The sequence below is a fragment of the Streptomyces sp. NPDC001606 genome (assembly GCF_053596835.1).
The window spans coordinates 1-54,938 of sequence record NZ_JBSFHC010000004.1; the positions used below are offsets into that span (position 1 = coordinate 1).

Sequence of the window (54,938 nt, forward strand, 5' to 3'; positions counted from 1 at the left end):
GCCCGTTCGGGCTCGTGGCGCCTGGCGACGTCCTCAAGACAAGCAGCCCGCACAGCCGTCCGCAATGACCCCTTTTACTAGTTGTGGCCGGATCGAGCGGAAATATCGGCTCTGTGGCGTGGGTCTCAAAGTGCAGGTCAGAAGGGGTGCCCGAAAGGATGTATCGGACATTTAGGGCTACGGCCCCGGGTCGTAGGTGACCTGCGTCATGTGGGGTGCTTCACCGTCTCGCTCACGGCCCGCACGGAACCCGTCACCCACAGGTCACCGCCCGGGACCCTCGAATGTGACTGCGGTCTCGAACGCGGCCCGCCGTGTGGCCCGGCGCAGCGCCCGCAGCACCGCCGGACCCAGAGTGAGGGTGAGCAGCACCGTGCACAGCGCCCGGCCCAGGTCCCAGCCGAGGGAGGTGGCCGTGCAGTAGGCGACGAAACGGGCCAGGTTCGCCGGGACGGAGGCGTGCGGGTCGAAGGAGATGCCCGAGGCGGCCGCACCGAGGAAGGGCCAGCCGGCCAGGTTCATCACCGTGCCGTAGGCGAAGGCGGCGAGAAAGCCATAACAGGCGAGCAGTACCGCTTCCGCCCGGCCGCGCAGCGCCACCGGGCCCGGCAGCAGACCCGCCCCCATCGTGAACCAGCCCATCGCCAGCATCTGGAACGGCAGCCACGGCCCCACCCCGCCGGTCAGCAGCGCGGACGCGAACATCGTCACCGAGCCCAGGGTGAAGCCGAACCCGGGACCGAGCACCCGGCCGCTCAGCACCATCAGGAAGAACATCGGCTCGATCCCCGCCGTACCCGCGCCGATCGGCCGCAGCGCCGCCCCCGTCGCCGCCAGCACACCCAGCATGGCCACCGCCTTCGGCCCGAGGTCCGACTCGGCGATCGTCGCCGCCACCACCGCGACCAGCAGCACCAGCAGGCCCGCGAAGAGCCAGGGCGCGTCCTGGGCGTGGGCGCTCAGCCGGGAGCCGGGCGGGGCCAGGAAGGGCCAGCCGAAGGCGACCACACCGACCGCGCTGACCAGCACCAGCGCGGCCAGGGAGCGGGGGCCGAGACGGACGGCGTGCAGCCGGGAGGCCCGGGCGGCGGTCATGACAGCGCCTGCCGGACCTCGGACACCGTCAGCCACCGCTGCGGGGCCAGGATCTTGGTCACCTGCGGGGCGAAGGAGGGGGAGGAGACGACGATCTCCGCGGTCGGACCGTCGGCGATCACCTCGCCCTCCGCCAGCAGCACCACCCGGTCGGCGATCTCCGCCGCCAGCTCCACGTCGTGCGTGGCCAGCACGATCGCATGCCCCTCGGTCGCCAGCCCGCGCAGTACGGTCACCAGCCGGGCCTTGGCCGCGTAGTCCAGGCCGCGCGTCGGCTCGTCGAGGAGCAGCAGCGGCGGGCGGGCGGCCAGGACGACGGCCAGGGCGAGCGCCAGCCGCTGGCCCTCGGAGAGGTCGCGGGGGTGGATGTCGTCCGTGATGCCCGGCAGCAGCTCGGAGACCAGGGCGCGGCAGGTGCCGGGCGGGGCACCCGCGTCCAGGTCCGCCGCCGCGCACTCGTCGGCGACCGTGTCGGCGTAGAGGAGGTCGCGGGGGTCCTGCGGGACGAGACCGACGCGGCGGACGAGGTCACGGGGCGAGGTGCGGTGGGGGGTGACTCCGCCGACCTGCACGGTCCCGGAGGTCGGTGCGAGCAGGCCGACCAGGGTGTTCAGGAGGGTGGACTTTCCGGCGCCGTTGCGGCCCATGAGGGCGAGGGTTTCGCCGGGGGTGAGGGTGAGGTTGATCTTGTTGAGGGTGAGGAGGTTGTTGTCGCGGCGGAGGGAGAGGTTGTGGATCTCGGCGAGGCTGGTGGACGGGGTTGGGCGTGGGGAGCGGCGGCGGAAGATTGCGGGGCGCGCGGTGTTTGTGCTGGCCGGGAGGGGTTTCGCCTGCGCGGCGGCACGACTGCCCGGAGCTGACGCCGACAGGCGTTCTCGCAGGTCGTCGGCTTGGCGGCGGGCGTCTCTCACGGTGAGGGGGAGGGGGGACCAGCCGGCGAGGCGGCCCAGGGCCACCACGGGTGGGAAGACGGGGGAGACGGCCATCGCCTCGGCCGGGGTGCCGATGAAGGGCGCTTCGCCGGGGCCGGGGAGCAGGACGACGCGGTCGGCGTACTGGATGACGCGTTCCAGGCGGTGTTCGGCCATCAGGACCGTCGTACCCAGGTCGTGCACCAGGCGCTGGAGCACGGCCAGCACCTCCTCCGCCGCGGCCGGATCCAGCGCCGAGGTCGGCTCGTCCAGGACCAGCACCCGGGGGTGCGGGGTGAGGACCGAGCCGATCGCGACCCGCTGCCGCTGACCGCCCGAGAGGCTTGCGAGGGGGCGGTCGCGCAGGGCGGCGAGGCCGAGCAGGTCGAGGGTCTCCTCGACGCGGCGCCGCATGACGGCCGGGGAGAGGCCCAACGACTCCATGCCGTAGGCGAGTTCGTCCTCCACGACGTCCGTCACGAAGTGCGCCGACGGGTCCTGTCCGACCGTACCGACGACATCGGCGAGTTCCCGCGGCTTGTGGGTACGGGTGTCCCGGCCGGCCACCGTGACCCGGCCGCGCAGAGTGCCGCCGGTGAAGTGCGGGACCAGCCCGCTGACCGCGCCCAGCACGGTCGACTTGCCGACCCCGGACGGCCCGACGAGCAGAACCAGTTCACCCTCCGGCACCTCGAAGTCGACGCCGTGGAGGGCGGGTTCGGTCGCGCCGTCGTAGGTCACGCCGACGTCCTCGAAGCGGATCAAGACGGCTCCTCGGGGGCCTGGGGGACGATGAAGGCGGGAAGCAGGGCGAGCAGCACGGCCGCGGCCGGCCAGAGGGGGAGGGCGGGGGCGACGAGGGGGACGACACCGGGGTGCAGGTCCTCCGGGTCGCGGGCGGCGGCGAGCGTGAGCAGCGCGGCGACGGCGGCACCCGAGCCGGAGACCAGCCAGGCGCGCAGGTCCCAGGGGTCCGGCCGGTACCGGGTGCGCAGCGAGCGGCGGCCGCCGAGCCGCAGCCCGGCGAGCGCGGCGGCGACCCCGGCCAGCAGGACCGGCAGCCCGTAGCTGCCGCCCTCCGCGGTGAGCAAGCCGTACGTCCCCGCGCAGACGCCGAGCAGGCCGCCGAGGGTGAGCGCGGTCGTCGTACGGCGGACCCGGGCCGGGACCTCGGCGGTACGGCCGTAACCGCGCGCCTCCATCGCGGCGGCCAGCGCGACGGAACGCTCCAATGCGCCCTCCAGGACCGGCAGTCCGACCTGGAGCAGTCCGCGGACGCCCCGGTCCGGGCGGCCGCGCAGCCGGCGGGCCGCGCGCAGGCGCTGTACGTCCGCGACCAGGTGCGGGGCGAAGGTGAGGGCCACGACGACGGCGACGCCGGTCTCGTACAGCGCGCCCGGCAGGGACTTGAGCAGACGGCCCGGGCTGGCGAGGGCGTTCGCGGCGCCGACGCAGATGAGGAGGGTGGCCAGTTTCAGACCGTCGTAGGCGGCGAAGAGGAGCGCTTCGGCGGTGACCTCGCCGCCCAGGCGGATGCCCTGGGCCCAGTGGGGGAGCGGCACCTCGGGGAGGGTGAGGAGGGTGTGGGTGCCAGGGATGGGCGAGCCGAGCACGGTGGCGAAGAAGAGGCGGACGAGGAGCACGGCGAGGGCGAGTTTGGCGAAGGCGGTGTAGGAGCGGGCTGTCGGGGCGGCGGTGCGGTGGGTCGCCACCACATAGGCGGAGACGGTGATGAGAAGGGCGAGGAGGAGGGGATTGGTGGTGCGGGTGGCGGCGGTCCCGAGCGATATCGCCCAGAGCCACCAGGCACCGGGATGGACGCCGGCCCCGCCCCGGCGCCGAGGGCGTGGGGCGGCGGCGTGGGGCGACACCGGGCGTGCGACGGCCGTGGCGCGGCGCGCCGACCGGTACGCGGCTGGTGTTGTGCGGCGCGGCGACTGGTGCGGGGCTGGTGTTGTGGGGCGCGGTGCCCGGGGTGCGGGCGCCGTCGCGTGGATCCGGGTCTGACGCGCCGCCGGTGCGGCGGCCTGCGGCGCCTGATCCGGGGCTGCCGTGGCGTGGCGCGGTGCCTCATGGAGCGCGGAGGTCGCCGAGGTCCCCGGGGCATGAGGCGGCGTCTCGTGCGTCACCGATGCCGCCGGGACGATGACGGCCGACGACGGCTCCTGCTCGGCCGACCCTGGTGCACGGTCAGCAGGCGACGTCCCACACCCGGTTGGCGACGGCTCCTGCTCGGCCACCCACGGTGCACGGTCGGCCGGTGACGGTTCCCGGTCAGCCGACCCCGATCCCCCGTCAGCCGGCGACAGCCCACGCCCGGCCGGCGACGGCTCCTGCTCGGCCGACCACCAGCCCCGGTCAGCCGACCCCGATCCCCCGTCAGCCGGCGACAGCCCACGCCCGGCCGGCGACGGCTCCTGCTCGGCCACCCACGGTGCACGGTTGGCCGGTGACGGTTCCCGGTCAGCCGCCTCCGATCCACCGTCAGCCGGCGACAGCCCACGCCCGGCCGGCGACGGCTCCTGCTCGGCCACCCACGGTGCACGGTCGGCCGGTGACGGTTCCCGGTCAGCCGACTCCGCCCCACTGTCGGCCGGCGACGGCTGCTGCTCGGCCGACCACCAGCCCCGGTCAGCCGACCCCGATCCCCGGCCCGCTGGCGACGATCCCTGGTCAGCCGACCCCGATCCCCGCTCGGCCGGTGACGGCTCCCGCTCAGCCGGAGGCATTTCGCCGCCGCCTCGTCTGCCAGGCCGCCGCGGCCGCCAGCAGGGCCACGGCGCCCGCGCCGATCGGCAGTCCCAGCGAAGGGCCGCCGCCCGCGGGGCTGCTCTTCGCGCCGCCGCTGCTGCGGTCCGCGGACACCGCCTCCCCGCAGCCCTTGCGCGGATACCCGTCGATCGCGCACAACAGGGCGTTGGTGTCGTACCGCAGCGGCTTGGCCACGCTCGCCAGCGCCTCCGCGGCCGAGGCGTCGCCGGACACCCGCGCGCAGGCCGTGCGGCGGGCCGGCGGCGTCTCGCCGGAGGGCGCGTCCGCCGGGGTGCCGAAGTCGAGGACCAGGGCCACCCGCTTGGTGCCCGGGCGCGCCGGTACGGCGGCGCAGACGGTGGGGAAGTCCGCCGTACCGCGTGGCCTGCTCGCGTCCGCGGAGTCCGCGCTCACCGCGAAACGGAAGCCCAGGACGGCGCCGTCGTCGGGGCGGGCGGTCGACGGGCCCTGGGTGGCGTAGGTCCAGGTGCCGCCGGTGCGTTCCCAGAAGGACCAGTAGCGGTAGCCGGTGGCCCGCGCCTCGCCCGTCGCCCCGAGCAGCAGGGCGAGCGCGGCGAGCAGCGCGGGCGCGGTACGGCGGACGACGCTCACGGCTGCCGCTTCTTCCGGCCGCTGAGCAGGAAGCCGACCCCGATGCCCGCGACGAGGCAGACGCCGACGAACCACCAGACGCCGAACGCCGAGTTGTCGTCGGACTTCTTCTTCTCCTGCTGCTCGGCGGACATGTGGGGGGCCGGGCCGAGGGTGTTGAGGGAGTGCACCAGGCTGGTGCCGCCGAAGTCGCCCGGCTGTGCGCCGACCGCGTGCGCGGCGAGGATCAGCTCGGCGTACGCGGCCGGGCCGCTCTGCGCCGCCCAGGGGGAGGCGTGCTTCTCCAGCCAGCCGTACGCCTTCTTCGCCTGCTCGACCCGGCCGTCCGCGGCGAGCGCGACGACCGCGTCCGCCGTGTTGCCGAAGTCCGGCTGGTCCGTGGCGCCGGGCAGCGTGGACATGAGGTGGCCGGTCTTGGCGAGGGCCGAGGCCAGATAGGCGCCGCCGTTGTCCGCGACCTGGGCGGGCGTGGGGTGGCCGGCCTTGGTGCAGGTGTCGTGCGCCGGGGCCTTGCCGGCCTGGGCGACGAAGCCCTTGCCGAGCGCGCCCAGCACGCCGGCCGCCGTCGCGTCGGCGTTGGCGACCAGCTTGCCCTTCTTGTCCGGCTGGAAAGCGAGGGCGCCGCCGCCGTCCTTATCGCACGGGACGGCCCAGGTGGCCAGGGCGTCGTAGGGGGACTTGCCCGAGGTGCGGACGTCCGCGGGGTCGCTGCCGCTCGCGGCCAGCGCGCCGATGACGACGGAGGTGGAGTTGGCGTCGCCGGTACCGCCCGGGTAGAGACCCCAGCTTCCGTCCTTGTTCTGCACGGACTTCAGCCAGTGCACCGCCTTCTCGACCGCGCCGCCGTGCCCGCCGACCGCCCGGAGCGCCTGTACGGCGGCGGCCGTGCTGTTGGTGTCGACGGTGACCTTGCTGTCGCAGGCCCGCGCCGGGTCGGCGCGGAAGGCGGCGAACGCACCGCTGGCGCACTGCTGTCCGGCGAGCCAGTCCACGGCCGCGGGGGCGGGCCGGTAGCCGAGGGTGCGCTGGGCGATCAGGGTGAGCGACTGGCGCCACACCCCGTCGTAGGTCGGGTCGGTGGTGCCGTACAGGCCCGAGGGGATCGCGGCTTTGGGGGAGGGAGAAGAGGCCGGGGGCCGGCCGGCTGCCGTGGCGGGTGCGGCGGCGGCCAGCACGCCTATGGCGGCCAGGGCCGCTGCGCTGCGGCGGACGTTCATGATCGGCGACTGCCTCTCCTGCGGGGAGCCGGGCAGCGCGCGGGAAGGCCCCGGGCGGCTCGGCTCCGTAGACCTCGACGGTGCCGTGCGCGGCGGGCCGCCGCGCACGTGAGCCGGTCAACGTCCCGCACGGGTGCTCCGGCTCACCACCCGGAAGAACAAGGGTGGCTGACGGTTGCGGGTCAGCGCCGGAATTGCACCGGCTTCCTCCCGTACGGGCGTGATGACGACCCAGCCACTGTACCGGCAGCTCTCCGCGCGCCGAGGGGCGGCCGTGCCCCGGACCGGGTCAGGCCGCGCGCGGCTCCCACGGTGCGCCGGACAGGGCCGGTCGCGGGTGGGAGCGGGTCAGCCGGTCGAGGGCGCGCTCGCACTCCGTGGTGTCCTCGCCCGTGACCACCCAGTGCGCGGGCCGGCCGGCGGCCTCGGCGGGCGGGGCGGGGCGGGCGAACTGGACGGCGGCGGCCCGCTGCCGGGTCGGCGACACGTCCGGGAGGCCGCCGGTGGCCAGCGTCGCCGCGGCGCCCGCGAGGTCGACCCCGGTGGCCTCCTCCACCAGCAGCGGCACCAGGTCCCCGGGCAGACAGGGGGTGACCCCGGTGACCCGCGGGCCGCGGGAGGTCAGCCGCAGGCCGACATGGGCGACGGTGTGGGCCAGCCGGAGGGCGCGGGCGGCGCGTTCGACGGTCTGGCGGAGGAACCGGTTGTGCAGCAGCGGGTCATGGGCGTGCACCGAGTGCCGCAGCGCACCCTCGGCGGGCGGGGGCGCCGGGGTCGTACGGACGAGTGCGGTGATGCGGACCTCGTCGTCGAGGACCACGGCCACGGCGGACACCAGCGGCCCTTCTGCGTCCTCCGCTTGCTCCCCGGCTGCCGGTACCACCCGGTGCCGGGCGAGCAGGGTCCGTACCGCCGAGGGATCGGCGCAGGTCGCGGCCGTCGTGTACGGCAGGCCCGGCAGCCCGAGCCAGGCGGCGATCCGCGCGGTGCTGCGGACGTACCGCCCGGACCAGGTCAGGACGCCGCCGACCCGGTGCCGGGCCGTGTACCGCAGGACCGCCTCGGCCGTCTCCGCCTCCCGGCCCGGGTCGGCGGCGACATGGCCGGCCAGGTACGGCCGCGCCCAGGCGGGCGGCGCGGGCGCGACCAGCACCACCGGGCGGCCGGCGGCGATCCGGGCCAGCGGGAACTCGCCGTACGCGGCCCGGCCGGCCCCGAGCAGAAGGACGGGCTGCGTCATCGACGCCTCACCTTCATGCAGAGAGAGGTTCACCAAACGTGTGCACGACGGCCAGGGGTAAGGCAGTCCATGGCAGTCGCGTGGAGAAGGGGGTCAGGCTTCTCGTGCGAGGCGAACAGGGCGCCCCGGATGCCGCTCCCCCATAGGCGGCACCCGGGACGGGTCTGTCGGATCTTGCTCTCTGTGCCGTGATCCTCACCCACCGCACCCCGAACTGTCAACGATTACTGCCTAATTCCGCAGGGGCTCTTGTCACATCTGGCCGGGGAACCGACGACCCGGTAACCTCGTCGGGCCAGTCACCGAGCACGACACCACGACAGGCCCAGGGGGGATTCCGGTGAGTGACGCCTATGCCGAGCTGGCCGAAGCCCTGCACCGGCTCGGCGAGTTGACCGGACGGCCGCCGGGGCGGCTGCCGGAGGTCCTCGACGTGGCCGACCTGTCCCATCGCACCGGCATTCCCGTCGCCACCGTCGTGGAACTCCTCTCCGGCGGCCGGGCACCTGAGGCGGGGCTGGCCGAGCGGGTGCGCCAGCGGCTCGACTTCATACGCGAGACCCGGCGCCGGCCGGACGGCAAGCGGTACTCACTGGACGAGCTGGCCCGGATCGCCGGGACCAGCCGGCAGTGGCTGAGCGAGTGGCGCAAGAGCGGCATGCCGAGCCTGGAGCACACCGACCGGCTGCGCCGCTTCTTCGGCCTGCCCGCCGGCTACTTCACCGCCGACGAACCCGAGGCGCTGCACGAAGCGTTGCAGCCGGTGGTGCAGAGCCTGGAGGCCGAGGCGGACCCGCTGCTGCGGCTGCGCGAGAGCGGACTGGTCCGGCTCGCCGCGCGGGCCCCGCAGATGAACGCCCGCCAGCTGGCCACCCTCGCCGACCTGGCCGAGATGATCATCTCCTCCGAGCGAGCCTCCGAACGCGCTGCCACGGGAGCGACGGCGGGAGCGGCCGCGGGAGTGACCACCGCGGGCGCGACAGTCGCGCGCGCGACCGCCCCGCGGGCGACCGCCGCGGGGGCGTCGGCCGGGCGGGCGGGGGACGCCGGGAGTGCCTGAACCGACGTTGTGGAGAACCTCTTTGGCCCGACACCTCGGCAAGCCGCCCAAGCCCGACAGGTCCCCCAAGCGTTTCCTCGACCGGCTGGTGCGCGACACCGCCCGCACCCTCACCCCGCCCACCACCGCCAAGGCGTTCCTGCACGCGCTGTGCGCCACGCTCAGCCCGCAGCTGGACCGCCCGGTCGGGCTGAAGTTCGTCTCCTTCCCGTCCGGCCTGGACGTGTCCGGGGTCACCCTCGCCACCGAGGAGCAGTACATCGTGGTGGTCGAGGACCGCGCCCCGGACCCGCACAAGTTCGTCATCGCCGGGCACGAGATCGGCCACATCCACTACGGCACCCTCGACGTCCACTACCCGGACGGGCTGCCCGCCGCCGCGCGCCGGCTGCTGTCCCGGGCCGAGGAGGACATCCCCTGGGACGAGGTCGTCGCCATGGCCACCCGGGCACCCGCGGGCCGGTCCGCCGCGGCCGAGTGGGAGGCCGAGGAGTGCGGGCTGCGGCTCGCGGCGAAGTTCTCCAAGGTCGTCGGGCCGGGCGCGGCGGCCGGCCGGCTGACCCAGGACACCCTCACCGACCGGCTGTCCTCCTCGCTCGGCAACATCGGCGGGCCGTGATGGACTGGGACATCGCCGGCACCTTCGCGGCGTACGCCGTGCCGGCCGCGCTGTTCGTCGTGGCCTTCGTGATCAAGCTGCCGCTGCTGCGCCGGGCCTGGCAGGACCCGATCCTGCGGGCCACCGCGGTGCTGCTCGGCATCGGCGCGATCGTCTTCGCCTCGCTGCCGCCCGCCAATCTGCACCGCATCAACCGGATCAGCGGCGTCCCCAACTTCGCCGGGCTGTGGGTGTACTCGCTGCTGACCGCCTACTGCGGCGCCTGCCTGTGGCTCATCATCACCTGGCGCGAACCGCCGTCCGCCGTACGGCGCCGGCGCACCCGCCTGGTCTGGATCGCGTACGGCGCCATCGTCGCCGGACTGTGGACGACGTTCCTGCTCGGCGACCACCATGTGGAGCGGCTCCGCGACCTCGACACCTACTACGCCAACACCCCGTGGATGCGCGAGTTCGGGCTGCTGTACCTCGTGGCGCACCTGGTGTCCGCGCTGGTCGCCGCGGGGATGCTGTGGGCCTGGTTCCAGGAGGTCGAGGACACCTGGCTGCGCCGGGGCGTGATATTCCTCCAGACCGCCTACGCCCTCGGGCTCATCTTCGACGCCGCCAAGCTCGCCGCGATCGGGGCCCGCTGGAGCGGCCGGGACTGGGACTGGCTGTCCACGTATGTCGCCCCGCCGTTCGCCATCGTCGAGGCGGGCCTGGTCGCGGTGGGCTTCATCGCGGGCCAGGCGGGTCCGCTGGTCGAGGAGCGACGGCGGCTGGTGTGCACGCACCGGCGCCTGAAACCGCTCTGGCAGACCATGCTGACCGTCGCGGCCCCGGCCGCCCCCGCCACCGGCCGGGTCAGCGGCGCCGCCCTCCGCCTGGAACTGCGCCGGGCCACCATCAACGACGGCCTGCTCAAGCTCGCCCCGTACCTCAGCTGCGCCCGCCGCGAGCGGGTGCGCCGGGCGGCGACGGAGGTGGGCTATCCGGTCCGCACCGCGCGGGGCATCGCCGGCGCGGTGGACGTCCTGACCGCGGTGGAGATCCTGGCCGCGCCGCACGACCTGGCCCCCGCACCGGCGCCCGACAGCCTTGCCGAAGCATCCACGGATGCCGCCGACATCCCGGACAGCGAACTGGAGTGCATCGCCCAGGCGCTGCGGCTGCACGGCCCGGCGATCGACAGGTTCCGCCGCCAGGCGGCAGCCGCCGAAGGCCTCCCCTCACCCGCGTGACCCGGCTGTCTGCTCAGCCGGCCTTCGGCGTGGGGCCGCCGAACGGGAGGTGGAGCACCCGGTGTGCCAGCAGCCACTCTCCGTCGACGCGGCGGAAGGTGTCCTCGTAGTGGCCGATCTGCACGGGCGGCCCCGCGGGGATCATCCCGCCGTGGTAGCCGTCGACGCGGTAGGTGGCGAAGTACGAGACCGCGGTGGCGGTGTCCGGGCCGGTCAGGGTGACGAGGACATTGGACATGAAACGGCGCGAGAGCCGGTCGGCGGGCCGGGAGCCGAAGTAGGCACGCAGCGCCGCCCGGCCCTCGCTGCGCCGGCCGTCCCCCGGCGCGGGCCACTCCCACACACCGTCCTCGGTGAACAGCTCGGCCACGGTGGCCGGTTCGCCGAGGTCGAGGCGGTGGACGAAGTCCAGGATGACGCGCTCGCAGGCGTGCCGGGCGAGGAGCTGCTCGATCGTGTCCATGACGGCTGTCTAGCAGCGCCGGCCCCGCGCAGGCGACCGGATTACACGGCCACGTACGACCGCGTTACACGGCCACGTACGCCACCGGCCCGCTCCCCGCGACGGGCTCCGCCCGCCCCTGCTTCACCAGCCGCCGCACATGGGCCTCGGCCTCCGACACCGCGATGTTCCGGGAGGAGTACGGGATCTCGGCCCAGGGCCGGTTCCATTCCATGCGCTCGGCCAGCTGCCAGGGCGTGAGCGGCTCGGCGAGCAGGGCGAGCAGACCGGCCAGCCGCTCCTCGTGGTGGCGCAGCAGCTCCCGTACCCGCCCGGCCGCGTCGGTGAAGGCGTGCTGGTGGGCGGGGAGCACCTCGGCGGGGGCGAGGCGGCCGACGCGCTCCAGCGAGTCGAGGTAGTCGCCGAGGGGATCGGTCACGGTCGCGTCGTCGGGATCCTCGTACAGGCCGATGTGCGGGCTGATCCCCGGAAGCACATGGTCACCGCTGAACAGCCGCCCGGACCCGGCCAGTCCTGCCGGGTGCTCCTCCTCCAGGTGCAGACACACATGGCCGGGGGTGTGCCCCGGGGTCCAGATCGCGCGCAGCCGACGGCCGGGCAGATCGAGCAGCTCGCCGGGGACGATCTCCCGGTCCGGCAGGGCGGGGGCGAGACCGGGCAGCGCGCCCCGACGCGGCCTGCGCAGCGGAGCCACATGCTCCGCGGGCGCCCCGGCGGCGGTCAGCTTGGCGGCCATGTACGCGAACCAGCGCTCGGGCCGGGTCTCCCGCGTCCGCCGCACGATCGCCGCGTCCGCCGCGTGCAGCGCCAGCCACGCACCGGAGACCTCGCGCACCCGCGCCGACAGCCCGTGGTGGTCCGGGTGATGATGCGTGATGACGACCCCGTACACCTCCCGCACCGACGTACCACAGCCCTCCAGCCCCGCCGTAAGCGCGTCCCAGGACCCGGGATCGTCCCACCCGGTGTCGACCAGCACCGGCCCCCGGTCGGTGTCCACCACATACACCAGCGTGTACCCAAGCGGATTGTCCGGAATAGGCACCCGAACCGACCACACACCCCCGCCGTGCCCGAACACCTTCCCCATCAGGGTCCCTCCGCCCGCCCACCCCACGGCCATTCCCCACTATAACTAGAACGGGTTTCAGTGGATGCTCAACTCGACTGATCCGATGCGGCGTTGAGCTGACCTGTGCTGACATCTCCACTGTCCGCCGCCGCTTGCCGACGTCGGCCACCGCCGGACGGCCCAGAAACGGCCCAGCCCTCAGGGCGGAGCCCTTGGCGCCGTGACTGCCAGACGACACCTGCGCCGGCGCTTGGAAGATGCGGGCACATGGTGGCATGGCGGTCAGCTAATACGCCGCTGGCACCGTGCCGGGCTGCTCGGTGCCGAACCTCACAGCTCCTGAAGGGGGCTGCGGGTTTGGCGGCTACATCCTGGGTCCGGGCGACTTGCTGGTCTACTGATCACTGGTCCCGTTGCCGAGCCGGCAGGGAATAGCCCACGGAACTGACCAGTGCGAGTGTCGTGGGCTACTGTCGTCATCGGCCAGCGCCGGCTGGTCCCCACGGATCAGTTTTGGTTGGCAGAGGATGCCCTTGCTGCAGTCGGCTAACGAGTTGGTGCGTGATAGCGGGTGAAGCGTGTTCGCCCTACTCACGGCCGTTTTTCAGGTCATGACTGTGCGGTCGGAGACGAGGCCGGCGATGGCTCGGTAGGTTTCGGGCAGGCGATCGCGGCGATGGGTCCAACGCATGAGTTGTTTCCAGCGTTTGTGGTCGGCGAGGGCGTGCTCGACGGTGATTCGGTCGGATGAGTGCCCGTGACGGTCACGTTCCCACTGCTCGACTCTCCCGGGCAGTGCTCCGGGTCGTGGCTTCCTGGGTGGTGTGATGGCCTGGTCGGGATGATCACGTCTCAGGCCGAGGTAGCCGTCGTCCAGGAGCACTTCCACGTCGGGGAAGTGCTGGAAGCAGTCGGCGATGCCTTCGCTGCGGGCGGCCGTGGCGTCATGCATGCGGCCAGGTCGCAGGGTATCGGTCCATAACGTGCGGCCACGCCAGTCGGCGATGACGGTGGCTTTCATGGTGTTCTGTTTCTTCTTGCCGGAGACGAACGCGCGCCGTCCGCCGCGGCCGGCGAGGGGCCGGCGGACCTGGATCTCGGTGGCGTCGAGGCGGAGCTCGATGCCCTCGGCCTGGGCGTAGGCGAACACGTCCGCCAACGTCCGCAACCGCAGGTCAGGACGGTGAGGGACCGCGCATCCCCGCTCGGCCAGGAGCGTGCGTATTTCTTGGACTGACCTGGTGATGGTGGAGCGGTCGACGCCGAACAGCAGCCCGAGGACGGAGTGTGGGAGGTCGTGCCGCAGGTGGATGAGTGTGGCCACGAGCCGGTCGACGAAGACGAGCTGGTGGCGGGCGCCGGCACCCGCGGCCCGCTTTCTCGCCCCGCCTCGTGCTTCATGACGGCGGCCTTCGACGGCGGCCTGCCATGGATGGGCCAACTCCTGGGCCAGGCAGCTCAGATGACGCCGGGAGATCCCTGTGAACAGCTGATGCGACAGGACCGCCCGATTGACCATGATCGTCACAGACGGATCATGCCATCCACCAGCACGGACGCTTCACCCGCTATCACGCACCAACTCGTAAATCTCAGCCAACTACAGCGAGCCACCGCCGCAGGCATGTCGATAGACACAAAAATATCAGCCCGAGAGGTACTCCATTACTGCGGCAGTGGCTATGTTCATCATCCGCCGTGAACGCACCGCTCCGACATATTTCGCCTGCTGGAAATCTGTCTCGGAAGCGGCCAGGATCTTCCCTACAGTATCGAAGCCGAGCTCCTTGAGTTTCTTTCGGGCGAACGCCGTCATGTCTAGTTGATCAACGCTGCGATCAAGCTGCGACTTGATGAACTCTTGCCGGACTTCATCCATCTTCTCCACATCGAGCTTCGCAATGGACCCATAGAGCTCGTGGTTGGCGCCGAATTCGACCATGCGCTTAATTGAGATTGCGCCGCGGAGCCAATTTGTTTCCGCTACAGGATCGGAATCGGGGCCTGTCCTTGTGCCAATGTTGAGCATGTATCGGGTGCCCGTTAGGCCGCGAGTCGCAACGAGTCCGCTTCCCGCCTCGTGTAGGATTCCGCTATAGCAGAGGAGGCGTAGAGCCTCCTTCACAGCAGCCGGTGCATCTCTGTGAATCCACAAGAATACACGCTTGTCAGGTTCATCCGATCGGCGCTGATTCCTACGCAACATCGGAATCACTTCTTGTTGAAGGAAGTCGCGCCCCCAGTCGATCACCGCCCGGTGTCCGATATAACGATCTCCAAGCGCCGAATGCTCAGACCAAATCGTGTCCCGATAGTATTCCCTCATTACTCGCTGCGCATTGTTGGTGTTAAGAGGGGACGCAGCCGATACGGTCTTGAGTAGTGTTCGTGGATTACCGCTCGCGGCAAACGCAAGAGCGTCAAATACTGCACCGTTGCGGTTTACGACGACTTCCAGAGAAGGATCCTGTCGAATCACTATTTGCCTCATGGAACCCAAGTATTCGGGGTCCAAGATATTCCGGTTGACGTTGATTAGTTCAGCGTCGTGACTCATTTGGAAAGAGTCGCCGAAATAGGTAACACCAGGGTAGACTGCTGCCTTCACCGAAAGATAGGGACTCCTCAGATCCCTCATCACCGTAAAGAACTGCCGTTGCTGCTCCGGTATGAAGACGTGTGCTGCCTCGTCAACGAGCAGAACGATCCTGCGTACGCCACTCTGCTCACACAGATCTTCGGCAGCATCCTTGATGACCTCTGGGTCAATCTCAGAATCGACTCGGACTGGGTCAGACTCGTTTTTCCACGCATCTTCCAAGCTTCGCCAGAGTGTTTCTAGTCGAGAGGCAGTTACTTCGTCATCCCCGCCACTGGAGAGCGTCGCAAAGACGCTGCTGTGGTTCGGTAGTGCTCCTCTTTTTCGCGCCTCTCGGATGATTCTGTTGCAGATCTTTGCCAGCATCCAGTGCTTGAATCGGCCAGGTTCGGATGTCTGGAGTAGGCCGGCCTTGTTGAAGGTGACATATACTGCAAGAGTCTTCGAATTAGCGAAATCTTCGTCCATCTCCTTCTGAGCCACCTTCAGGAGAAATGACTTGCCAACCCCGCGGGCCCCTTGAAGGACAACTGTCTTCTTGCTTTTCAGTACGTCGATTGTCTGGCGATCGAAGTCAGTTTCAACGAAGTACTTCCCGACATCCTCCAGGGTCAGATCTTCCGTACGGAAATGCAGCTCGTTCGCGCTCACTGTTACCTAGCCTCCATTGGAAGGTCGAGTAGCGTTCTGACGGAAATCAGGTGGGAATAGTGATCTTCGAGCGACCCCTCAATTATGGTTTTTTGTTTCGGGGACATGTCCTTGTAATAGCGGACCATGAGGCAGTGCATTACCGCCAATAGGCCCGACGAGGCCACGGCTAGCCACTCTTTTACAATATCTTCTCGGTAAACAATTTCCGTAGGTAGCATACGGGATGTTGAGACGTTGCCGTGAATGTATTCGGAGCATCGCCGGTACGTCAACTTTAGGCTGTCAAGCATCTGCTCCTTGTCACCCATCGCCTCTGGGCAAAACTCCTTCAGGAATGAGGTTGAATATAGTCCATCATCAGGTGATGTGATCGACTTCCAGCTAATGTCAATTGCTCCACTAACCCATTGTCGGCGCTTAAACTCATGCGAGCTTAGAAACGTCGCTCCAGCGGTCACTTCAATGAACGACCTTAGACTCGAAAAAGCCTGTCGGTAGAGGCCGCTCAGCGCGGCGTAGAATGCCAATCCGAGGTCCCGATGTGCTGACTGGAATTGTTGGGCCTCGGGCTTATCGTTCAGGGTTTCGAGCCATATTGCGAGATCGGCTTCCAAGTGCAAAACTTGATTTATCTTAGATTGGCTCGACCTCGTCGCAAGCTCAATATGGTCCCTGCATGAGTTGTGTAGTTTGAGCATCATTTTTTCAACACTCGAAGTACTTTCGGCACCAGGCTGCGACATGCATCACAATGTAGCACTGCGGTTACTAGCTGTCCCCGGCTTTGGTTGTGCCGTCTCCCTCGGCACTCGGCGATTAAAGGCCGGCGGAGCGGCTTTGGGCTGAGCCGCTTTGCCGCGAGTGATCAGGGCCCCGTAAGCTTCCGGCGCGTCGGGCAGGTAGTGGACCCGGCCGTGAAGCACGACGCTGGGGTCATGATCATCGAGGCTCGCGCCAAAGTGGCTGTCTAAAACCGTGGAGCCGGCCACCCCGGCCGGATGGCCGGGCCGCGCACGGTGAGTGGAGCGAGTCGCCTCGACTCCGGGGAGAGCATCAAGGCCCTCAGCACCTACCTCAGCCACGCCGACGCCCGCTTCACGCTCCGCGCCTACACCCACCCCATGCCGAGCAGCGAGACGCCTACGTGGAAGGCCGTCGACGAGATGTACCGCACGGGCTCACGAGGCCCCGACGGCCCCCTGACGGCCCACGCCATCCGCACTCGCCCCTGATCTCCGGGAAACCCCTGGTCAAAGGCATTCTCGTCCTCTCCGTGGACTACTGCAACTAGAACTGATATCAGTTCTGAAACAGCGTCAGAAACCTGCGGTGCGGCGGGAGGCAGTCGGTATGGCCGAGCTCGTGGAACACGGACAGCTGTTCATCGGCGGGGAGTTGACCGATCCCCTGGGGGAGGACGTCATCGAGGTGATCTCGCCGCACACCGAGGAGGTCATCGGTCGTGTCCCGCACGCCTCCCGGGCCGATGTCGACCGGGCCGTGGCGGTCGCGCGCCGGGCCTTCGATACCGGCCCATGGCCGCGCGCCGGCCTGGAGGAGCGGATCGAGGTCGTCAGCCGTATCAAGGACGGCATCGCCGCCCGGCACGAGGAGATCGCCCGGGTGATCTCCGCCGAGAACGGCTCCCCGTACTCCTGGAGCGTCCTCGCCCAGGCGCTCGGCGCGATGATGGTGTGGGACGCGGCGATCGGGGTCGCGCGCGCGTACCCGTACGAGGAGCGGCGCGCCGGGGTCCTCGGCCCGATCCTGGTCCGGCGCGAACCGGTCGGCGTGGTCGCCGCGGTCGTCCCCTGGAACGTGCCGCAGTTCGTCGCCGCCGCCAAGCTCGCGCCCGCGCTGCTGGCCGGCTGTACGGCCGTACTGAAGCCGTCCCCGGAGTCCCCGCTGGACGCGTATCTGCTGGCGGAGATCGCCCGGGACGCCGGTCTCCCCGAAGGCGTCCTCTCCGTCCTGCCCGCCGACCGCGAGGTCAGCGAGTACCTGGTCGGTCACCCCGGCGTCGACAAGGTCTCCTTCACCGGCTCGGTCCCGGCCGGCCGGCGCGTGATGGAGGGCGCCGCCCGCAACCTCACCCGGGTCACCCTGGAGCTGGGCGGCAAGTCGGCGGCGATCGTGCTCCCGGACGCCGACCTGGAGACGGCCGTGTCCGGCATCGTCCCGGCGGCCTGGATGAACAACGGCCAGGCCTGCGTGGCGCAGACCCGGATCCTGGTCCCGCGCGCCCGCTACGCCGAGTTCGCCGACGCCTTCGCCCAGGCCGCGAGCGCGCTCCGGGTCGGCGACCCGCTCGACCCGGCCACCCAGGTCGGCCCGCTGGTCGCCCGGCGCCAGCGGCAGCGGAGCCTCGACTACATCCGCATCGGCCAGGAGGAGGGCGCCAAGATCCTCACCGGCGGTGGCCGCCCGGCGGGCCTGGAGAAGGGCTGGTACGTCGAGCCGACCCTCTTCGGCGACGTCGACAACGCCATGCGGATCGCCCGCGAGGAGATCTTCGGCCCGGTGATCTGCCTGCTGCCGTACGGCGACGAGACCGAGGCCGTACGGATCGCCAACGACTCCGAGTACGGCCTGTCCGGCAGCGTCTGGACCGCGGACGTCGAGCGTGGCATCGAGGTGGCGCGGCAGGTCCGCACCGGCACCTACTCCGTCAACACCTTCAGCCTGGACATGCTCGGCCCGTTCGGCGGCTACAAGAACTCCGGTCTCGGGCGGGAGTTCGGGCCCGAGGGCTACGGCGCCTACCTCGAGCACAAGATGATCCACCTCCCGGCGGGGGCCTGACGATGGGCGACCGCTGGCACATCGAGGTCGACCGGTCGGTGTGCATCGGCTCCGCCCAGTGCCTGCACCACGCCCCCGACGCCTTCCGTCTCGACTCCGCCCGCCAGTCCCATCCGGTGGCCCCGGACGCCGACGCGAGCGAACCGGTCCTGGCGGCGGCCGAGCAGTGCCCGGTGGAGGCCATCCTGATCACCCTGCTGGGCAGCGGGGAAGCGGTCTTCCCGCCCGAGGAGTAGCCCCGGTGCCATCGAGCCCCCGAGGGGAAATAGTCCTAATTAGGGGGTTACATCCGACGGAGTCGGGATTATCCTGAAAGCAGCCTACGAGGCGAGTGAGGGAGCCCGACCGAGGTAGCCGACTCAGGCGAGACGCACACGCATCCGCCCGGGCCGACAGCGACGGTAGGGCTGAGAGGCCGGAGGGCAGCAGTCGGGCCCGACGGCGACCCCCATCACCTGATCCGGACCATGCCGGCGAAGGGAACCCGTCTCGTAGGTCTTTCTGTGCCCGGGATCAGTCCGACGTCAGGTCGATCAGCCGGCACACCGTTTCGATGTCTATCTTCACCTGGGCGATCGACGCGCGCCCGGAGAGCCAGGTGATCAGGGCCGAGTGCCAGGTGTGCTCGATGACGCGGACGGCGGAGAGCTGCTCCGGGGTGGGGTGGTCGAGCCCCATCGCGTCGAGGATGATCGCCGTCGTCTGCCGGGAGACCTGGTCCACCTCGGGCGACACACTGCGGTCGGCGAAGGTCAGGGCGCGGACCATCGCGTCGGCCAGCTGTGGCTCGCGCTGGAGGGCGCGGAAGGCGCGCATCAGGGTCTCCGCGACCCGCTCGGCGGCGGTGGCGCCGGCCGGGGGCTTCTTGCGCAGGGTGCCGTGCATGCGCTCCAGCTGGTCCTGCATGGTGGCGACCAGCAGATGCACCTTGGACGGGAAGTAGCGGTAGAGGGTGCCGAGGGCCACCTGCGAGGACTCGGCGACCTCGCGCATCTGGACGGCGTCGAAGCCGCCCCGGCTGGCCAGCTGGGCGCTCGCGTGCAGGATCCTGCGGCGGCGGGCTTCCTGCCGCTCGGTCAGGGCCGGCGCCGCCGGCCGCGTGGTACTGGCTTCCGCAGGCATGGGTCCCGTTCCGTGACAGTCGGTGAGGAGCATCTACAGGGCTCGTGATCACCCTGTACGACAGGGCGGCGCGCCGTGGCGCGAATCACCTGATCCACTGGTCACAGCGCCCCTACCTGCCGGTAGATTCAGAGCCTCCTGAACGATCAAGTCTGTAACTTGTTCTAGATTAGCGTCCCGTCGTAGTCTCGCGGGACAGTGCAGGCAGAAGGGGGCACGGAGTGACCGCTGAGGCCCGGACGGCAGGCGCCGAAGAAGGCCCTGCTGCCGACGGCGGGCGACCGCTCGACATCGCGCTCCTCACCTATAAAGGGAACCCGTTCTGCGGCGGCCAAGGGGTGTACGTACGTCACCTCTCGCGGGAGCTGGCCCGGCTCGGGCACCGGGTCGAGGTCATCGGATCGCAGCCGTACCCCGTTCTCGACGAGGGGTACCCCGGCCTCACCCTCACCGAGCTGCCGAGCCTCGACCTCTACCGCCAGCCCGACCCCTTCCGCACCCCCGGCCGGGGCGAGTACCGGGACTGGATCGACGCCCTCGAAGTGGCGACGATGTGGACCGGCGGCTTTCCCGAGCCGCTGACCTTCTCCCTGCGGGCCCGCCGCCATCTGCGCGCCCGGCGCGGCGAGTTCGACGTCGTCCACGACAACCAGACCCTCGGCTACGGCCTCCTCGGTGACATCGGCGCCCCGCTGGTCACCACCATCCACCACCCCATCACCGTCGACCGGCAGCTCGAACTGGACGCGGCCGACAGCCGGCAGCGCCGCTACGCGGTGCGCCGCTGGTACGCCTTCACCCGGATGCAGAAGCGCGTCGCCCGCCGGCTGCCCTCGGTGCTCACCGTCTCCGGCACCTCGAAGCAGGAGATCGTGGGCCACCTCGGCGTCCGCGACGACCGGCTGCACGTCGTCCACATCGGCGCCGACACCGATCTGTTCGCGCCGGATCCGTCCGTGGCCGAGGTGCCGGGCCGGATCGTCACCACCTCCAGCGCGGACGTGCCCCTCAAGGGCCTGGTGTTCCTGGTGGAGGCGCTGGCCAAGGTGCGCACCGAGCACCCGGCCGCCCATCTCGTCGTCGTCGGCAAGCGGCCCACCAAGGGGCCGGTCGCGGCGGCCATCGAGCGGTACGGCCTCGACGGCGCCGTCGACTTCGTCAAGGGCATCTCCGACGCCGAACTGGTCGACCTGATCCGCTCGGCCGAGATCGCCTGTGTGCCCTCGCTGTACGAGGGGTTCTCGCTGCCCGCCGCCGAGGCCATGGCCACCGGCACCCCGCTGCTCGCCACCACCGGCGGCGCGATCCCCGAGGTCGCCGGCCGCGACGGCGAGACCTGTCTGGCCGTACCGCCCGGGGACGCGGGAGCGCTGGCCGCCGGGCTCGGCCGGCTGCTCGGGGACCCGGAGCTGCGGGCCCGGCTCGGCGCGGCGGGCCGGGACCGGGTGCTGCGGCACTTCACCTGGGCGCGCGCCGCGGAGGGCACCGTCGCCCACTACCGCGAGGCCATCGCCCGCTCCGCGGGCAGCCCCCGCACCCCGGGCCCCGGCCGCGAAGCGGCCCAGACCCCCGGCCGCTTCGCGGACCCGGTAACCGTTGCAGGCGTCTCCTCCGAAAGCAGGGCCACGTGCTGACCGTCGACTTCTCCCGGTTCCCGCTCGCCCCGGGCGACCGAGTCCTGGACCTCGGCTGCGGGGCCGGCCGGCACGCCTTCGAGTGCTACCGGCGCGGCGCCCAGGTGGTGGCCCTCGACCAGAACGCCGAGGAGATCCGCGAGGTCGCCAAGTGGTTCGCGGCGATGAAGGAGGCCGGGGAGGCGCCGGCCGGGGCCACCGCCACCGCGATGGAGGGCGACGCCCTCGCCCTGCCCTTCCCGGACGAGTCCTTCGACGTCGTCATCATCTCCGAGGTGATGGAACACATCCCCGACGACAAGGGCGTCCTCGCGGAGATGGTCCGGGTCCTCCGGCCGGGCGGCCGCATCGCGATCACCGTGCCGCGCTACGGCCCCGAGAAGGTCTGCTGGGCGCTGTCCGACGCCTACCACGAGGTCGAGGGCGGCCACATCCGCATCTACAAGGCGGACGAGCTGCTCGCCAAGGTCCGCGAGGCGGGCCTGAAGCCGTACGGCACCCACCACGCGCACGCCCTGCACTCGCCGTACTGGTGGCTGAAGTGCGCCTTCGGCGTCGACAACGACAAGGCGCTGCCGGTGAAGGCGTACCACAAGCTGCTGGTCTGGGACATCATGAAGAAGCCGCTCGCCACCCGGGTCGCCGAGCAGGCGCTCAACCCGCTGATCGGCAAGAGCTTCGTCGTCTACGCGACCAAGCCGCACCTGCCCCGGCTCTCCGACGAGGCGGCCGCCCGGTGACCACTCCCCGGACAGAACACCTCGTCCTGCCCGGGGTCCTCACCGCCGAGCAGGCCGCCGCGACCGTGCGCGGCATCCTCGCGGTGCAGCGGGAGGACGGCGCGATCCCCTGGTTCCGCGGCCACCACCTCGACCCGTGGGACCACACCGAGGCCGCCATGGCCCTGGACGCGGCCGGCGAGCACGACGCCGCCGAGCGGGCCTACCTCTGGCTGGCCCGGCACCAGAACGAGGACGGCTCCTGGTACGCGGCCTACGCCGACGGCGCCCACGACGACGTCACCGACCGCGCCCGCGAGTCGAACTTCGTCGCCTACATAGCCGTAGGCGTCTGGCACCACTACCTCTCCACCGGCGACGACACGTTCCTGGACCGCATGTGGCCCTGTGTCTACGCGGCCGTGGAGTGGGTGCTGCGGCTCCAGCAGCCCGGCGGGCAGATCGGCTGGCGCCGCGACGACGACGGTACGGCGGCCACGGACGCCCTGCTGACCGGCAGTTCCTCCATCCATCACGCGTTGCGCTGCGCGCTGGCCATCGCCGAGCAGCGCGAGGAGCCGCAGCCGGACTGGGAGCTGGCGGCCGGGGCGCTGCGGCACGCCATCCGCCGCCACCCGGAGCGGTTCCTCGACAAGGGCCGCTACTCGATGGACTGGTACTACCCGGTCCTCGGCGGCGCCCTCACCGGAGCCGAGGCCAAGGCCCGCATCGAGGAGTCCTGGGACCGCTTCGTCGTCCCCGGTCTCGGGGTGCGCTGTGTGGTCCCCAACCCCTGGGTGACCGGCGGCGAGTCCAGCGAACTCGCCCTGGCCCTGTGGGCGATGGGCGAGTCGGACCGCGCGCTGGAGATCCTCCAGTCCATCCAGCATCTGCGCGACCCGGAGACCGGCCTGTACTGGACGGGCTACGTCTTCGAGGACGACGCGATCTGGCCGCGCGAACTCACCTCGTGGACGGCGGGCTCGCTGCTGCTCGCGGTGGCGGCGCTGGGCGGGCACGAGGCGACGTGCGCGGTCTTCGGCGCCGAACACCTCCCGGCAGGCCTGGACCCCGACTGCTGCGGCTAGGGCCTTTCCAGCCGGGGCCCGGGGTCAGTGCCGGTGCAGGCGGTGGGCGATGGCGTGGCCGACGAACAGGTAGACCACGGCGGCCAGGCCATAGCCTGCGACGACCCGGGCCCACGCCTCGTTGAACGTGAAGAGGTCGTGGGACCAGCCCGCCAGCCACCTGGCTGTGTCATGGACGAACTGGACCAGGCTGTTGGCCCGGTTCGCCTCCAGCAGATACATCAGGATCCACAGGCCGAGGATCACGGCCATGACGTCGGCGACGATCGCGACGACCGTCCCGGCCTGATTCGCAGGGTTGCGATATCGAGGGGACATACCTTCCGGATTGCCGGGCGACGGGCGGTGAAACCCGGACGGCGGACGCCAAGTGGCGCGTGCGGCCGCCCCGGGGGAGGCTGCCCGAGGAAGCAGACCACTCGGGGAGGACGTGTCCGGAGGACCCCGTGCCCGTACCGATGTCCGTGCCGATGCGGCGCCTTGTCGTGGCGCTCACCCTGTGCTGTGCCATGCTGGCCGGTGCCACCGCCTGCGGAACCGGCCAGACCCGTACGAAGGACAGCGTGGCGGTGCAGGCCGTGCCCGCCGCCGACAGCCCGAGCCCCAGCACCTCCGCCGAACGGCAGAAGTTCGCCAAGACCCGCTTCGTGGCGAACGCCGGCCTCGCCGCCGGCGCCACCTACCAGTGGATCGTGAAGCCCTGGAAGGCCGGCAAGTTCAAGAAGGGCGCCCACGGCCGCAAGCTGGCCCTGGTGAAGGCCGGGCTGGCGGGCGCGTTCACCTACAACCGGCTCAAGGCGGCCGTCCGCAACGCCCAGGGCGATCCGGCGCTGTCCAAGGCGCTCGCCCCGCTCAGCGCGAGCATCGCGGCCCTGAAGAGCCTGCCGGCCAAGCTGCGCAGCGGTGACGCGAACGCGGCCAACTCCTTCAATGACGTCATCGCCAAGGTGAAGGAGGCGGGCGCCAGCGCCGGCGCCACCGTCAAGGACCAGGTCCCCTCGGCCTCCCAGCTGTCCAAGGGCTAGCCGTCGCTCAGGAGTTCAGCTCCGCCAGCACCCGGAGCGTGTGCGGGTCCGGCGACAGGGCCAGCAGGTCCGTCACCGGCCCCGCCCGCCAGGCCGCCAGCCGCTCGGCGATGCGTTCGCGCGGGCCGACCAGGGAGATCTCGTCGGCGAAGGCGTCCGGCACGGCCAGCACCGCCTCCTGCCGCCGCCCGGCGAGGAACAGCTCCCGGATCCGCCGCGCCTCCTCCTCGTACCCCATGCGGGCCATCAGATCGGCGTGGAAGTTCCGGGCCGCGTGCCCCATGCCGCCGATGTAGAAGCCCAGCATGGCCTTGACGGCCAGCAGCCCCTCCGCCACGTCGTCGCAGACCTTCACCCGCGCCATCGGCGCCACCATGAACCCCTCGGGCAGCTCCCGCACCACCTCGCCGTACACCTCGGGCCGGCTCGGCGCCCAGTACAGCGGCAGCCAGCCGTCGGCGATCCGCACGGTCTGGGCGACGTTCTTCGGGCCCTCGGCGCCCAGCAGCACCGGCAGGTCCCGGCGCAGCGGATGCGTGATGGACTTCAGGGGCCTGCCGAGTCCGGTGCCGTCCGGCCCCCGGTAGGGCAGCGGATGGAACCGTCCGGCCGCCTCCACGGGCGCCTCCCGCCGCAGCACCTGCCGTACGACCTCCACGTACTCCCGGGTCGCGGCGAGCGGCGACGCCGGGAACGGACGGCCGTACCAGCCCTCCACCACCTGCGGCCCGGACAGCCCGAGCCCGAGCAGCACCCGCCCGCCGGAGAGGTGGTCCAGGGTGAGGGCGTGCATCGCGGTGGCGGCCGGTGAGCGGGCGGCCATCTGGGCAACCGCCGTACCCAGCCCGATCGTCGAGGTGTGCGCGGCGATCCAGGTCAGCGGGGTGAAGGCGTCCGAGCCCCAGGACTCCGCCGTCCACACCGAGGCGTACCCGAGCCGCTCCGCCTCCCGCGCGAGCGCCACGTGCCGGGGATCGGGACCGCGCCCCCAGTATCCGAGTGCCAGACCCAGCCGCATACCGGATCCTCCTGACGGTCCGTCAATTCCCTGCCGGTCGCGTGACTGTACGGCAACGGCCCCCCGCCCGGAAGGGCGAGGGGCCGGGTACGACGGTTCCGGCGGGTCAGCCGCGCTGGATGCCGGAGGTGTCCTGGAGGACGCCACGGCGGCCGTCCTGGGTCTGCGCGACCAGCGCGGCACCGCGCTGCTCGACCGCCAGGTACCAGGTGCCCGGCGCCAGTTCGGCGATCGGGGTCGGCGAACCGTCCTCACCGAACAGCGGACGGGCCACCGGCACCGCGAACCAGAACGGCGAGAAGTCCCCGGCTGGCTGCGCCTCCGGAGCCGGGGCCGCGCCCCCCTGCGGGGCAGGCTGCTGCTGGCCGAACGGCTGGGCCGGCTGCGGCTGGGCGCCGTACGGCGTCTGCGCGGCGGCCGGGGCACCCGGGTAGCCGTAACCACCGGACGGCTGACCGCCGTAGGGCAGCGGGGCGGCCGGCTTGTTGGCCGGGAGCAGCGCGGCCTGGAGCGCCGGGACCAGCGGGGTGGCGACGGCGGCAGCGGCCATGACCAGCGTGGCGACCAGGGCGAGGATCAGCCCCGTGCCCGCGTCCGGACCGTCGCTGCTGGAGCCGCCGAAGTTGTTGCCGCCGCCGGCCGGGTCGATGACATTGCCGAGCGCCGAGAGCGCGGCGGCCACGGTGAACGCGACGCCGGCCTGGCCGAGGTCGAGCCCGGCCACCTTGCGGGGCTGCGGCAGCCCGCGGTTCACGACGACGAGCGCCGCGCCGATGATCCCCGTGAGCACCACGCCGAGGAAGACCGGTCCGCTCGCCCAGAGGTTCGGCATGTCGAGGCCGTCTGCGCCGTCGACGTTGTACGAGTAGTTGTCGAGGAACGACGCGATGAACAGCACCAACGCTGCCACGATCACCGCGCCGTCGCCCCTGGTGAGGGAGCGGATATTCACTTCAGGTCCTTCGTCGGTCGTCTCGTCGTCGGTAGACACTACCTGCCGCGGGATTCAGCCGTACGGCCGAATCCACCCGGCGGTCACGACCGACGCAGGAAACTCACGATTCCCTCAGAGATCCCTCGCGCCGCACGCTGCCGCCACGTCCCGCTGGTCAGGAGTGCCGCGTCCTTGCTATCGCGCATGTTGCCGCACTCGATGAACACCTTGGGAACTGTTGACAGATTGAGACCGCCCAGGTCCGTACGTGTGACGAGACCGGTACCTTTTCCGAGGTAGTTGGAGGGCGGCTCCCCGGTGTCGCGCCGGAAGCGGCCCACGATCCGGGTGCCCAGGTCGCGTGAGGGGCCGACGATCGGGCGGGTGTCGGCGGCACCGGAGTGCACCGGCCCCGGCAGGATGACATGGAAGCCCCGGTCGCCCTCGGTGGCGCCGTCGGCATGGATGGAGACGGCCGCGTCGGCGTGCGCGGTGTTCCCGATCCGGGCCCGCTCGTCCACGCACGGCCCCCACGCCGGACTGCCCCCGTCATGGGTGAACTTCACCGTGGCGCCCTGCTTCTCCAGCAGGGTGCGCACCCGGTGTGCCACGTCGAGGGTGAACTCGGCCTCCGTGTAACCGGCGTTCGTGGACGTCCCGGTGGTGTCGCACTCCTTGCGGTTCGTGCCGATGTCCACCGGGCGGTTGATCTCCGCCGTGTGCCGGAAGTTGCCCGGGTTGTGGCCCGGGTCGATGACGATGACCTTCCCGGCGAGCGGGGCGGCGGACGACTTCCCGTCGTCGTCGGGGGAGGGGGTGGAGGACCCCGAGCGAGGCTGTGCGGACGAGGCCGCCGAGGTGTTCGGGTGCGGGGCCCCGGCCTTCGCGCCGTCCGGGCCCCCGCCGCCCACCGCCGCGTACACCGCCCAGCCGGCCAGCGCCCCGGGCACCAGCGCGGCCAGCGCCACGGTCAGCGGACCACGCCGGAGCCGGCGTACCTGCGGGGGTTCGAATTCCGGGCCTGCGTACGACACGTCTGCGACTCTAACCGGCCGTTCCGATCCCGGCGCCGGTTCGCCGCAGGACACGCAGCGAACCGGTGGCGGAGACCTCCGCGAACGCCCCGGACTCCAGCGCCCGCAGGTACACCCGGTACGGCGCCTGGCCGGTGAACTCGTCCTCGGGGTGCGGGAACACGTCGTGGATGACGAGCAGTCCGCCCTCGGCGAGGTGCGGCGCCCAGCCCTCGTAGTCGGCGGTGGCGTGCTCGTCCGTGTGGCCGCCGTCCACGAAGACGAGACCGAGCGGGGAGTTCCAGAAGGCGGCGATCTGCGGGGAGCGCCCGACGAGGGCGACCACGTGCTCCTCCAGCCCGGCCCGGAACAGCGTCCGGCGGAAGGTCGGCAGCGTGTCCATGAGCCCCACCTCCGGATCGACGGTCTCCGGGTCGTGGTAGTCCCAGCCGGGCTGCTGCTCCTCGCTGCCCCGGTGGTGGTCGACGGTCAGCGCCGTCACCCCGGCCGCCCGGGCGGCGTCGGCGAGCAGGATGGTGGACCGCCCGCAGTAGGTACCGACCTCCAGCAACGGCAACCCGAGCGCACCGGCCCCGACGGCGGCTGCATACAGGGCCATGCCCTCGTCCACCGGCATGAACCCCTTGGCCTTTTCGAAGGCGGCCAGGATCTCGGGCGTGGGGCACGGGGTGGGCATCGGGAGCCTTCCGGTCGTACGGCTGTATGAGCGCCCATGGTGCCGCACCCCAGGTCACTCATGTGACCTGGGGTGCGGCACCCAGGGGCGCGGGGAACTGCGCGACCAGCCACAACGGCGCGTCACCCGCAAGACGAACAGAACCCCCCCGAGCTCCACGCGCAGAGCGCTACGCGCTCACCACCTCCACCGGCAACGCCAGATCCAGCTCCACAGTCCGCTCCTCACCGGAATGCGTCGCGGCAGAAGCCAGCGGCCCATGGCCGGAGGCCTTCGCCGCCAGCACGTACGCCCCCCGCTCCGGCACGGCCAGCGCATACCCGCCGTCCTCGTCGGAGACGGTCGCCCCGGCCTGCCGCCCCCGGCGGTCGATCAGCGTGACCTTGGCCCGGGCGACCGGGACCCCGTCGGCACCCAGGACCCGCCCGCGGAAGCCGCGCAGCACCTCCTCGGCGCGCTCCAGCACGGCGTCCTCCTCGCTGCTGGCCCGCAGCTGCGGGTGCTCCTGCGGGGCCGGGCGGCCGGCCTTCGGCAGGAACAGCGCCAGCACCAGACCCGCGGCGACGGCGGCCGTGGCGATCAGGAAGGAGACCCGGAAGCCGTGCATGGTCGGGATCTCGATGCCGCCGACGTCGTTCGCCGTGTTGGCCAGCACCATGCCGATGACGGCGCTCGACACCGAGGTGCCGATGGACCGCATCAGGGTGTTCAGGCCGTTCGCGGCGCCCGTCTCGGAGGCCGGGACGGCGCCGACGATCAGTGCGGGCAGGGAGGAGTAGGCCAGACCGATGCCCGCGCCGAGGACCACGGACGTGACGATCGTCTGCCAGGCCGCGTCCATCAGGCCGAGGCCGCCGCCGTAGCCGAGGGCGATGATCAGCAGGCCGATGATGAGGGTGACCTTGGGGCCGAAGCGGGCGGAGAGGCGGGCGTAGATCGGGGCGGTGAACATCATGGTCAGGCCCAGCGGCGCCACGCACAGACCGGCGACGACCATGGACTGGCCGAGGCCGTAGCCGGTCGCCTTCGGCAGCTGGAGCAGCTGGGGCAGGACCAGCGAGACGACGTAGAACGCGACGCCGACCATGATCGAGGCCAGGTTGGTGAAGAGCACCGCCGGGCGGGCGGTGGTGCGCAGGTCGACCAGGGGAGCCGCGGCGCGCAGCTCGAACAGGCCCCACAGGACGAGCACGACGACGGACGCGGCGAACAGGCCCAGCGTGGTGCCGGAGGACCAGCCCCAGTCGCTGCCCTTGGTGATCGGCAGCAGGAGCAGCACCAGACCGGTGGACAGGCCTATCGCGCCGGCCAGGTCGAAGGTGCCCTCGGCCCGCATCGGGGACTCGGGGACGACGAGGAGCGTCAGCGCGATGGACAGCACGCCGAGGCCGGCGGCGCCGTAGAACAGGGCGTGCCAGTCGGCGTGCTGTGCGACCAGGGCGGCGGCGGGCAGTGCGAGGCCGCCGCCGACGCCGATGGAGGAGCTCATCAGGGCCATGGCGGAGCCGAGCTTCTCGCGCGGCAGCATGTCCCGCATCAGGCCGATGCCGAGCGGGATCGCGCCCATGGCGAAGCCCTGGAGGGTGCGACCGACGATCATGGTGAGCAGCTGGCTGGTGAGCGCGCTGACCAGGGCGCCGACCACCATCACGGCGAGGCTGAGGATCAGCATGCGCCGCTTGCCGTAGAGGTCGCCGAGCCGGCCCATGATCGGGGTGGCCACGGCGCCGGACAGGAGGGTCGAGGTGAGGACCCAGGTGGCGTTGCTGGGGGCGGTGTCCAGCAGCTGCGGCAGGTCCTTGATGACCGGCACGAGCAGGGTCTGCATCACCGCGACCACGATGCCCGCGAAGGCGAGCACCGGGACCACGGCCCCGCTCACCGCCCGGGTGGGCTGGTCGGTCGTCGTCTGCGTCATTGAGTGAGGCCTCCCGTGTACATAAGTGCTGGGTAAACCTCGTATGCGCAGGCAACTATTCCGTTGCTTCGAGCTCCTAATGAATTCTTGACCGTTCCATGGGTTTCTGAGATGTCGTCATGGGCCGGCGGGGGTCCCAGGGCTCCCCGCGTAGGCCCGGCGACCTAGACCCCGGTGGTCCGAAATGCCGATGCAAGGACCGTCATGAGGTTGAGAACATGACACCCATGCTGGAAGCCACCGAGACCCCGCCCGTCATATCCCGTCGGACGAAGCCGCCCACCTGGCTGGTGGTGGCGCTGGCCTGCGCCGGCCAGTTCCTGGTCGTCCTGGACGTGTCGGTCGTGAACGTCGCCCTGCCGTCGATGCGCACCGACCTCGGGCTCAGTGCCTCCGGGCTCCAGTGGGTGGTGAACGCCTACGCCATCGCCTTCGCCGGATTCATGCTGCTCGGCGGCCGGGCCGGCGACCTGTACGGCCGTAAGCGGATGTTCCTCGTGGGGCTCGGCCTGTTCACGCTGGCCTCGCTGGGCGGCGGGCTGGCCCAGGACGGCTGGCAGCTGCTGCTGGCGCGGGCCGTGCAGGGGCTCGGCGCGGCGGTGCTCGCCCCCTCCACGCTGACCCTGCTCACCTCCGCCGTGCCCGAGGGACCGGCCCGGGCCCGCGCGATCGCGACCTGGACCGCGGTGGGCGCGGGCGGCGGCGCCGCGGGCGGACTGGTCGGCGGGCTGCTCGTGGACGCGCTGTCGTGGCGCTGGGTGCTGCTGATCAACGTGCCGGTGGGCGCGGTGGTGCTGGCCGGCTCGGTGCTGTGGCTCACCGAGAGCCGCACCGGGGACGGACGGCGCCTGGACCTGCCGGGCGCGCTGCTGGTGACGGCCGGCCTCGGCACCCTGGCCTACGGCATCTCGCAGACGGAGGCCGAGGGCTGGGCGGCGCCGGCCACGCTGCTGCCGCTGCTCGCCGGTCTGCTGCTGATCGGCGGCTTCCTGCTGGTCGAGGCGCGTACGGCGGCCCCGCTGATGCCGCTCGGGCTGCTCCGGCTGCGCTCGGTGGCCTCGGCGAACGCCGCGATGTTCGTCTCCGGCTCGGCCATGTTCTGCATGTGGTACTTCATGACCCTGTACGCGCAGAACGTCCTCCACTACTCGCCGCTGGAGGCCGGTGTCGCCCTGGTGCCCAGCTCGCTGTCCGTGGTCGTCGGCTCCAAGCTGGCGCCGCGGCTGATGCGGACGGCGGGCGCGCGGTCGGTGGCGGTGCTGGGCACGCTGGTGGCCGCGGCCGGCTTCGGCTGGCAGTCGACGATGAGCGCGCACGGGCAGTACGTCACCGCGATCATGATCCCGGGCGTCCTGATGATGCTCGGCGCGGGCCTGGCCGCGACCCCGCTCGCCTCGCTGGCCACCTCCGGGGCGGCTCCGGGCGAGGCCGGGGTGGTCTCCGGCCTGATCAACACCTCCCGGACGATGGGCGGCTCGCTGGGGCTCGCCGTGATGTCCACGGTCGCCGCCTCCGGCACGGACGGCGGCACCGGCCCCGCGGCCCTGACCGACGGCTACGCCCTGGCCTTCCGCGCGAGCACGGTGGTCCTGCTGTGCGGCGCGGTGCTGGTACGGCTGTGGCTGCCGCGGAAGTGAGCGCGCAGGCGCCGGGGCGCTGACGCGGGCGCTGCGGAGGACGCCGAGGCGCTGACGCGGGCGCTGCGGAGGGCCCGCCGGGGCGCTGACGCGGGTACTGCGGAGGGCCCGCCGGGGCGCCGCCCGGGGGCCGGGTGCACCGGCTTCCGGGATTTTCCGTGGGAGGGGGCAACGGTTCGGGCCGCTCATGGACTCCTTTGAATGTCTAGGAGGTGCCCATGGGGGACGGGAAGCAGACAGGGGCCGAGGAGTTCCAGAGCTTCATGGTCGGCCGCTGGCCGCGGCTGATGCGTACGGCATTTCTTCTCACGGGGGAGCAGCACGCGGCCGAGGATCTGGTGCAGTCGACGCTGGAGCGGGTCTTCGTGGCCTGGAGCCGGGTCGGCAGGGCCGACGAACCCGACGCGTACGTACGGCGCGTGATGATCAATCTGCATGCGCGCAAGCACCGCAGAAGGCTGAAGGAGTACCTGGCGCCGAAGGACGACTCGGGGCTGGTGCCCGAGGTGGCCGACACAGGGGACCGGATCGCGCAGGCCGACGACCGCAGGACCCTCCTCAAGGCGCTCGCCCGGCTGCCCGTGCGGCAGCGGGAGGCGGTGGTCCTGCGCTACTGGGAGGACCTGACCGAGAGTCAGGCGGCCGAGGCGATGGGGTGTTCGGTCGGCACGGTCAAGAGCAACGCGGCCAAGGGCATCGCGAAGCTCAGGGCCATACCGGGACTGGCGGAGACGGTGACCCACGGAGGGCGGAAGTGATGAGCGCGGAGAACAACGACATGAGCCGGACCGACATCGCCTTCCTTCTCGCGGACGCCGCGGACGAGGTCGAGATCGGCATAGCCCCCGTCCAGGCGGTCATCCGGGGCGGCCGCCGCCGCAGGGCGCGCCGCTGGGCGGTGACCGCGGCCACCGCCCTGGTGCTGGCGGGCTCCACGGGGGCGACGCTGGCCGTGACGGGGCTGCCCGGCGGCGGCCACACCGCCACCCGGTCGGACGTGGCCACCGCGCCGCCCGCCCCGCAGGACCCCCGGCATGTGTACACCCCGCAGCTCACCGAGCTGGCGCGGGGCACGGACCACGGCAAGAGGTGGCGTGTCGTGCTCTCCGTGTGGGGACCGCCGCGGGACCACACCGAGGTGACCGGTCAGCTGGCCGCGATGCGGAAGTACGGCATCGACGAGGGCGCACTGCCCGACCGCCTGCACCTGATCGGCAAGACCTCGCACTACGCGGGCCTGTACTACGGCGGCAGCCGCCTCAGGGTGATCATGTTCGACTCGGCCGCGAAGTGGGCGTCCATGACCGCCACGGACTCCATGTCGGCGGCGCTGCCGCTGGCCGAGGGGAACTCCGACGGCCCGGAGCGGCTCGTGGTGGGCGAGGTCTCCACCACCGCCCCGCAGGTCAAGTGCGTCTGGAAGGACGGCACCAGCACCCTGACCCGGCCGGTGCGGGCGGCCGGTTCCCCGGTGAACTGGTTCGTGTGCACGGCCCCGGAGGGGACCAGTTATGCGAACGCGGAGGTGTTCGAGTGACCTGACGCGCCGGTGGAGGGCCGACGCGCCGCGCATCACGCCGCGGTCCGGTTGGCGGTCAGCTCCCCCTGGGTCCCGTAGGCACGCCGAGGGTCGCCAACTCCCCGGCGCTGACGGGGAGTTCGGCGGTCACCGTGAAGCCGCCGCGCGGCGACGGGCCGGCCGTGAGCGAGCCGCCCGCCGCCGCCAGGCGCTCGGTCAGCCCCTTCAGGCCCGTGCCGCCGATGCCCGGCTCGGGCCGGGACGCGGGTGCACCGGAGCCGTTGTCGGTGACGGTGAGCCGCACCAGCTCGGCGGTGCCCTCGACGGTGATCTCGCACCGGCTGGCGTCGCTGTGCCGCACCACATTGGTCACCGCCTCGCGCACCACCCAGCCGAGCAGCGCCTCGGTCTGCGGCGCGAGCGGTGTCCCCGACTGGTGCACCACCGGCACCACGCTCGCCGCCGACAGCGCCGACCGGGCCCGGGTCAGCTCGGTGGCGAGGCTGCCCTCGCGGTAGCCGGTCACCGCCTCGCGGATCTCGGTGAGCGCCTGCCGCCCCACCGACTCGATGTCCGTGATCTGCGCCAGCGCCGCGCCCATGTCGCGCGGGGCCAGCCGGCGGGCCGCCTCCGACTTCACCACGATCACCGACAGGGTGTGCCCGAGCAGGTCGTGCAGATCCCGGGAGAACCGCAGCCGCTCCTGCTCCACCGCCTGCCGGGCCAGCTCCTCCCGGGCGGCGCGCAGCTCCCGCACGGCCTCGGACAGACCGAGGATGGCGGCGGTCACCATGGTGGAGATGAAGGTGGCGTAGCCGATGCCGGACGCGTCCTCCCAGCCGCCGCGGACGAAGGAGACGGCGCCCGCGTACACCGAGAGCAGCAGGCCCGTACGGCCCAGCCACGGGCCGCGCAGGGCGGCGCCCGCCGCGAGCCCCAGCAGCGGGAGGAAGGTCAGCCAGTCGCCGCCGTAGCCGAGCGCCAGTCCCGTCGCCACCAGGCCCATCAGGAGCAGCGCCACCCGGGTGGGGACCGCCTCCCGCCGGTCCCGTTCGAAGGCGCGGAAGGCGACGTAGACGTACAGGCAGTCGAAGGCGACCAGGCCCAGGGCGCCCCACCACGGGTTCGCGGTCTCGCCGCGGAGCAGGTCCGAGAGGGATCCCGTCCCCATCAGCAGCCAGGGCAGCAGGGCGAAGCCGGTGGGCGGCGGGCCCGGGTGGTCGACGTCCGGGGTCCTGCCCTCCTTCCGGGCGGCCCGCTGCGCGGCCTTGAAGCGCTCGTGTTCGGCACGCCATCTCAGCCGCTCGGCGCGTAGGTCCTGAAGGCGGCACCGGATTCTCCGTGCGCGCGTCGTCATGTCCGTGTTCCCCGTTTCCCCCGAAAGAAGTGCATGGTCGCAAACAGCGTACGAAGAGAACTCGGTGTCTGACGCCACGTCAGGAGGCTTCACAACTGCGGAGCGCTCGGCTATACAGGGGGCCGCCGGACTGGAACGCGTTCTAGATCCGCCCGTGGACGACCTCGGTGCGGCCGACGGTGCGGACGTCCGCACCGAGGTCTCGAAGACCCGTCAGGAGCCCCATGCCCATCGACGCCGCCAAGGCCCTCGCCGCCGAACCCCGCTCCGGCGAGATCACCTGGACCGCCAAGGACGTCCAGCTCTACCACCTCGGCATCGGCGCGGCCGCCAACCCTGACCGGCCCCACCCCGCCACGGACCCCGACGAACTGCGCTACACCCTGGAGTCCCGGCTGCACGTCCTGCCGAGCTTCGCCACCGTCGCGGGCGCCGGATCCCCCGGCGTGATCAGCGGCTTGTCCATGCCGGGCATCGACGTCGACCTCGCCCGGGTGCTGCACGGCGGCCAGTCGCTCACGATCCACCGGCCCATTCCGGTCCGCGGCACCGCCACCGCCACCTCGCGCATCGCCGCCGTGTACGACAAGGGCAAGGCGGCCCTCCTCGTCCTGCGCACCGACGTCGCCGACGCCGACGGCCCGCTGTGGACGGCCGACGCCCAGATCTTCGTGCGCGGCGAGGGCGGCTGGGGCGGCGACCGCGGCCCCGGCGCCCGCCCCGAGCCGCCCACGGGCGAGCCGGACCGGACCGTCGAACGGCCCGTGCGCGAGGACCAGGCCCTCCTCTACCGCCTCTGCGGCGACCACAACCCCCTGCACGCCGACCCCGAGTTCGCCCGGCGCGCCGGTTTCGACCGGCCCATCCTGCACGGCCTGTGCACCTACGGCATCACCCTCAAGGCGGTCGTGGACACGCTGCTCGGCGGCGACGTCGGCCGGGTGCGCTCGTACACCACCCGGTTCGCCGGAGTGGTGTACCCGGGCGAGACCCTGCGCATCCGCATGTGGCAGGGCGAGGGCGCGGTGCGGGTGGCCGTCGGCGCGGCGGACCGGGACGACGCGCCGGTCCTCACGGACACGGTCGTCGAGCACTCCTGACACCCGCGACCGACACCTGCGACGCCGTACCGCCCGCACCACCGCCCTACCGCCCGAGCGAGGGGAGCCGCACCATGCGCGCAGCCGTACTGCACGAGATCGGCCAGGAGAAGCTGGAGGTCCGCGAGGACGTCGAGGCGGTGGGCTTCGGCCCCGGCCGGGTCCGGGTCCGGGTGCGGGCCACCGGGCTGTGCCACTCCGACCTGTCCGCGATGAGCGGGGTGCTGCCCCAGCCGGCGCCCTTCGTGCCCGGCCACGAGGGCGCGGGCGAGATCCTCGAGGCCGGGGAGGGCGTGGCGCACCTGAAGCCCGGCGACCGGGTCGTGCTGTGCTGGCTGCCCGCCTGCGGTGCCTGCCCCGCCTGCCGGCGCGGCCAGACCCAGCTCTGCCTGGCCGGGTTCCTGAACGCGGGCACCCCCAACTTCCGGCGCCCCGGCGGTGACGTCTTCGGCTTCGCGGGCACCGGCACCTTCGCCGAGGAGGTCGTGGTCGACGCCCGCTGTGCCGTCCCGATCCCCGACGACGTGCCCTACGACATCGCCGCGCTGATCGGCTGCGGGGTCACCACCGGTCTCGGCGCCGCCCTCAACACGGCCGATGTGGCGGCCGGTTCGTCGGTCGCGGTGATCGGCTGCGGCGGCGTCGGCATCTCGGCCGTCCAGGGGGCCCGGCTGAAGGGCGCCGCCGAGATCGTCGCCGTGGACCCGGTCGCCGCCCGGCGCGAGGCGGCCCTCGGCTTCGGCGCCACCAGGGCCGTGGCACCGGACGAACTGCCCGACGCCAGGCAGCAGATCACCGGCGGCGAGGGCTTCGACTACGTCTTCGAGGTCGTCGGCAGGTCCGCCACCGCCCGCACCGCCTACGAGAACACCCGGCGCGGCGGCACCCTGGTCGTGGTCGGGGCCGGCGCCCTGGACGACTTCCTCCAGCTCAACATGTTCGAGCTGTTCTTCGACGAGAAGCGCATCCTGCCCTCCCTGTACGGCGGCGGGGACGTGCTGCGCTCCTACGAACGCACCATCGCCCTGTGGCGGGCCGGCCGGATCGACCTCGCCGGCCTGATCACCCACCGGGTGCGCCTGGCGGAGATCAACGAGGCACTGGACCAGATGCGTACCGGGACGGCCCTGCGTACGTGCATCGAGATCTGAGGACGCGGCCCATGTCACTGCCCATGTCACTGCCGCTCGCCGGACTGTCGGCGATCGTCACCGGCGCCGGACGCGGACTCGGCCGCGCCGAGGCCCTGGAACTCGCCCGGCTCGGCGCGGCCGTCGTCGTCAACGACTACGGCCGGCCTGGTAGGGACGGGACCGGCGAGGCCTCGGCGGGACCGGCCGAGGAGGTCGTCGCCGAGATCCGCGCGGCCGGCGGCACGGCCGTCGCGCACACCGGGGACGTCTCCGACCACCGGCAGGCCGAAGCGCTCGTGCGGTCGGCGATCGAGGAGTACGGCAAGCTCGACATCCTCGTCAACAACGCCGGCATCCTGCGCGACCGCATGGTCTTCTCCATGACCGAGGACGAGTGGGACTCGGTGCTGCGGGTCCACCTCAAGGGCCACTTCAACACCACCCGGTTCGCCGCCGCGCACTGGCGGGAGCGGTCCAAGGCGGCCGGGGGAGAGAAGGTGCACGGGCGGATCGTGAACACCTCCTCGGAGGCGTTCCTCGCCGGATCCGCCGGACAGCCCAACTACGCGGCCGCGAAGGGCGGCATCGTCGGCCTCACCACCTCCACCGCGCTCGCCCTCGCCCGGTACGGCGTCACGGCCAACGCCATCTGCCCGCGCGCCCGGACCCGGATGACCGAGGACGTCTTCGCGGGGTTCACCCGGCCCGAGGAGGGCCTCGACCCGCTGGCCCCCGAGCATGTGGCCCCGCTCGTCGGCTATCTGGCCTCGCCCGCCGCCGCCCGGATCAACGGCCAGCTGCTCGTCGTCCACGGCGGCATGGTCGCGGTCATGGAACGGCCCCGGGTGCGGGCCAAGTTCGACAGCAAGCAGGAGACGTTCACCTACGACGAACTCGACGCGCTGCTCACCCCGCACTACGCGGACCGCCCGGCCGGGGAGACCTTCGCGGCGACCGAGGTACTGGGGCTCAAGCGGGGCTGAACAGAAGAGGGGCCTTCCGTCCGGTGACGGAAGGCCCCCCTCATCTCCACTGCCGTCAGGCGGCTGCCTCGGCCTTCTCCTGGACCGGCTTGCGGTGCCGGCCGTGCGGCGCCGCATCCGTCTCCTGGACCGCGATCGGGCCGCGGTGCCGGCCGTGGCCGGCGTCCTTCTGCGAGTCGGCGGACAGCTGCCCCGTCGTGCTGGTGTCGCTCATCGGAAGAATTCACCCCGTCAACATCATCTTTCGTACAGCCGGGCGAGTGTAACCGGCACACCACGGGCCGAATCCAGGCGCACACGCCAACCGGCACTAGTTCGTTACAAGACGTCCCAGGGGTGCTTGCTGCAACGGCACCGGACGGGCCATCACCGGTTCCACCACGCGTTCCACCAGGCGTTCTTGCACGCATCCCGTGGTGGCCTCCGCCGCCGGCTCCGGACGCTCGGGTTCCACCGGCGCCACCGGCCCCGCCGCCTCCACCGGCTCCGCCCCGGGCACCGTCAGCTCCGCCACCGCACACGCGGTCTCCCGGGTGGAGTACGGCAGCCGCAGTACCCCCGCCGGCGTCCACAGCCCGGCTCCCGGCAGCCAGCCCGCCGGTGCCGCGACATGCCGTACCCGCCGCTCGGCCGGCCGCCAGACGCCCACCCAGGTGCCGAACGGACCGTCGATGCGCAGGGCCACCGCGCAGCCCTCCGGCGTCAGCACCTGCCCCGGCTGGATCGCGAACGGCGTCACCGCGCACTCCGGCATCCGCAGACACTTCGGGAAGCGCACCGGCAGGGTGCTGCCGAGCACCCCCCAGCCCAGCCGCTGCCGCCCGGGGGAGGCCGCGTCGGAGGAGATCAGCAGCAGCCCGCTGTCCAGGTCGGCCAGCAGCAGCCGGTCGTCGCTGTCCTCCGCGATCTGCAACAGCGGCGAGACCTCCGCGCGCTCCAGATCCACCACGACCGTCTTGGTACGACCGCCCAGCTCCCGGTCGAGCGCCAGCAGCCGGCCGCCGCCGTCCAGCCAGACCCCGCCCGAGCAGCGCCCCGGCACCTCGGCGAGCCGCTCCGGACCGAACGCGCCACCCGCCACCAGCCACACCACGCTGGAGCGCGGCCCGACGGCGAGCGCGTACGCCCGCACCCCGTCCGGCGCCGGCGGCAGCAGCCGGAGCCGGATGCCGGGCCCGGGGCAGTCGACCGCGCCCAGCGGCAGCTCGCCGGTGCCGGGCCCGGTCGGGTAGAGCAGCGCGAAGTCGTGCCGGTGCCCGGCCACCAGCCGGTGGATCAGCACCCGGCCGTCGCCCATGGGCTGCACCTCGGTACCGGGCTCCTCCGGCTGGTGGCCGGGGAGCGGCACCGCGTACGGCTCCGGGCCGTCCAGCGTCCAGCGCTCCGGGAACCAGCAGTCGCCGTCCCGGGCGAGCCGGGCGGCGTACGCGCCGTCCGCCGTGAGGGTGCAGCCGGTCTCCGCGCCGTCCGGGGCGCGGCCCGCCGTGCCGGGTGCCGACAGGGAGTCCTCCGCGCCGGTCGACGAGGAGTCCTCGGCACCGGTCGACTGGGGTTCGATCGCACAGGCCGTCATCGTTCGGTCACCTCCAGCGACGAAGCTAGTTTTCGCACGCACGGGCGTGGGACCGGCGGTCGTCGCTTCACACATACGGGTGGTGCAGAAGCGATTCCTCTGAGGAAACCGGGGCTTCTGTGCAGAGCGGGGCCCATCCGCACGGATGGGTACAGCCCCGCAGAACGGCCAGGTAGCCTTACCTTCGTGCCCCGTCTGTCTGAAGTCATCGCCGCGCTGGAGAACCTGTGGCCCCCCGAGCGGGCCGAGTCCTGGGACGCGGTCGGCACGGTCGTGGGCGATCCCGACCAGGAGATCAGCCGGGTCCTGTTCGCCGTCGACCCCGTCCAGGAGATCGTGGACGAGGCGGTGAAGCTCGGCGCCGACCTGCTGGTCACCCACCACCCGCTCTATCTGCGCGGGACGACCACGGTCGCGGCGAGCCACTTCAAGGGCCGCGTGGTGCACACGCTGATCAAGAACGACATCGCGCTGCACGTCGCCCACACCAACGCCGACACGGCGGACCCGGGCGTCTCGGACGCCCTCGCCGGCGCGCTCGACCTCCGCGTCGTACGGCCCCTGGTCCCGGACCCCTCCGACCCGGCCGGCTGCCGGGGCCTCGGCCGGGTCTGCGAACTCGACCACCCGCTCACCGTGCGCGAGCTGGCCGCCCGGGCCGCCGAGCGGCTGCCCGCCACCGCCCAGGGCATCCGGGTGGCCGGCGACCCCGAGGCCGTGGTCCGGACGGTCGCGGTCAGCGGCGGTTCCGGCGACAGCCTCTTCGAGCAGGTCCGCGCGGCCGGCGTCGACGCCTTCCTCACCGCCGACCTGCGCCACCACCCGGCGTCCGAAGCGGTCGCCCAGAGCCCCCTCGCGCTGCTCGACGCGGCGCACTGGGCCACCGAGTGGCCCTGGTGCGAGCTGGCCGCGAGCCAGCTCGACGAGATCTCCGACCGCCACGGCTGGGACCTGCGCGTCCACGTCTCCAAGACGGTCACCGACCCCTGGACCGCCCACGCGGCGTCCACCCCCACCGCTAGCCCCAAGGGAGCCCCCAACTGAACGCCGCGCCCGCCGACCAGATCCGACTCCTCGACGTCCAGGACCTCGACGTCCGCCTTCAGCAGCTCGCGCACAAGCGCAGGTCGCTGCCGGAGCACGCCGAGATCGAGTCGCTGACCAAGGACCTCACGCAGCTGCGCGACCTGCTGGTCGCCGCGCAGACCGAGGAGAGCGACTGCGCCCGCGAGCAGACCAAGGCGGAGCAGGACGTGGACCAGGTGCGCCAGCGCGCCGCCCGCGACCAGCAGCGGCTGGACTCCGGCGCGGTCACCTCGCCGAAGGACCTGTCCAGCCTCCAGCACGAGATCGCCTCGCTCGCCAAGCGCCAGGGCGACCTCGAGGACGTCGTCCTGGAGGTCATGGAGCGCCGCGAGGCCGCGCAGGAGCGGGTGCGGGAGCTGACCGAGCGGGTCGCGTCGGCGCAGTCGAAGATCGACGAGGCGGCCGCCCGCCGCGACGCCGCCTTCGAGCAGATCGACGGCGAGGTCGCCTCGGTCACCAAGGAGCGCGAGGTCGTCGCGGCCTCCGTCCCCGCCGACCTCATGGGCCTGTACGACAAGCTGCGTGCGCAGCAGGGCGGCATCGGCGCGGCCAAGCTGTACGCCCGCACCTGCCAGGGCTGCCGGCAGGAGCTGGCGATCACCGAGCTGAACGAGATCCGCGCGGCCGCGCCGAACACCGTGGTGCGCTGCGAGAACTGCCGCCGGATCCTGGTGCGCACGGCCGAGTCGGGGCTGTAGAGCCGGTAAGGGGCTGAAGGGGTGCGGGAGTTCATCGTCGAGGCCGACGGCGGGTCACGGGGCAACCCCGGGCCCGCCGGCTACGGGGCCGTGGTGCGCGACGCGGCGACGGGCCAGACCCTGGCCGAGGCCGCGGAGTACCTCGGTGTCGCCACCAACAACGTGGCCGAGTACCGGGGCCTGGTGGCCGGCCTGCGCGCCGCCCGCACCCTGGACCCGACGGCGCGGGTCCATGTCCGCATGGACTCCAAGCTGGTCGTCGAGCAGATGTCGGGCCGCTGGAAGATCAAGCACCCGGACCTGAAGCCGCTGGCCACCGAGGCGCGGTCCCTCTTCCCCGCCGACCGGGTCAGCTACGAGTGGATCCCCCGCGCCGAGAACAAGCACGCCGACCGGCTGGCGAACGAGGCGATGGACGCGGGCGCGAGGGGCGAGCAGTGGACGCCGTCCGGCTCGACGGCAGACCTCGCCGACCAGGGTCCGGGGTCTGCTGCCCCGGTCGTCACCCCCGCCCCCGCCGAGCAGCCTCCTGCCCCTGCCGCCACCCCCGCTCCCGGCTGGAGCAGCGCGCCTGACCTCGGGGCTCCCGCCACCCTCGTCCTCCTTCGGCACGGTGAGACCCCGCTGACCCCGCAGAAGCGTTTCTCGGGCAGTGGCGGTACCGACCCCTCCCTCTCCGCCGCCGGCCGTGAACAGGCCCACCGGGTCGCCGAGGCCCTGGCCCGCCGCGGTACCGTCCAGGCCGTCATCGCCTCCCCCCTCGCCCGCACCCGCGAGACCGCCGCGGTGGTCGCCGCGCGCCTCGGCCTGGAGGTCGCCGTCGACGAGGGCCTGCGCGAGACGGACTTCGGCGCCTGGGAGGGCCTCACCTTCGGCGAGGTCCGCGAGCGCTACCCGGACGACCTGAACGCCTGGCTCGCCGACCCGGAGGCCCACCCCACCGGCGGCGGCGAGAGCTTCGCCGAGACGGCCACCCGGATCGCGGCGGCCCGGGACAAGCTGGTCGCGGCGCACGCGGGCCGCACGGTGCTGCTGGTCACGCACGTCACCCCGATCAAGACCCTCGTCCGGCTCGCCCTGGGCGCCCCGCCCGAGGCGCTGTTCCGGATGGAGCTGTCGGCGGCCTCCCTCTCGGCGGTGGCGTACTACGCGGACGGCAACGCGAGCGTCCGGCTGTTCAACGACACCTCTCACCTGCGCTGAGCGCCGAGCCCCGCCGCGGCCCGGGCCAGCGCCTCCACCCGGGCCCAGTCCCCGGTGGCCACCGCGTCCGCCGGGGCGAGCCAACTGCCGCCCACGCAACCGACGTTGGGCAGGGACAGATATTCCGGCGCGTCCGCCGGGCCGATGCCGCCCGTCGGACAGAAGCGGGCCTGCGGCAACGGGCCGGCGAGGGACCGCAGATACGCCGTACCCCCGGCCGCCCGCGCCGGGAAGAACTTCATCTCCCGCACCCCGCGCTCCAGCAGCGCCACGACCTCCGAGGCGGTCGACACCCCGGGCAGGAACGGCACCCCGGACGCCTGCATCGCCGCCAGCAGCGCATCCGTCCAGCCGGGGCTCACCAGGAACCGCGCCCCGGCGGCCGCGCACGCGGAGACCTGATCCGGGGTGAGCACCGTCCCGGCCCCGACCACCGCGTCCGGCACCTCGGCGCCGATCGCCCGGATCGCGTCGAGCGCCGCCGGGGTCCGCAGGGTCACCTCGATCGCGCGCAGCCCGCCGGCCACCAGCGCCCGCGCCAGCGGTACGGCGGTCGCGGCGTCCGGCACGGCCAGCACGGGGACGACGGGCGCGAGGTCCAGCACGGAGTCCGGGACGGTCATGTGCTCATCGTGCCGACGGGCTTCACAGTGCGCAAAGGGCATTGCACAGAGCGCAATGGCAGGGTCAGTGGACCTCGTCCACCAGCACGTCCAGCGACCACGGCCTGCCCACCCGGCCCGGTGCCTCCGCCTCCACCACGTATCCCAGGCCGCGCAGCGCGTCCACCAGCCCGGCTGGGTCCTCCGGCGCGGCCCCGGCCGTCAGCAGGCTCCGTACGATCCGGCCCTTCGTCGCCTTGTTGAAGTGGCTGACGACCTTCCGGGTCGGCGCGTGCAGCACCCGTACCGTCGCCGTACGCCCCGCGACCTCGCCCTTCGGCTTCCAGGCGGCCGCGTAGGCGGAGGAGCGCAGATCCAGCACCAGTCCGTCGCCGGCCGCGGCGGGCAGCACCTCGGCCATCGGGGTCCGCCAGTGCGCCGCCAGCGCCCCGAGACCCGGCAGCTTCACCCCCATCGAGCAGCGGTAGGACGGGATCCGGTCGGTCACCCGCACGGCGCCCCACAGCCCCGAGAAGACGAGCAGCCATTCGGCCGCGCGCCGCCGGGCGGCCGCGTCCAGCGTGGCCAGGCCGAGGGCGTCGTAGAGCACACCGGTGTAGATCTCCCCGGCGGGACGGGCCCCGGCCGTGCGCAGCCCGGCGTTCTTCGCGACCTCGCCGCGCAGCCCCTCGCTCAGGCCGAGCACCCCGCGCGCCTTCTCCTCGTCGGCGGCACACAGCTCGACCAGCTCGCCCAGCACGGCCTCCCGCGCCTCGGTCAGCCCCGGCAGGGACAGCGACGAGAGCTCCAGCGGGACGCCCTCGCCCGAGTTCGCCTTGCCTTCCGACGGCGGCAGCAGGACCAGCACCACGTACTCCTTCAGATAGACCTCCGCGCCAGCGTACGGCGTGCCGCCCCCCGGGCCCCGGCCTAGGCTCGGGGCATGACCCGCCGCATGATCCGGGTGACCGGCGCGCCCGAGGCCCCGCTGCGGGCCGCCCTCGCCGCGCTGCGCACCGAACTCGGCGTGCCGTCCGACTTCCCGCCCGAGGTCAGCGAGGAGGCCGAGCGCGCCGCGAAGAACCCCGCCCCGCTGCCGTACGACGTGACGGACGTCCCCTTCTTCACCGTCGACCCGCCCGGCTCCACCGACCTCGACCAGGCGATGCACCTGTCCCGGCAGGGCGCCGGCTACCGGGTCCGGTACGCCATCGCCGACGTCGCCGCCTTCGTCGTACCCGGCGGCCCGCTGGACGCCGAGGCGCACCGCCGGGTGAACACCCTCTACTTCCCCGACGAGAAGATCCCCCTGCACCCGGCCGTCGTCGGCGAGGGCGCTGCCAGCCTGCTGCCGGACCAGGTCAGGCCGGCCGTGCTGTGGACCCTCGACCTGGACGCCGACGGCCGGACCGGCGCGGTGGACGTGCGCCGGGCCCTCGTCCGCAGCCGCGCCCGGCTCGACTACGCGGGCGTCCAGCGGGCCATCGACGCGGGGACGGCGGAGGAGCCGGTCGCCCTGCTCAAGGAGATCGGCGAGGCCCGGGAACGGCTGGAGGTGGCACGCGGCGGCATCTCGCTCAACGTCCCCGAACAGGAGATCGCCGAGCAGGACCACAGCTACCTCCTGCGCTACCGCGCCCCCCTGCCCGCCGAGGCCTGGAACGCCCAGATCTCGCTGCTCACCGGCATGGCCGCCGCCGAGCTGATGCTCACCCACGGCACCGGCATCCTGCGCACCCTCCCGGCCGCCCCGGACGGCGCGGTGGCCCGGCTCCGCCGTACCGCCGTCGCCCTGCACATCGACTGGCCGCACCATGTGTCGTACGCGGCCCTGATCCGCTCCCTCAACCCGCACGCCCCGCACCACGCGGCCTTCCTCCAGGAGTGCACGACCCTGCTGCGGGGCGCCGGCTACACCGTCTTCCGGGACGGCGCCCTGCCCGCGATCACCACGCACGCCGCCGTCGCCGCCCCGTACACCCACTGCACGGCCCCGCTGCGCCGGCTCGCCGACCGCTACGCCGCCGAGATCTGCCTCGCCGCCGTCGCCGGCCGCCCCGCGCCCGACTGGGTGCTCGCCGCGCTGGACGCGCTGCCCGGGCGGATGGCCGAGGGGGCGCGCCGTGCGGGCACGGTCGAGCGGGAGTGCGTCGACCTCGTGGAGGCGGCCCTGCTCCGGGACCGGGTCGGGGAGGTGTTCGAAGGCCTCGTGGTGGACGTCGAGGAGGCTCACCCCACGGCCGGGACCGTGCAGCTGGCGGCCCCCGCCGTCGTCGGCCGGGTCGAGGGCGGGCGGCTGCCGCTCGGCGAACGGCTGCGCGTCCGGCTGGTCCGGGCCGACCCGGGCACGGCGAAGGTGCTGTTCACGCCCGTGTGAGCGCCTGGACCAGGGCACCGGGGTCGTCGGCGTGCAGCCGCACCACACGCACGTCCCGGCGCCGCCCGAGGAACGACAGATGGCGCACGGGCTCGGCCAGCTCCAGCGTCACCGACGTCCGGGACCCGACGGCGAGATCGAGCGCGTCGTCGTCCGGCCGGTGGGTGGTCCGCGTCTCACGGCGTACGGCGGTGATCGCGGCCAGCGGGATCCGCAGGTCGACATGGACGCCGTACCGCACCCGCAGCGCCTCCCCGGTCAGCACGTGCGGGCGGACCACGCAGGCCGCGTGCACCCCGGCCACGAGCAGCACGGTGTAGACGTCCAGCACCAGCATGGCGTCGTGCGCGGCGGGCCAGTCGCGCAGCATCACCGCGACGCCGACCGCCTCGACGACGCACACGAAGGCGAGCCCCGCCATCGTCGCACCCTGCCCGCGCGCGTACCCGAAGGCCCGCCCGGCGGCGGTGCCCTGGGTGCGCCGGGCCAGCCACAGCGCCAGGCTCGCGTAGAGCCGTATCTCGTGCCCGCACAGCCGCCGCAGTGTCGTCATCTCACCTCCCTGGTAAGGGAGTTCAGCCTACGGGCGATCACCGCGGGGCGCCGGGCCGCAGTGGCCCCGGCCGCGCGCCCCCGGCATGGAAGCAGGACGGCCCCGCAGGCGTTGCACCCTTCGCACGGAGTACGGCAACGGGGGGCGGGGGCACGATGGTGGAGAAGGCGCTGTGGACACGGGCGCGGCTGGGCCGGTGCGGGCCCCCGCTGGACCTGCTGACCGCCAGTTTCCGCCGCCATGTCTACGCCCCGCACTCCCATGACGAGTACACCGTCGGGGTGTGCGTCGGCGGCTCCGAGGTGATCGACTACCGGGGCGGCCACATCCGCACCGGCCCCGGCGCGATCGTGGTCCTGGAGCCGGGCGAGACGCACACCGGCGGTCCCGGAAGCGTCGGCGAGGGCTACGCGTACCGGGCCCTGTACGCCGAGCCGTCGCTGCTGTCCGACGGCACCCTCGGCGGCCTCCCGCACTTCCGCGAACCGCTCGTGCACGACCCCGAACTGGTCGCAGCCCTCCGCCTCGCCCACACGGACCTGAGCGTCTGCCCCGACCCGCTGGAGGCCGAGTCCCGCCTCCCCTGGCTGCTGACGGCCCTGGCCCAGCGCCACTCCACGGCCCGGCCGGTCCTGGACCGCGTCCCGGGCGCGGCCGGCCTGGCCCGCACCGTCCGCGACCGGCTGGCCGACGAACTCACCGACCCGCCCTCCCTCGCCCTGCTCGCCGCCGACCTGGGCGTCTCCCGCTACCAGCTGCTGCGCGCCTTCCGTACGACGATGGGGATACCCCCCTACGCCTGGCTGGCCCAGTACCGGGTGAACCGGGCCCGGGGGCTGCTCGCCGCGGGCCTGCGCCCGGCCGAGGTGGCGGGGCTGGTGGGCTTCGCCGACCAGGCCCATCTGACCCGCTGGTTCCGCCGGGTGCTCGGGGCGACCCCGGCGGCGTACCGCAACAGCGTTCAAGACGCGGGGTGAGGCGGCGGCCGAAACTCGTCCCATGACTGCACGTGGCTGGTTTCTGTTCTCCCTGATGGGAGTGGTCTGGGGCATTCCCTATCTGATGATCAAGGTGGCGGTGGACGCGGTGTCCCCGCCCGTCGTGGTGTTCACGCGCTGCGCCCTCGGCGCGGTCCTGCTGCTGCCCTTCGCCCTCCGCCAGGGCGGGCTCGCCGGCACCGTCCGCACCCACTGGCGCCCCCTGCTGGCCTTCGCGGTCCTGGAGATCATGGGCCCCTGGTTCACCCTCACCGACGCGGAGCGGCACCTGTCGAGCTCCACGGCCGGCCTGCTGATCGCGGGCGTACCGATCGTCGGTGTGCTGCTGGGCCGGTTCTTCGGCGAGGCGGAGCGCCTGGGAGCCCGGCGGCTCACCGGCCTGGCCCTGGGCCTCGCGGGCGTGACGGTCCTGACCGTCCCGCATCTGACCGGGGGCGACACGCTCTCCCTGGGCGAGGTGCTGCTGACGGTCCTGGGCTACGCGACCGCCCCCCTGATAGCCGCGCGCAGTCTGAAGAACGTGCCGTCCCTGCATCTGACGGCCGCCTGTCTGACCCTGGCGGCCCTGGTCTACGCCCCCGCCGCGGTCCTCACCCGGCCCTCCTCCCTGCCCTCGCCGTCCGTCCTGGCGGCACTGGCCGGCCTGGGCGTGATCTGCACGGCGGTGGCCTTCGTCGCCTTCCTGGAACTGATCAAGGAGGCGGGCCCGAGCCGGGCGACGGTCATCACCTATGTGAACCCGGCGGTGGCCGTGGCGGCGGGCGCCCTGCTGCTGCACGAGCCGCTGACCCTCACCGTCCTGGCCGCGTTCGCCCTGATCCTGGCGGGCTCGGTCCTCGCGACGGCCGCCGGTCCGCGCCGCGGCTCCCGCCCGGTACCATGGTCGGCACGGCAGACGAGCCGGGCGGGCGGCCGCGTGGAGTCCCCCTAGGGGGCTTCCCGAGGAACGTCCGGGCTCCACAGGGCAGGGTGGTGGCTAACGGCCACCCGGGGTGACCCGCGGGACAGTGCCACAGAAAGCAGACCGCCGGGGACCTCGGTCCTCGGTAAGGGTGAAACGGTGGTGTAAGAGACCACCAGTGCCCAGGGTGACCTGGGCAGCTAGGTAAACCCCACCCGGAGCAAGGTCAAGAGGAGACACCCCGGTGTCTCTGCGCGGACGATCGAGGGCTGCCCGCCCGAGTCCGCGGGTAGACCGCACGAGGCCGACGGCAACGTCGGTCCTAGATGGATGGCCGTCGCTCCAGGGCCCGCGAGGACCCTGGAGAACAGAACCCGGCGTACAGCCCGACTCGTCTGCCCCTCAGGGCTTCCGACCAGCGAGAACGCAGGTCAGAGGCTCTTTTTCGCGCCATGATCACATGAGTGGTGCGCCGTCGCGGAGGTACAGCGGCCGGCCGGCGTCCAGTGCCTTCAGGGCGTGCTCGAACCGGCGCAGGATGCGGTCCCGGAGGCGATCGGCGGCTTCGGTGGTCGTGACGAAGGCGGCTTCGGACAGCTCGTCGTCTCGTGGCCGTAGCCGGTCGGCCTGCTCCTCGTCCAGGGTGCCGCCGTCGAAGATGAACGCGAGCTGATCATCCCAGGGGCCGTGCGGGGCCACCCAGTCCACCACCAGCAGTCCGAGCAACGTGACGCGTAGGCCGAGTTCCTCCATCAGCTCGCGGCGCACGGTGTCCTCCGGCGGCTCGTTGGCCTCTGCCATCCCGCCGGGCAGATCCCAGCCCGGTTTGTAGGTGGGATTCACCAGGAGCACACGGCCGGACGGGTCCCGCAGCAGCACATCGGCCGCCACGCGCTTGCGGGCCTGCTTGGCGTTGCCCTCCGCGAGGTACGCGTTCCACGCGTCGGTGTCGGCAGGATCGGGTGCTGTGGGCCTCATACGGTGGTGCCTCCCGGGGACGGCGGGATCAGATCGGCCAGCAGAAGCATTCTGGCGCGGCGTGCATCATCGAACCGCGCCAGGTACTCCCGGACCGGCCGGTACCCCCGGTGCGGCTCCAGCAGCCGTCGTAGCCCGTCGAGCTGCTGCACCACCCGGACCGATCCGAGGGTCGGGCTCGTACCGAGCAGGTCGTGGCCGACGCTCACCGCGGAGTCCAGGTCACCCCGGCGCACGTGGATGTCCACCAGGCTGATCCGGCTGAGAGCCAGCGACCGCGCCCGCCCCGCCTCGCGCAGCGCAACGGCTTGTTCGGCGTGCGACAGCGCCTCGTCGTACTGCTCCAGGTCACGCATGATCAGGGCTGACTCGCTGGCCAGCGCGGCGGCGTCGAACGGGCTCAGCCACGGGTGATCAGCAGCGGGTGAGGCCTCCAGGTCACGGTGCGCGGCTTCCAGCGCGTGGGCGGCCGGGGTGCGCTGAGCCGCGACCGCCAGCGCACGCGCTTGCATGGTGTGCAGCCGTGCCGTCAGCGCGGGAATCCGAGGCCCCTGTCTGGCCAGGTCGAGCCCGGTCCGCGCCCAGCCGACAGCCCCGGCCGCGTCCCCGGTCTCAAGGGCGAGGTGGCTGCTGCTCGCTGCGACGTGTGCGGCCAACGGGAGGTCACCAGAGGTGCGGGCCAGATGCAGAGCGCGGGCGAAGTGCTGCGCCGCGCGGTCGTCATGACCGGAGTCGTGAGCCATCCAGCCCGCCATCTCGGTCAACGCGGCTGCGGCGGCGAACACCTGCGGACCGCTGCCGATGTCGACCAGCCGGGGCGCCACCCGGTCCGACAGGTGCCGGACGACAGCACCGTACAACCTGCCGCCGCCGGCCTGCCGGTCAGCGCTGCGGAAATGATCCACCGCCACCAGGTCGTCACCGTCCGGCGGTGGCCGGTCCATCCGCTCGTGCTCGGCGGTCGCCGGCGCCGGCTCCCAGGAGCGTCGAGCCAGCCCCAGCAGATGGCCGGGGATGTGGAAGGCGTCGGCGATCTGCTCGAACAGGGTCAGCTTCTCCACCCGGCTCTTGCCGTTCATGTAGTCGTACAGCCGCCCCTGCGTGATGTCGACGGCGGCAGCGATGCGCCGCGTACTGACACCGCGCGCATTGAGCATCCGGAACACCGCGCCCATGTCCCGCTCGGCGCACGCATGGAGCAGGCTCTCATCCCCGAGCAGACCGGCGACGACCGCACGCGGGTCCGGTGACAGACGGTCCATCTGCAACTCCCCAGAGTGGCGAATGGAGTCGATGCTAAGGCCAACGCAGCTCGCCTGACTCCGTGTTGGAGTCACCTTCTGGAGTCTCCCCATCCCGTTCTTCACGCGTTGACTGGCTGTCAGCTGCCGGGAGACGCACCCGTGAACGCACCTCGGCGCGGCCCCGCCCGCAGGCTTCTCCCCGAGGCACGCGGGCGGGGCTTCCCTCCAGCCGCCCAGACCTAGGCGTGACGACGACCATGACCAACGAGCGAGTGAGTCCAGGGCAGTACCCGCGCCAGAGCGCCACCCTCGCGAGCGAGGCCGCCAGCGTTCCGGTGGCGCGTCGGATAGTCCGGGAGGCATGCGCGGAGTGGGGCATGGACCAGGGCGCCGCAGAGACCGGCACGCTCCTGATCTCCGAAATCGTCACCAATGCAGTCCGCCACGGTCACTCTCACAGCTTTCGGGTGATCGCCGAGCAGCCGCGCCCCGGCCGGCTCCGCGTAGCGGTGGTCGACACGTCCCGCCGCATGCCCGAGCTGCGCATCGTTGGTCCGGACGCCATCGGGGGCCGTGGCCTCTTCCTGGTCGACGCCCTCTCCGACCGCTGGGGAACCGATCTCCTTCCCTGGGGCAAGCGTGTCTGGGCTGAGATCGCGATCAAGGTCGGCGGCCAATGACCGGCCGCCACCGCATGCTGCAAGCCGACGGGGTAACCGCCGGCACCGTGCTCCTGGGAGCTGTCGCCGTCGGGCTCGGGCTGGTGGTGTCCATGGTCTTCGACGAAGTCCACACGGGGTCTGCCCCGACTGCCTACTCCGTTCCCGACAAGTGGCCGCACCCAGCACCTCTCGCCACATCAGACCGCCCGCACAGCCCCTCTTGAAAGCCCGGGCGGCGACCGCTGCCTGTTGGATTACCTGAGAGAAGAGGAAACTCATGCAACAGCCCTTGACGTCACTGGCCCAGGTCAAGCCCTGGGGACTCGGACGCATGCGGCCCTACCCGACTGCGGCCGTCCTCCCCGCCGCCCGGCCCGTCCTCGACCCGCACACGCAGGTCCCCGCATGGGTCGGCCCCGACGGCGCACCGCTGACGGCGGAGGCCAAGCACAAGCGGTCGGAGACGTCGCAGGAGACGAGCACGAAGACCAGCCTGGACGGCACCCCGGACCAGGGCAGCGACCAGAACGGGGACTCTGACTGATGGCTGTGGGTGGGCCGCCCGTCCTCGTCGTCACGCGCCTGGACGACGCGACTGCGGATGAAGTGATCACCGAACTGAACCGGCGTCGCGTGCCTGTGGTCCGCCTGGACCCCGGCGACTTTCCCCGCGAGGTGACCCTGTCCGGCACCTTCGCCGGAATCGGGACCGGCGGCACTCTCGTCACCGCGTCCCGGAGCGTCGACCTGGGGAACGTCCGCTCGGTGTACTGGCGGCGGCCCACCCCCTACACCGCCGACCTCGCCATGGATGAGCAGACCGGCCGATGGGCCGTCGAGGAAGCCCGGTACGGGCTCGGCGGCATTCTCGCCGCTCTCCCCGGGGCGCACTACCTGAACCACCCATGGCGCAACCGGGACGCCGAGTACAAGCCGGCACAACTGGCCACGGCTGCTGCCTGTGGCTTCACTGTGCCACCCACGCTCATCACCAACGACCCCGAACGCGCCCGTACCTTCGTCGCCGAACACGGGCCGGTCCTCTACAAGCCGCTCAGGGAAACCGAGTACGCCGATGACACCGGCCGCGCGCTGACCGTGTGGATCGAGGACGTCACCCCATGCCAGATCGACAGCCGTCTACGGCACACGGCACACCTGTTTCAGCAGCGCGTCAGCAAGTCCGCCGACATCCGCCTCACCGCCGTCGGCGACCACCTCACCGCCGTCCGTATCGACGGTTCACCCGGCGTGGACTGGCGACGCCATTACGACCGGCTCGCCTACAGCCCCCTGCCCGTTCCCCCGGTCATCGTCAGAGGAGTGCGCGCCTACCTCGACGCTTTCGGACTCAGCTTCGGTGCCTTTGACTTCGGTCTCGACCGTGACGGCGTCTGGCACTGGTACGAGTGCAATCCCAACGGTCAGTGGGCCTGGTTCCCCGACCACATCACTGCTCCCATCAAGCACGCCATCGCCGACCGCCTACACCATGGAGCCCCTGCATGACCGACCCCGCAGACCTGCGCCGCCGACTTGCCGCCGCTGTCCCGGTGGACGACCCGGCGTGGCGCACAGCCCTCGAAACGGTGCCCCGCGAACTCTTCGTGAGCGACGGCCTGTTCCAGTTCGACGGCCGCCGATGGACCCCCGTGCACCGCGACCGGACCGATCCCGGCGAGTGGCTGCGGCTCGTCTACCAGGACACCACCTGGGTCACCCAGGTCGAAGGCACCACCGCCGTCGATGCCACCGGACCCGTCACCGGCCGCCCCACCTCGTCCAGCACGCTGCCCTCCCTGATCGTGCGCATGCTCGACGTCGCCGGGATCGGCGAGGGGCACAAGGTGCTGGAGATCGGCACCGGCACCGGCTATTCCACCGCCATCCTGTGCAGCCGCCTCGGCGACAACAACGTGTACTCCATCGAGTACGACCCTGGCCTGGCCGTCGCGGCGGCCGACCACATCCACGCTGCCGGATATCACCCCACTCTGATCACCGGTGACGGCCTCGCCGGGCACAAGGACGACGCCGAATACGACCACATCGTGGCCACCTGCGCCGTCCGCCACATCCCACCGGCCTGGCTGTCCCAAGTACGCGCCGGCGGAACCATCACCACCACCATCAGCGGATGGATGCTCGCCTCCGGACTCGTCCGCCTCACCGTCCAGGACGACGGCACCGCCACCGGCCGCTTCCACCCCGACCGGATCAGCTACATGCTCGCCCGCCCCCACGAACGCCCACCCCGACCCACCTTCCAGCAGCATCCCGGCCGCACCCGCCCCACTCGGGTGAACCCTGCACTCCTGGAAGGCTGGACCGGGCAGTTCCTCGCCCAGCTCGCCGCACCGTCCGCCGAACTCATGACCACTGGCACGGGCGTGATCCTCGTGGACGTCGCCACCGGATCCCAGGCGTGGACCGAACCGGCCGGAGGCGGCTGGACCGTGCACCAGCACGGCCCTCTTCGCCTCTGGGATCAGGTGGAAGACGCTCTCACTGTCTGGCAGGACGCGGGCTCACCCCCACACACGGACCTCGGCCTGACCGTGGACTCGGACGGCACCCAACGCGTGTGGCTCGGAACACCCGATGGCCGCTCCTGGAGCCTGCCGGTCTGACCTGCCGATGGCAAGCTCTGTATGCCGCGAGGAAAATGAATTATTGGCCTGAGATATTACTCAGCGTCAATGGTGGTCAATGCGTGGCCCGTTGTTCCGCTAGGCTGCCGCCTCTCAGGGCGACTATGAGGCGGACGGGGCGGGAGCCATGAAGCAGCAATCGAATCGCGAGGAATCCGAGACCGGTCAGGGACATCGCTTCAAGTGGCGCAGAGGGCTGCTGGAAGGCGAGTACGAAGGGCCGGCGGCGGCCAGGGACAGCGGCTCGAAAACGATCATCTTTATCGTCGCGGGAATCGTCGTGGTCAGCGCGGTTTCCGCGGTGATCGTCCTGAAGCCGTTCCAGGGAGGCGCGCAGGACGCGAACGCGGGCACGGGCCCCACGCCGTCGAAGAGTGCGGTGGTGCACGGCGGCGACGCGGGGCAGAAGGGCGGGGCGTCGAGCCCGGTGCAGCCCGCTCAGGACCAGTCTTCTTCCGACCGGTCCGAGCCGTCGTCGAGCCCGTCCGCGAGCCCCGTCTACACCGTCGAGCGGACCGGTGATCTCCGGCTGAACCGGCCCGAGACCCCGCTCTATGTGGACTTCGACGCGCGCAGCTGGGCGCGGGCGATCAGCGACGACGCGTTCACTGTGATGTCCGAGGGCGACAAAACCAAGTTCGATCTTTCCTATATGAACTCGGACGAGGGTGCTCTCAGCGTGATGAACGAGCGCCAGTTCGGGATTCTCAAACCCGGTGTCGACGCCACGGCGGATTCGTGTCTGGACGCGACGGGGTCGGCTCCCTGGACCAGCAGCTTTATGAATCACTACGGCAATGCGAAAGAGGAGGGGCTCGTCGAGGGGGCCACGCTCTGCTCGGTGACCGAGGAAGGGCGTGTGGTCGCGGCCAAGGTCGTCAAGGTCTATACGCCGGACAACTACGCTCCCTATATCGATCTCTCGGTCAGGGTGTGGAAGCCGGCCGCGGTCTGAGGGGCGGGGCGGGTCCCTGTGCGGGTCGTGATTGGATCTTGGGGTTCGTATCAGGACCAGGAACGGGGACTCATGTTCAGGACGCTTCAGGGTGCCATCGTGGGCGTCGCGGCGGCGGCGCTGCTGACGGGCTGCGGCGGTGGCGGCGGCGGGAAGGGCACGGACCAGGGCAAGGGCGCGGACAGCGGCCACGGCAAGGTGGCCGTGTCGCAGTCCGCCACCCCGCCGGCCGGTGCCGACGGGGCGGTGCACGAGGTGACGATGGAGGTGACCGGCACCGGCACCACCCAGGTCATGTACCACGCGGCGAGCAGCGGCTTCGAGAAGCACCAGCTGCCCTGGACCAAGACGGAGAAGGTCACGCTCACCGACGCGGAGCAGAAGGTCGGCTACCTGGTCTCGGTCGTGCCCGGCTCGGTCCAGGCCGCGGACGGCACCCTCACGATGGGCGGCTGCGTGATCAAGGTCGACGGCAAGCAGGTCGCCGACAACGACGGGGGCAAGGTGGCCAAGGGCTGCGAGTACAAGATCAAGTAGGGCTCCCGAGGGTGGCCGATGCTAGGCCCGCCCCTCCGGGCGCAGCGGGCGGGCCTGCACTCTCGCCAGGTGGTGGTCGAACACCTCCCGCGCCTGCGGGGTCAGCGTGCGCAGCGCCACCAGGGCCGTGATCGCCACGTCGCACAGTTCCGCCTGCACGTCCTCCCAGGTGTGGGTGACGCCCTTGCGGGGGTTCTGGCCGGTCGTGCCGATGATCGCCTCCGCGACCTCGCCGACCTCCTCGGAGAGCTTGAGCACGCGCAGCAGGAGGCCCTCGGTGCCGGTGTGGGTGCGAGTGGCCTCCAGGCGGGACCAGAGCGCGTCGACGGTGGGCCAGAGCAGGGGAGTGGCGGCGGCGGGGTCCTGAGCGTTCATGGCCCGCAGCCTGCCACGCCGCCGCGCGCTGCGTGCCGTACTCCCGGAGCCTCTGTAACCCCTGGAACCCCTACTCCTCGAACAGCGGCTCCTGCTCGCCCTCCGTCCGCGCCCGCACCCGCTGGTTGCGCAGGCCCACCACCACGGCCGTCGCCGCCGCGGTCACGCCGAGGGCCGCCGGGACCATCCAGCCCCGGTCGAAGACATGGCCGAAGGCGTGGTCCAGGGAGAGGCGGCCGGGGCCGGTGATCGCGAGACCGGCCGCCGCGAGGCCCACGGTCGCCGCGTGCTCGTAGCCACCCTCCTGGGCGAAGAAGCCGTTGGGCGCGT

At 72.0% G+C, this 54,938-nt stretch carries 55 protein-coding genes, 1 other RNA gene and 1 pseudogene (1 of these 57 running past the window's edge); 29 read left to right on the forward strand and 28 right to left on the reverse strand.

Annotated elements, in window-relative coordinates; all coding sequences use genetic code 11:
• Nucleotides 1-264: 264 nt before the first annotated feature.
• The 6 genes from ACWCV9_RS09695 to ACWCV9_RS09720 form a co-directional block, all read right to left on the reverse strand.
• Entirely contained in the window at nt 265-1,095 is an 831-nt protein-coding gene (locus ACWCV9_RS09695) for an ECF transporter S component (RefSeq protein WP_450785248.1), read from the reverse strand.
• Nucleotides 1,092-2,771 carry an ABC transporter ATP-binding protein gene (locus ACWCV9_RS09700; protein WP_450785250.1) on the reverse strand — a complete coding sequence of 560 codons (1,680 nt, stop codon included), beginning with the start codon at nt 2,769-2,771 and terminating at the stop codon, nt 1,092-1,094. Before ACWCV9_RS09700 ends, ACWCV9_RS09695 begins: the two co-directional genes overlap by 4 nt.
• Nucleotides 2,768-3,877, reverse strand: coding sequence for an energy-coupling factor transporter transmembrane component T (locus ACWCV9_RS09705; protein WP_450785251.1), 1,110 nt, complete (start codon nt 3,875-3,877; stop codon nt 2,768-2,770). Before ACWCV9_RS09705 ends, ACWCV9_RS09700 begins: the two co-directional genes overlap by 4 nt.
• Before the next feature lie 844 nt (nt 3,878-4,721).
• Nucleotides 4,722-5,369 (reverse strand): SCO2322 family protein, encoded by a 648-nt coding sequence (locus ACWCV9_RS09710; RefSeq protein WP_450785252.1) that lies wholly within the window; start codon nt 5,367-5,369, stop codon nt 4,722-4,724.
• Entirely contained in the window at nt 5,366-6,586 is a 1,221-nt protein-coding gene (locus tag ACWCV9_RS09715) for a prenyltransferase/squalene oxidase repeat-containing protein (protein ID WP_450785254.1), read from the reverse strand. Before ACWCV9_RS09715 ends, ACWCV9_RS09710 begins: the two co-directional genes overlap by 4 nt.
• Before the next feature lie 289 nt (nt 6,587-6,875).
• Nucleotides 6,876-7,826, reverse strand: a complete 951-nt coding sequence (locus ACWCV9_RS09720; protein ID WP_450785256.1) for a hypothetical protein — start codon at nt 7,824-7,826, stop codon at nt 6,876-6,878.
• A 340-nt stretch (nt 7,827-8,166) separates the two neighbouring features.
• Between ACWCV9_RS09720 and ACWCV9_RS09725 the strand changes: the two genes are divergently transcribed.
• From ACWCV9_RS09725 to ACWCV9_RS09735, 3 genes are read left to right on the forward strand one after another with little or no spacing between them, the layout of a single operon-like run.
• Nucleotides 8,167-8,886 (forward strand): XRE family transcriptional regulator, encoded by a 720-nt coding sequence (locus tag ACWCV9_RS09725; RefSeq protein WP_450785257.1) that lies wholly within the window; start codon nt 8,167-8,169, stop codon nt 8,884-8,886.
• A gap of 22 nt (nt 8,887-8,908) precedes the next feature.
• Nucleotides 8,909-9,505 carry a hypothetical protein gene (locus ACWCV9_RS09730; protein WP_450785259.1) on the forward strand — a complete coding sequence of 199 codons (597 nt, stop codon included), beginning with the start codon at nt 8,909-8,911 and terminating at the stop codon, nt 9,503-9,505.
• Complete coding sequence (locus ACWCV9_RS09735; RefSeq protein ID WP_450785774.1) at nt 9,505-10,728, forward strand: MAB_1171c family putative transporter; 1,224 nt, start codon at nt 9,505-9,507, stop codon at nt 10,726-10,728. Before ACWCV9_RS09730 ends, ACWCV9_RS09735 begins: the two co-directional genes overlap by 1 nt.
• A 13-nt stretch (nt 10,729-10,741) precedes the next feature.
• Here the strand turns inward: ACWCV9_RS09735 and ACWCV9_RS09740 are convergent, their stop codons facing one another.
• The 5 genes from ACWCV9_RS09740 to ACWCV9_RS09760 all read right to left on the reverse strand — a co-directional run bounded on the left by ACWCV9_RS09740 (nt 10,742) and on the right by ACWCV9_RS09760 (nt 16,130).
• Complete coding sequence (locus ACWCV9_RS09740; protein WP_450785260.1) at nt 10,742-11,191, reverse strand: nuclear transport factor 2 family protein; 450 nt, start codon at nt 11,189-11,191, stop codon at nt 10,742-10,744.
• A gap of 64 nt (nt 11,192-11,255) precedes the next feature.
• Nucleotides 11,256-12,281: an MBL fold metallo-hydrolase gene (locus ACWCV9_RS09745; protein WP_450785261.1), complete on the reverse strand. Its 1,026-nt coding sequence runs from the start codon at nt 12,279-12,281 to the stop codon at nt 11,256-11,258.
• 586 nt (nt 12,282-12,867) lie between these two features.
• On the reverse strand, nt 12,868-13,782 hold the full coding sequence (locus tag ACWCV9_RS09750; protein ID WP_450785776.1) for a transposase family protein: 915 nt from the start codon (nt 13,780-13,782) through the stop codon (nt 12,868-12,870).
• Nucleotides 13,783-13,908: 126 nt separating this feature from the next.
• Nucleotides 13,909-15,513: an ORC-CDC6 family AAA ATPase gene (locus ACWCV9_RS09755; RefSeq protein WP_450785263.1), complete on the reverse strand. Its 1,605-nt coding sequence runs from the start codon at nt 15,511-15,513 to the stop codon at nt 13,909-13,911.
• 2 nt (nt 15,514-15,515) lie between these two features.
• Nucleotides 15,516-16,130 carry a hypothetical protein gene (locus ACWCV9_RS09760; protein WP_450785264.1) on the reverse strand — a complete coding sequence of 205 codons (615 nt, stop codon included), beginning with the start codon at nt 16,128-16,130 and terminating at the stop codon, nt 15,516-15,518.
• 402 nt (nt 16,131-16,532) lie between these two features.
• Between ACWCV9_RS09760 and ACWCV9_RS09765 the strand changes: the two genes are divergently transcribed.
• From ACWCV9_RS09765 to ACWCV9_RS09775, 3 genes are all read left to right on the forward strand, one after another.
• Nucleotides 16,533-16,748 carry a hypothetical protein gene (locus ACWCV9_RS09765; protein ID WP_450785265.1) on the forward strand — a complete coding sequence of 72 codons (216 nt, stop codon included), beginning with the start codon at nt 16,533-16,535 and terminating at the stop codon, nt 16,746-16,748.
• A gap of 118 nt (nt 16,749-16,866) precedes the next feature.
• Nucleotides 16,867-18,318, forward strand: coding sequence for an aldehyde dehydrogenase (locus ACWCV9_RS09770; protein ID WP_450785266.1), 1,452 nt, complete (start codon nt 16,867-16,869; stop codon nt 18,316-18,318).
• 2 nt (nt 18,319-18,320) lie between these two features.
• Complete coding sequence (locus ACWCV9_RS09775) at nt 18,321-18,554, forward strand: ferredoxin (RefSeq protein WP_385845201.1); 234 nt, start codon at nt 18,321-18,323, stop codon at nt 18,552-18,554.
• Between the two features lie 277 nt (nt 18,555-18,831).
• Here ACWCV9_RS09775 and ACWCV9_RS09780 read toward each other — a convergent pair whose 3' ends face one another.
• On the reverse strand, nt 18,832-19,440 hold the full coding sequence (locus ACWCV9_RS09780; RefSeq protein ID WP_450785268.1) for a TetR family transcriptional regulator: 609 nt from the start codon (nt 19,438-19,440) through the stop codon (nt 18,832-18,834).
• Between the two features lie 221 nt (nt 19,441-19,661).
• Between ACWCV9_RS09780 and ACWCV9_RS09785 the strand changes: the two genes are divergently transcribed.
• From ACWCV9_RS09785 to ACWCV9_RS09795, 3 genes are read left to right on the forward strand one after another with little or no spacing between them, the layout of a single operon-like run.
• Nucleotides 19,662-21,074 (forward strand): glycosyltransferase family 4 protein, encoded by a 1,413-nt coding sequence (locus tag ACWCV9_RS09785; RefSeq protein ID WP_450785269.1) that lies wholly within the window; start codon nt 19,662-19,664, stop codon nt 21,072-21,074.
• A complete protein-coding gene (locus ACWCV9_RS09790) occupies nt 21,068-21,814 on the forward strand; it encodes a class I SAM-dependent methyltransferase (RefSeq protein WP_385845198.1) in 747 nt (248 codons plus the stop codon). The genes ACWCV9_RS09785 and ACWCV9_RS09790 overlap by 7 nt, the downstream gene beginning before the upstream one ends.
• Nucleotides 21,811-22,881, forward strand: a complete 1,071-nt coding sequence (locus ACWCV9_RS09795; RefSeq protein WP_450785271.1) for a prenyltransferase — start codon at nt 21,811-21,813, stop codon at nt 22,879-22,881. Before ACWCV9_RS09790 ends, ACWCV9_RS09795 begins: the two co-directional genes overlap by 4 nt.
• Before the next feature lie 24 nt (nt 22,882-22,905).
• Here ACWCV9_RS09795 and ACWCV9_RS09800 read toward each other — a convergent pair whose 3' ends face one another.
• Nucleotides 22,906-23,199: a hypothetical protein gene (locus tag ACWCV9_RS09800; RefSeq protein ID WP_385845196.1), complete on the reverse strand. Its 294-nt coding sequence runs from the start codon at nt 23,197-23,199 to the stop codon at nt 22,906-22,908.
• 140 nt (nt 23,200-23,339) lie between these two features.
• On the opposite strand from ACWCV9_RS09800, the gene ACWCV9_RS09805 reads away from it, so the two are divergent.
• Nucleotides 23,340-23,906, forward strand: a complete 567-nt coding sequence (locus ACWCV9_RS09805; protein WP_450785778.1) for a hypothetical protein — start codon at nt 23,340-23,342, stop codon at nt 23,904-23,906.
• A gap of 7 nt (nt 23,907-23,913) precedes the next feature.
• On the opposite strand, the gene ACWCV9_RS09810 is transcribed toward ACWCV9_RS09805, so the two are convergent.
• The 5 genes from ACWCV9_RS09810 to ACWCV9_RS09830 all read right to left on the reverse strand — a co-directional run bounded on the left by ACWCV9_RS09810 (nt 23,914) and on the right by ACWCV9_RS09830 (nt 29,486).
• Complete coding sequence (locus tag ACWCV9_RS09810; RefSeq protein WP_450785273.1) at nt 23,914-24,924, reverse strand: LLM class F420-dependent oxidoreductase; 1,011 nt, start codon at nt 24,922-24,924, stop codon at nt 23,914-23,916.
• 106 nt (nt 24,925-25,030) lie between these two features.
• Nucleotides 25,031-25,876 carry a hypothetical protein gene (locus ACWCV9_RS09815; protein ID WP_450785275.1) on the reverse strand — a complete coding sequence of 282 codons (846 nt, stop codon included), beginning with the start codon at nt 25,874-25,876 and terminating at the stop codon, nt 25,031-25,033.
• A gap of 83 nt (nt 25,877-25,959) precedes the next feature.
• Nucleotides 25,960-26,892, reverse strand: coding sequence for an N-acetylmuramoyl-L-alanine amidase (locus ACWCV9_RS09820; protein WP_450785276.1), 933 nt, complete (start codon nt 26,890-26,892; stop codon nt 25,960-25,962).
• Between the two features lie 10 nt (nt 26,893-26,902).
• The gene (locus ACWCV9_RS09825; protein ID WP_450785278.1) at nt 26,903-27,568 is read right to left on the reverse strand and encodes a class I SAM-dependent methyltransferase; all 666 of its coding nucleotides are present in this window, start codon (nt 27,566-27,568) and stop codon (nt 26,903-26,905) included.
• A gap of 169 nt (nt 27,569-27,737) precedes the next feature.
• A complete protein-coding gene (locus ACWCV9_RS09830) occupies nt 27,738-29,486 on the reverse strand; it encodes an MFS transporter (protein ID WP_450785280.1) in 1,749 nt (582 codons plus the stop codon).
• Between the two features lie 227 nt (nt 29,487-29,713).
• Here ACWCV9_RS09830 and ACWCV9_RS09835 point away from each other — a divergent pair, with 227 nt between their 5' ends.
• The 3 genes from ACWCV9_RS09835 (at nt 29,714) to ACWCV9_RS09845 (ending at nt 32,660) form a co-directional block, all read left to right on the forward strand.
• Entirely contained in the window at nt 29,714-31,123 is a 1,410-nt protein-coding gene (locus ACWCV9_RS09835) for an MFS transporter (protein ID WP_450785282.1), read from the forward strand.
• A gap of 218 nt (nt 31,124-31,341) precedes the next feature.
• On the forward strand, nt 31,342-31,881 hold the full coding sequence (locus tag ACWCV9_RS09840) for a SigE family RNA polymerase sigma factor (RefSeq protein ID WP_450785284.1): 540 nt from the start codon (nt 31,342-31,344) through the stop codon (nt 31,879-31,881).
• Nucleotides 31,881-32,660 carry a hypothetical protein gene (locus ACWCV9_RS09845; RefSeq protein WP_450785286.1) on the forward strand — a complete coding sequence of 260 codons (780 nt, stop codon included), beginning with the start codon at nt 31,881-31,883 and terminating at the stop codon, nt 32,658-32,660. Before ACWCV9_RS09840 ends, ACWCV9_RS09845 begins: the two co-directional genes overlap by 1 nt.
• A gap of 58 nt (nt 32,661-32,718) precedes the next feature.
• Here ACWCV9_RS09845 and ACWCV9_RS09850 read toward each other — a convergent pair whose 3' ends face one another.
• Nucleotides 32,719-33,999, reverse strand: coding sequence for a sensor histidine kinase (locus ACWCV9_RS09850; protein ID WP_450785287.1), 1,281 nt, complete (start codon nt 33,997-33,999; stop codon nt 32,719-32,721).
• 224 nt (nt 34,000-34,223) lie between these two features.
• Here ACWCV9_RS09850 and ACWCV9_RS09855 point away from each other — a divergent pair, with 224 nt between their 5' ends.
• The 3 genes from ACWCV9_RS09855 to ACWCV9_RS09865 all read left to right on the forward strand — a co-directional run bounded on the left by ACWCV9_RS09855 (nt 34,224) and on the right by ACWCV9_RS09865 (nt 37,215).
• Entirely contained in the window at nt 34,224-35,099 is an 876-nt protein-coding gene (locus ACWCV9_RS09855) for a MaoC/PaaZ C-terminal domain-containing protein (protein WP_450785289.1), read from the forward strand.
• Between the two features lie 74 nt (nt 35,100-35,173).
• A complete protein-coding gene (locus tag ACWCV9_RS09860; protein ID WP_450785291.1) occupies nt 35,174-36,250 on the forward strand; it encodes a Zn-dependent alcohol dehydrogenase in 1,077 nt (358 codons plus the stop codon).
• Nucleotides 36,251-36,273: 23 nt separating this feature from the next.
• The gene (locus ACWCV9_RS09865; protein ID WP_450785780.1) at nt 36,274-37,215 is read left to right on the forward strand and encodes a 3-oxoacyl-ACP reductase; all 942 of its coding nucleotides are present in this window, start codon (nt 36,274-36,276) and stop codon (nt 37,213-37,215) included.
• Nucleotides 37,216-37,270: 55 nt separating this feature from the next.
• On the opposite strand, the gene ACWCV9_RS09870 is transcribed toward ACWCV9_RS09865, so the two are convergent.
• Entirely contained in the window at nt 37,271-37,429 is a 159-nt protein-coding gene (locus ACWCV9_RS09870; RefSeq protein WP_385845184.1) for a hypothetical protein, read from the reverse strand.
• A 96-nt stretch (nt 37,430-37,525) separates the two neighbouring features.
• Nucleotides 37,526-38,788, reverse strand: a complete 1,263-nt coding sequence (locus ACWCV9_RS09875) for a hypothetical protein (protein ID WP_450785293.1) — start codon at nt 38,786-38,788, stop codon at nt 37,526-37,528.
• Between the two features lie 186 nt (nt 38,789-38,974).
• On the opposite strand from ACWCV9_RS09875, the gene ACWCV9_RS09880 reads away from it, so the two are divergent.
• From ACWCV9_RS09880 to ACWCV9_RS09890, 3 genes are read left to right on the forward strand one after another with little or no spacing between them, the layout of a single operon-like run.
• Nucleotides 38,975-39,832 carry a Nif3-like dinuclear metal center hexameric protein gene (locus ACWCV9_RS09880; protein WP_450785295.1) on the forward strand — a complete coding sequence of 286 codons (858 nt, stop codon included), beginning with the start codon at nt 38,975-38,977 and terminating at the stop codon, nt 39,830-39,832.
• Entirely contained in the window at nt 39,829-40,572 is a 744-nt protein-coding gene (locus ACWCV9_RS09885) for a zinc ribbon domain-containing protein (protein WP_385845287.1), read from the forward strand. Before ACWCV9_RS09880 ends, ACWCV9_RS09885 begins: the two co-directional genes overlap by 4 nt.
• A gap of 21 nt (nt 40,573-40,593) precedes the next feature.
• Complete coding sequence (locus ACWCV9_RS09890) at nt 40,594-41,775, forward strand: bifunctional RNase H/acid phosphatase (RefSeq protein WP_450785296.1); 1,182 nt, start codon at nt 40,594-40,596, stop codon at nt 41,773-41,775.
• On the opposite strand, the gene eda is transcribed toward ACWCV9_RS09890, so the two are convergent.
• Together eda and yaaA are read right to left on the reverse strand one after the other, a co-directional pair.
• The gene (gene eda, locus ACWCV9_RS09895) at nt 41,763-42,398 is read right to left on the reverse strand and encodes a bifunctional 4-hydroxy-2-oxoglutarate aldolase/2-dehydro-3-deoxy-phosphogluconate aldolase (protein ID WP_450785298.1); all 636 of its coding nucleotides are present in this window, start codon (nt 42,396-42,398) and stop codon (nt 41,763-41,765) included. The genes ACWCV9_RS09890 and eda overlap by 13 nt on opposite strands.
• 64 nt (nt 42,399-42,462) lie before the next feature.
• Nucleotides 42,463-43,245 (reverse strand): peroxide stress protein YaaA, encoded by a 783-nt coding sequence (gene yaaA, locus ACWCV9_RS09900; RefSeq protein WP_450785299.1) that lies wholly within the window; start codon nt 43,243-43,245, stop codon nt 42,463-42,465.
• Nucleotides 43,246-43,320: 75 nt separating this feature from the next.
• On the opposite strand from yaaA, the gene ACWCV9_RS09905 reads away from it, so the two are divergent.
• The gene (locus ACWCV9_RS09905; RefSeq protein ID WP_450785301.1) at nt 43,321-44,754 is read left to right on the forward strand and encodes an RNB domain-containing ribonuclease; all 1,434 of its coding nucleotides are present in this window, start codon (nt 43,321-43,323) and stop codon (nt 44,752-44,754) included.
• On the opposite strand, the gene ACWCV9_RS09910 is transcribed toward ACWCV9_RS09905, so the two are convergent.
• On the reverse strand, nt 44,741-45,307 hold the full coding sequence (locus ACWCV9_RS09910) for a hypothetical protein (protein ID WP_450785303.1): 567 nt from the start codon (nt 45,305-45,307) through the stop codon (nt 44,741-44,743). The two genes, ACWCV9_RS09905 and ACWCV9_RS09910, sit on opposite strands and share 14 nt — an antisense overlap.
• A 155-nt stretch (nt 45,308-45,462) precedes the next feature.
• Here ACWCV9_RS09910 and ACWCV9_RS09915 point away from each other — a divergent pair, with 155 nt between their 5' ends.
• The 3 genes and pseudogenes from ACWCV9_RS09915 to rnpB all read left to right on the forward strand — a co-directional run bounded on the left by ACWCV9_RS09915 (nt 45,463) and on the right by rnpB (nt 47,604).
• On the forward strand, nt 45,463-46,284 hold the full coding sequence (locus tag ACWCV9_RS09915) for a helix-turn-helix domain-containing protein (protein WP_450785305.1): 822 nt from the start codon (nt 45,463-45,465) through the stop codon (nt 46,282-46,284).
• An 85-nt stretch (nt 46,285-46,369) separates the two neighbouring features.
• Nucleotides 46,370-47,086: pseudogene (locus tag ACWCV9_RS09920) on the forward strand (DMT family transporter); the annotation flags it as partial.
• Between the two features lie 115 nt (nt 47,087-47,201).
• Nucleotides 47,202-47,604, forward strand: an RNA gene (rnpB, locus tag ACWCV9_RS09925) — RNase P RNA component class A.
• A 58-nt stretch (nt 47,605-47,662) separates the two neighbouring features.
• Here rnpB and ACWCV9_RS09930 read toward each other — a convergent pair.
• Entirely contained in the window at nt 47,663-48,184 is a 522-nt protein-coding gene (locus tag ACWCV9_RS09930) for an NUDIX domain-containing protein (protein ID WP_450785307.1), read from the reverse strand.
• The gene (locus tag ACWCV9_RS09935) at nt 48,181-49,446 is read right to left on the reverse strand and encodes an XRE family transcriptional regulator (RefSeq protein WP_450785308.1); all 1,266 of its coding nucleotides are present in this window, start codon (nt 49,444-49,446) and stop codon (nt 48,181-48,183) included. Before ACWCV9_RS09935 ends, ACWCV9_RS09930 begins: the two co-directional genes overlap by 4 nt.
• 239 nt (nt 49,447-49,685) lie before the next feature.
• Here ACWCV9_RS09935 and ACWCV9_RS09940 point away from each other — a divergent pair, with 239 nt between their 5' ends.
• The 6 genes from ACWCV9_RS09940 (at nt 49,686) to ACWCV9_RS09965 (ending at nt 54,233) form a co-directional block, all read left to right on the forward strand.
• The gene (locus ACWCV9_RS09940; RefSeq protein ID WP_450785310.1) at nt 49,686-50,108 is read left to right on the forward strand and encodes an ATP-binding protein; all 423 of its coding nucleotides are present in this window, start codon (nt 49,686-49,688) and stop codon (nt 50,106-50,108) included.
• A gap of 259 nt (nt 50,109-50,367) precedes the next feature.
• Complete coding sequence (tgmA, locus tag ACWCV9_RS09945; protein ID WP_450785311.1) at nt 50,368-50,634, forward strand: putative ATP-grasp-modified RiPP; 267 nt, start codon at nt 50,368-50,370, stop codon at nt 50,632-50,634.
• Nucleotides 50,634-51,599, forward strand: coding sequence for an ATP-grasp ribosomal peptide maturase (gene tgmB / locus ACWCV9_RS09950; RefSeq protein ID WP_450785313.1), 966 nt, complete (start codon nt 50,634-50,636; stop codon nt 51,597-51,599). The genes tgmA and tgmB overlap by 1 nt, the downstream gene beginning before the upstream one ends.
• Nucleotides 51,596-52,720 (forward strand): ATP-grasp peptide maturase system methyltransferase, encoded by a 1,125-nt coding sequence (gene tgmC, locus ACWCV9_RS09955; RefSeq protein ID WP_450785314.1) that lies wholly within the window; start codon nt 51,596-51,598, stop codon nt 52,718-52,720. The genes tgmB and tgmC overlap by 4 nt, the downstream gene beginning before the upstream one ends.
• A gap of 148 nt (nt 52,721-52,868) precedes the next feature.
• Nucleotides 52,869-53,696, forward strand: coding sequence for a hypothetical protein (locus ACWCV9_RS09960; protein ID WP_450785316.1), 828 nt, complete (start codon nt 52,869-52,871; stop codon nt 53,694-53,696).
• 72 nt (nt 53,697-53,768) lie between these two features.
• Nucleotides 53,769-54,233 carry a hypothetical protein gene (locus tag ACWCV9_RS09965; protein WP_450785317.1) on the forward strand — a complete coding sequence of 155 codons (465 nt, stop codon included), beginning with the start codon at nt 53,769-53,771 and terminating at the stop codon, nt 54,231-54,233.
• Between the two features lie 21 nt (nt 54,234-54,254).
• Here ACWCV9_RS09965 and ACWCV9_RS09970 read toward each other — a convergent pair whose 3' ends face one another.
• Entirely contained in the window at nt 54,255-54,608 is a 354-nt protein-coding gene (locus ACWCV9_RS09970; protein WP_450785319.1) for a MazG-like family protein, read from the reverse strand.
• A gap of 70 nt (nt 54,609-54,678) precedes the next feature.
• Nucleotides 54,679-54,938: the end of a DoxX family protein gene (locus ACWCV9_RS09975; RefSeq protein ID WP_385845174.1), read on the reverse strand. Its footprint extends 286 nt past the window's final position; 260 of the gene's 546 nt are visible here — the last part of the coding sequence; its start codon lies beyond the right edge, outside the window; its stop codon occupies nt 54,679-54,681.

Excerpts from the sequence above, each read along its gene's own strand:
- ACWCV9_RS09695 (WP_450785248.1), bottom strand. The coding sequence starts at position 1,095 with ATGACCGCCGCCCGGGCCTCCCGGCTGCACGCCGTCCGTCTCGGCCCC.
- ACWCV9_RS09715 (WP_450785254.1), bottom strand. The coding sequence starts at position 6,586 with ATGAACGTCCGCCGCAGCGCAGCGGCCCTGGCCGCCATAGGCGTGCTG.
- ACWCV9_RS09720 (WP_450785256.1), bottom strand. The coding sequence starts at position 7,826 with ATGACGCAGCCCGTCCTTCTGCTCGGGGCCGGCCGGGCCGCGTACGGC.
- ACWCV9_RS09735 (WP_450785774.1), top strand. The coding sequence starts at position 9,505 with ATGGACTGGGACATCGCCGGCACCTTCGCGGCGTACGCCGTGCCGGCC.
- ACWCV9_RS09740 (WP_450785260.1), bottom strand. The coding sequence starts at position 11,191 with ATGGACACGATCGAGCAGCTCCTCGCCCGGCACGCCTGCGAGCGCGTC.
- ACWCV9_RS09745 (WP_450785261.1), bottom strand. The coding sequence starts at position 12,281 with ATGGGGAAGGTGTTCGGGCACGGCGGGGGTGTGTGGTCGGTTCGGGTG.
- ACWCV9_RS09750 (WP_450785776.1), bottom strand. The coding sequence starts at position 13,782 with ATGGTCAATCGGGCGGTCCTGTCGCATCAGCTGTTCACAGGGATCTCC.
- ACWCV9_RS09770 (WP_450785266.1), top strand. The coding sequence starts at position 16,867 with ATGGCCGAGCTCGTGGAACACGGACAGCTGTTCATCGGCGGGGAGTTG.
- ACWCV9_RS09775 (WP_385845201.1), top strand. The coding sequence starts at position 18,321 with ATGGGCGACCGCTGGCACATCGAGGTCGACCGGTCGGTGTGCATCGGC.
- ACWCV9_RS09780 (WP_450785268.1), bottom strand. The coding sequence starts at position 19,440 with ATGCCTGCGGAAGCCAGTACCACGCGGCCGGCGGCGCCGGCCCTGACC.
- ACWCV9_RS09800 (WP_385845196.1), bottom strand. The coding sequence starts at position 23,199 with ATGTCCCCTCGATATCGCAACCCTGCGAATCAGGCCGGGACGGTCGTC.
- ACWCV9_RS09805 (WP_450785778.1), top strand. The coding sequence starts at position 23,340 with ATGTCCGTGCCGATGCGGCGCCTTGTCGTGGCGCTCACCCTGTGCTGT.
- ACWCV9_RS09810 (WP_450785273.1), bottom strand. The coding sequence starts at position 24,924 with ATGCGGCTGGGTCTGGCACTCGGATACTGGGGGCGCGGTCCCGATCCC.
- ACWCV9_RS09825 (WP_450785278.1), bottom strand. The coding sequence starts at position 27,568 with ATGCCCACCCCGTGCCCCACGCCCGAGATCCTGGCCGCCTTCGAAAAG.
- ACWCV9_RS09830 (WP_450785280.1), bottom strand. The coding sequence starts at position 29,486 with ATGACGCAGACGACGACCGACCAGCCCACCCGGGCGGTGAGCGGGGCC.
- ACWCV9_RS09835 (WP_450785282.1), top strand. The coding sequence starts at position 29,714 with ATGCTGGAAGCCACCGAGACCCCGCCCGTCATATCCCGTCGGACGAAG.
- ACWCV9_RS09840 (WP_450785284.1), top strand. The coding sequence starts at position 31,342 with ATGGGGGACGGGAAGCAGACAGGGGCCGAGGAGTTCCAGAGCTTCATG.
- ACWCV9_RS09845 (WP_450785286.1), top strand. The coding sequence starts at position 31,881 with ATGAGCGCGGAGAACAACGACATGAGCCGGACCGACATCGCCTTCCTT.
- ACWCV9_RS09850 (WP_450785287.1), bottom strand. The coding sequence starts at position 33,999 with ATGACGACGCGCGCACGGAGAATCCGGTGCCGCCTTCAGGACCTACGC.
- ACWCV9_RS09855 (WP_450785289.1), top strand. The coding sequence starts at position 34,224 with ATGCCCATCGACGCCGCCAAGGCCCTCGCCGCCGAACCCCGCTCCGGC.
- ACWCV9_RS09860 (WP_450785291.1), top strand. The coding sequence starts at position 35,174 with ATGCGCGCAGCCGTACTGCACGAGATCGGCCAGGAGAAGCTGGAGGTC.
- ACWCV9_RS09865 (WP_450785780.1), top strand. The coding sequence starts at position 36,274 with ATGTCACTGCCGCTCGCCGGACTGTCGGCGATCGTCACCGGCGCCGGA.
- ACWCV9_RS09870 (WP_385845184.1), bottom strand. The coding sequence starts at position 37,429 with ATGAGCGACACCAGCACGACGGGGCAGCTGTCCGCCGACTCGCAGAAG.
- ACWCV9_RS09875 (WP_450785293.1), bottom strand. The coding sequence starts at position 38,788 with ATGACGGCCTGTGCGATCGAACCCCAGTCGACCGGTGCCGAGGACTCC.
- eda (WP_450785298.1), bottom strand. The coding sequence starts at position 42,398 with ATGACCGTCCCGGACTCCGTGCTGGACCTCGCGCCCGTCGTCCCCGTG.
- ACWCV9_RS09905 (WP_450785301.1), top strand. The coding sequence starts at position 43,321 with ATGACCCGCCGCATGATCCGGGTGACCGGCGCGCCCGAGGCCCCGCTG.
- ACWCV9_RS09910 (WP_450785303.1), bottom strand. The coding sequence starts at position 45,307 with ATGACGACACTGCGGCGGCTGTGCGGGCACGAGATACGGCTCTACGCG.
- ACWCV9_RS09915 (WP_450785305.1), top strand. The coding sequence starts at position 45,463 with ATGGTGGAGAAGGCGCTGTGGACACGGGCGCGGCTGGGCCGGTGCGGG.
- ACWCV9_RS09930 (WP_450785307.1), bottom strand. The coding sequence starts at position 48,184 with ATGAGGCCCACAGCACCCGATCCTGCCGACACCGACGCGTGGAACGCG.
- ACWCV9_RS09935 (WP_450785308.1), bottom strand. The coding sequence starts at position 49,446 with ATGGACCGTCTGTCACCGGACCCGCGTGCGGTCGTCGCCGGTCTGCTC.
- ACWCV9_RS09940 (WP_450785310.1), top strand. The coding sequence starts at position 49,686 with ATGACCAACGAGCGAGTGAGTCCAGGGCAGTACCCGCGCCAGAGCGCC.
- tgmA (WP_450785311.1), top strand. The coding sequence starts at position 50,368 with ATGCAACAGCCCTTGACGTCACTGGCCCAGGTCAAGCCCTGGGGACTC.
- tgmB (WP_450785313.1), top strand. The coding sequence starts at position 50,634 with ATGGCTGTGGGTGGGCCGCCCGTCCTCGTCGTCACGCGCCTGGACGAC.
- tgmC (WP_450785314.1), top strand. The coding sequence starts at position 51,596 with ATGACCGACCCCGCAGACCTGCGCCGCCGACTTGCCGCCGCTGTCCCG.
- ACWCV9_RS09960 (WP_450785316.1), top strand. The coding sequence starts at position 52,869 with ATGAAGCAGCAATCGAATCGCGAGGAATCCGAGACCGGTCAGGGACAT.
- ACWCV9_RS09965 (WP_450785317.1), top strand. The coding sequence starts at position 53,769 with ATGTTCAGGACGCTTCAGGGTGCCATCGTGGGCGTCGCGGCGGCGGCG.
- ACWCV9_RS09970 (WP_450785319.1), bottom strand. The coding sequence starts at position 54,608 with ATGAACGCTCAGGACCCCGCCGCCGCCACTCCCCTGCTCTGGCCCACC.